The organism is Variovorax sp. 05N34, from assembly GCF_056397405.1.
On record NZ_JBFTNI010000004.1, the window covers coordinates 509,478 to 566,358 of the forward strand.

The window sequence follows — 56,881 nt, forward strand, 5'->3', positions numbered from 1 at the left end:
CAGGTTGCACCAGAGCACGGCAGTGCGGTCCTGGGCATTCTCGGCAGCGGGCGGTTCGTCTCGAAAGGGCATGCGATATTCTCGACCATGGCCCACGCGACCCCCGATTCCATCACCCTCGACGTGAAGCGCATCGCCGCGATTTCGCTCGATCTCGACGACACGCTGTGGCCGATCTGGCCCACCATCGAACGCGCAGAGCGCGTCTTGCACGAATGGCTGCTGCGTGAAGCGCCCAAGACCGCCAACCTGCTCATCACGCCGGGCATCCTGCGCGAACTGCGCGAAGCCACTGAAAAAGAGCGTTCCGATTTGGCACACGATCTCAGCGCAATGCGGCGCGAATCGATTCGCGCGGCGTTGCGCCGGTCGGGTGAAGACCCTGCGCTGGCGGAGCCGGCCTTCGATGTCTTCTTTGCCGAGCGCCAACGCGTCGAGCTCTACGACGACGCCTTGCCCGCGCTCAAATGGCTCAGCGAGCGCTATCCGCTGGTAGCGATTTCCAACGGCAATGCCGACGTGCATCGGACCGGCGTCGGGCGCTGGTTTCGTGCCGCGTTCAACGCACGTGAATTCGGCAGTGGCAAACCGCATGCCGCGATCTTCCGCGCTGCGGCCGCGTCCGTCGCAGTGCAACCCGAAGCCGTGCTGCACGTCGGTGATGACGCGGCGCTGGACGTGGTCGGCGCGCTCGGCGCCGGTATGCAGGCCGCATGGCTGGTGCGCGACGAGCGGCCGTGGGAGCACGACGCGCATCCGCAGCTCATCGTGCCGAACCTGCACGCACTCTGCGTGGCGCTGATGCCCGGCAGCAGCCGCGCGGATTGAGGTCGAGTCGCTCAGCGCGAGCCGACGGCGCGCAACAGGCTGTCGTTCAGTGTCGACAGTGTGTTCAGGTTCTTGACCATTCCGGCTGAGTTGCTGCTCGCGTTGATCACCGTCTGATTCACGATGTGTTGGTTGTCCAGCGTGTTCTGGATCACGGTGCCGAAGGCGACGCCGCCTTGCTGCGCCTGAACGGAATTACCCGGGCCGTTCTGGACCAGGTTCAAGCTCGCCATCTGCTTGTTGAGCTGCGTGGCCTGGGCCGGAGTGAGGTCTCTGACATGGCTGAAGTCGAGCGTCGTCTGTGTCACGAGGCTRCCGTTGATGTAGGTCGCGCGCGAGATTCCGAAGCTCACCAGCAGGCCGGTGCCCGGGTCGAAGCCGCCGCGCATGTGGTCCAGTTTCTGGTCGCTGACGGTCATCCATACGCCGGCGCTGGGTTCTTCGGGATCGGGTTCGGCCGCTTGTGCCGGCAGCGCTGGCAAAAGGGCGCTGCCGAAAAGCAGGCACAGGCCGAGCCGCAATCCTGCGCGCGCAAAAGGGAAGCCAGAAGGCAAGCCAAAAGGGAAGCGGAAGTCATTCATCAGAATTCCCCGGGTCCCAGTTTCGGCATCGTGACCTGCCAGAGCCCGTCGCGGCTGATGCCTTGCTGCCCGATGGGCGCATGCGGAGCGACGCGCCAGTCAGCGGCCAGGTTGAACTTGGCCGTGTCCATGCGGTTGTGAATGACGAAGAGCAGCCCGTTCTTCCAGCTCTCGTCGAAGGCCTTGCGCGCCACCGCACGCGTGCCCTGGGCAGGGTCGCCGATCAGCACGCGATCGTCCTGCAGGCCCTTGACCACGACGAAGTGGTGATAGCCGTTCGTGTTGATCAGGACGATGGCGGGGATGCGCGCGTCGCGCAGCCTTTCGAGCGGCTGCTCGAAGCCATCCGCATCGAAGCCGTGCGCAGCCAGGTATCTCTTCATGTCGAGCAGCGAGAAGCCCTCCTTGTGGATCTTCTCCTGGTCGCCGTTCTCGTACATCTCCTTGAACACCGCCTCTTCGGTGACCGGATAGTTGTAGTGGTGCGTGAGCAGAGTGGCAACAGCGGCCGATCCGCAACTGAAGTCGTACTTCTGGATCAGCGTGCGCCCCGTCTTCGCCTGCTTCAGGCTCGTGATGGGCATGGTGACGTCACCCATCCCCAAGGACAGGTAGGCGCGCTGGGCCGGCGCTGCGGTGGCTGCAGCGAGCAGTGCGACGGAAAGCAGCATGCGGCGCAAGGCGCTCTCCTCAGTTCATCTGCAAATGAAGAATCACCGCGTTCTGTATGAGCACATTCGCGCCGCTGTTCTGGATCACGACCGGCAAGCCGTTCATGTTCGCGAACGAGCCCGCACTGATGGTGTTGTCGCCCGTATTGACGTTGCGTGCCGAGTTGTCGGCGGTGGTGCCGTTCAGCGTCATGTCGTTGCGAACCATGTCGGTGCCGCCCCGATAGCCCGACAGCTTGTCCGTGTCGACGGGCGTTGCGACGAAGGCCACACGCTCGGCCTTGGCCGGCGCATCGCCGACCGGCTCGATGCCTTGCGCCGTTGCAAGCGTGGGCAGCAGGAACCCGAGGGCCGCGCAAGCGGTCCCGCAGAGAGTGATGAATTTCATGGCGTCTCCCCCTTGGCCAGCTATTGAGGCGAGCCGACTCACGCCCGCGCAGCCGTCACGCTGCACAGGCGCTCGTCGACTTCGCTGCCGATCAGCGACCCACGCTCAGGTTCGCCTGGACGTTCACGCTCTGCTGCACCAGCGACGACACGCCGCTGTTCTGGTTCGCGACCATGATGCCGGCTGCTGTTTGACCGACGCTCGTCATGGTGTTGGACATGTTGAACGTGCCGGCATTGACCGTCACCGTTCCGCCGCCGCCACCCACGCCGCCATTGCCCACACCGCCGGTTCCACCGTTGCCGGTGTTGGTTCCGCCTGCGCCGCCTGCGCCGCCCGTGCCGCTACCGCCTGCACCGCCAGCGCCGGCAGTGTTGTTGCCGTTGCTCGCGCTGCCGTTGGTGGCGCTGCCGTTCGTGCTCGAGCCGCCTGCGCCGCCCGTGCCCGCGCCGCCGGTCTGGGTATTGGTTGCAGTGCTGGTGGCCGCTCCGCCGCCGCCGCCTGAACCGCCCGCTCCGCCGGCACCCGTGGCGCCGCTTGCTCCGCCTGCGCCTGCCGTGCTGGTCGATGTGCCGGCTCCGCCTGCACCGCTCGCGCCGCCTGCGCCTGCCGTGCCGCTGGCACCGCCCGCACCGCCTGCGCCGCCCGATGCGCCGGCACCGCCAGAACCGCCAGAACCCAAGCCGCCCAGTCCACCTGAACCGCCGCCGCCGCCGTTGCCGCCCGAGCCTGCCGAGGTGCCGCCGGAGCTTCCGCCGCCACCACCACCGCCGCTCCTGCCGCCCAAGGCCGCTGACAAGCTGCCGCTGCTTCCGCCACGGCCGCTGTCGCCGCTCGAGCCGCCGCGTCCGCCGTCGCCGCCACTGGAGGAGGCGCGTCCGCTGTTGGCGAAGCCAGCCGCGATGCCGCCGAGGCCGTTACCGCCGTCACCCGCTGCCGAACCGCCGTTCGTGGCGCTGCCATGCGTGATGGCGCCGTTGGATGCGCTCCCTCCCACCGCACCGACTGCGCCGGCGCCAGTGGCGCCGTTGCCGCCCGTGCCCGAGGCCGTGCCGCCCCTGCCTGTACCGCCGGTGCCGCCCGCGCCGCGTCCACCAGCCGCGGAACCCAGGTTGTAGGCCACGTTGCCGATGCCGGAGACGGAGTTGTTCGACACCGTACCGCTGAGATTGCTGCTCGCCGTCGCGGTCGTCTTGTTGAAGTTGAAAGCGTTGTCGAACGTCCCCGTCGAACCGTTGTTCAGCGCTGCGGAACGAGCGGCACTGGCCTCGGCATCACCGGTCCGGGTGCGCGTGTGCGTGCTGCTGTCGGTGCGTGTTCGCGTACTGCTGTCCGTGTAGGTACTGCTGTCGGTGTACGAATGCGTACTGCTGTCCGTATTCGTATTGGTGTCCGCGCCACGCCCTGATGGTCCAGTCGTCTGATCGGCCCACACCGCCCCGCTGAACCCGAAGGCAAGCGCAATGGCCGAAGCCAAAAGTGTCTTTTTCATGAACCCTCCAAAAAGTTGAACAAGCTTGGTATTGACGTGCGTCGCCGCAAATCAGAGGCCGCGGTGCAACTTCGGTGCCAGCAAATTACGGCTTGTTGCGCGCAGGCGCTCCCTCATTGGGACAAGCGTGCACGCGACGATTCGGGCGACTTGCGTACCACGCCTTTCACGTGTCCCAAAGGGGCTGTTTTTCACTGGGGGTGTCACATCCGCTTGACGGCAAATCGTGCGCGAATCGGCGCGGCGAGGGCGCAGCGCCAGCGCTGACCGCGCTTGCGCCGGAATGCATCGAGAGTCGTGCTGTGTCTCAACCGTGGGACACGGGCGCCGGACCTCATCGCGCGCTCTCGCGAGTGCTGCGAGTAGACGCGCGCAAGGCCGCCAAGTCGTGCCGTCGACCCCATCCGCGAACGCTTTCGTGTGTCGACTGCAACACCTTCGAGACACCACCACGGCTGCCCCTCGGTCGCTTACCTTTGTTTTCAAATTCGCCTTGGCGAAAAGTTAACAAAACGTATACGCTGCCGCCGGGACCTCGCGTACGAAGAAGCAGAACGAGAGGGAAAGATGCAGACAATTCGCCCGCACAGGGCGCTGGTGCTACTTGCATGCTCTTCCGTGGCATGGTCGAGCGCCATCGCGCAATCACAAGGTCAAGGCACATCGGCTGCCCGCAATGCCAACAAGCGCATAGAGACGCTTCAGCATCAGGTGACAGAGCAGGGTCGCCAGATCGACGCCTTGCGGCAGCAGGCTGCAGAGCAGGAGAGCCGCTACAAGGAACTCTCCGATCGTCTCAATGCCCAGGCGCAGACGGTCAACCAGGTTGCCCAGGAGCCGCGCGTGCTGCGTGCTCCGGGCTCGAAGCCGGAGCTGGAGAGCGCCCCAATACCAAATGCAGCCGGCCAAGCCGCCGAGGACACGTCGACGAGGCCCGTGCGCGTCGGCGTCGCGCCCAGCGAGGAAATCCAGGCACCGCCGGTGGCGCAGATCTTCGAGGAACCCGGCATCCTCACGCCGAAGGGCAAATTCGTCTTCGAGCCATCGCTGCAATACGGCTACTCGTCAAGCAATCAGGTGGCGCTCGTGGGGTACACAGTCATCCCGGCGATCCTGATCGGCCTCGTCGACGTGCGGCAATACAAGAACAACACCTTCGTTGCCGCACTGACCGGTCGCTGGGGCGTGACCAACCGCACGGAGCTTGAATTGAAGCTCCCATACCTCAACCGTTCGAACAACACCATCAGCCGCGAAATCTTCACCGGCTCTGCTTTCGACAACGTGTTCGATACACACGGCAACGGCATGGGCGACCTCGAGGCCGCGGTGCGCTATCAGATCGCAGATGGGCGAGACAACAACAAGCCCTACATCGTCGGCGGCCTGCGCTTCAAGGCGCGCAACGGCAAGGACCCCTTCGAGGTAGCGACCGATTGCGTGACGCGCTGCATCGGCAACACCACGGGCACGGGGCTGCCGCTCGAACTCCCGACAGGCTCCGGCTTCTATTCATTGCAGCCGAGCCTCAACTTCCTGCTGCCATCCGATCCGGCCGTCTTCTTCGGCGGACTCAGCTACACCTACAACTTCGCGCGCAAGGATGTCAGCCGCACCGTGCTGAACGGCCAGACCGAGTTTCTCGGCGACGTGCAGGCGGGTGGCGTGTTCGGCATGAATTTCGGGATGGGCATGGCACTCAATGAGCGCTCGTCCTTCAGCCTCGGCGTGGAACTCTATTCCGTCGCGCCCACGAAGCAGAACGGCCAGACGGTGCTCGGCTCGGTACGCACGCAGCTCGCATCGCTGCTGCTGGGTTACTCGTATCGCTACAGCGACAAGACAGTCTTCAACGTGAGCGTGGGTGCGGGCCTGACGCGCGACACCCCGGACCTCCAGCTGACCGTCAGGCTGCCGATGTCGTTCTAACCGTCTGGTGCCTCGCGATGCAACCCGGGAGCATTCTCTGCGTGACGCTGGGTGGCGGCGCGGCCGACGTGGTGGATCGGCTGGTCGCGCGCGGATGGGACGTGACGCAGGTCGGCGACCTGGTGGCGGCCGGCCGCATGCAGGCGCACCGGCATTTCAAAGTCGGCATGTTGATCGTGGGGCCGACGCTGAATGCGCCCGAGGCCGCCGTTGAAGCCTGTGTCAATGGCTCGCCGGGTTCCGAATGGGTGAGCGTGTGCGACCCGCATGCGCTGGAGTCCGCCGGATTTCGCGAACTGGTGCTCGGATGCTTCTTCGATCATCAGGTGATGCCGGTCGATCTTCAGGAGCTGGAGCGAACCTTGGCGCATGCCAGCCAGCGCGCGATGCTTCGCCATCGGCACGACGCGGCGCACAGCCACGCCATCGACGCGCTCGGCATGGTGGGGCAGGGGCCCGCGATCACGCGCTTGCGCCAACAGATCCGCAAGGTCGCGGCGACCGATGCGCCGGTGCTGATCGGCGGCGAAAGCGGCAGCGGCAAGGAGCTTGCCGCGCGCGCAATCCATCAATGCTCACAGCGATCGGCCGGACCTTTCGTCGCGGTCAACTGCGGAGCCATCTCGCCGTCATTGATCCAGTCGGAACTGTTCGGGCATGAGCGCGGCGCATTCACGGGGGCTTCGTCGGAGCGGCGCGGGCTGATCGAAGCTGCGAACGGCGGCACGATCTTCCTCGACGAAATCGGCGATCTCCCGCTCGAGCTGCAAACCAATCTGCTGCGCTTCCTGCAAGAGAAGACCATCAGCCGGGTCGGGGCTGTTCGCAACCTGCATGTCGATGTGCGCGTGGTGGCCGCGTCGCACGTGGACTTGGCGGAGGCCGTGGCTGTCGGGCAGTTTCGGGACGATCTTTTCTATCGGCTGAACGTTCTGTCGATCGAAGTCGCGCCATTGCGGCGGCGCATGGAAGACGTGCCGATCCTCGCGGAGTATTTCTTTCAGCGCTGTGCCGCCAAGAGCAGGGCACGCGTGAAGGGGTTCAGCCGCCAGGCGGTCGCGGCCATGCTGGCGCACGCCTGGCCAGGCAATGTGCGGGAGCTCTTCAACCGTGTGCAGCGCGCCGTCGTCATGACGGACCGTCGTCTGATCGGGCCGACCGATCTAGGCCTCATGCCAGCGGACAACCCGGTCGGCATGGGATTGGATGCGGCGCGCACGGCGGCCGAGCGCGACGTCATCGTGCTCACACTGACGCGCGTTGGCCGCAACGTCACGCATGCGGCGCGCGAACTCGGCGTCTCGCGAATGACCTTGTACCGGCTGATGGACAAGCACAGCATTGCGCTCGATACGCAGCCGCGTCCGCACGTGACGCCGCAGTGGCCATCGCCTGCGCCATTGCGAACGGCGCCGGCCACCGCGGTTCGGCCGATCGATGCGATCCTGAACGCGAACGCTCCGGCCAGTGGCTTTCTGGCTGACTGGGAGGGGGCAGGCAAGCCAGTCGGCCGAGCTTGAATCGGCGCAGTTGCTGCGCGATCAGATCGTTGCAGCAGCGGCAATGGCGCTGCGAACGGCGCCTTCGAGCGTTCCGGGATAGCCGCTTTCGACATAGTCGCCGCAGGCAACAAGACCCGGCGCCACATGCATCGATGGCCTGACCAACCCCGGCGCGCATGCGAAGGTCGCGCGCCGTTCGATCACCGTCAACACCGGCTGCAATCCGTCTTGCCCCAGCTGAGAGCGCGCCTGTGCCTGCACCTGCCGCTGAAGTGCCTCGCGATCGTCGGTGCTCGCGCTGATCACGAAAGCGAGCAGGCCACGCGGACCACCGAGCCGGCCGCGATCGAACGCGAACTGCGCCGGCGCCTCGGGCGTGCTGCGCAAGGCAAGAAAGGGTGCGGAGAGCGCCGCCCCTTCGCCATAAAGATAGACCGTGGTGATCGCTTCGTGCGTCAGCGCCTCGGCCACGGCGGACCAGCGCGGCGCGAGGTCCGCCGCAAGACGCGCGGCTTCCCAGGGCGCGCAGGCGAGCACGACCCGATCGAAGGGCTCATCGTCAACCAGCCAGCCGTCGCCTTGCCGAGTGATGGCGCGCACGCGGCGTCCAAGTTCAGTCCTCGCCCCTTGCCGGCGCAACCAGCGGTCCGCGGCATCCGGAAAGATCGCCCCGAGATCGACCCGCGGCAGCAGCAAGTGCGAGCCGCCCGGCGTGCGAAACAGCGCCTGCTCCAACACGTGCAGGAAGACCTTGCCGCTGGCCTGATCGGCCGGCGTGTTGAGCGCGGAGACGCACAGCGGATCGGTGAGTTCGGCGCGCACTCGCGGCGTGAGCGTGGCGCAAAGGCCGGCCACCGTTTGCCGTACATCGCAGACAAAGCCTTGCCGCTGCCATTGCAAGGAGGTCCTGAGCAACGACAACTTGTCCTGCCAGGACCACCCGCGCGCGCCGACGACGCCCGCCAGCACATCCAGCGGCGCGATCCGTCGCGTTGCCGCATCGAGCCAAGCGGGCAGTAGCGGCAGCGAGAGCCCTGTGCCGTCCGGAAACCGAAGCGTGAGCGGCATCCGCTGCAAAGCGGCATCCACGTCCACGCCAACACGCGCCATCAGACCCAGCGAATCGGTATAGGCACCAATCAGGATGTGCTGCCCGTTGTCCAGCATCACCCGTTCCCCGTCGGGCAAAGTCGCCGCGAGTGCGCGCGCCCGCCCGCCCCAATTGCGCGCCGCTTCAAAGACACTGACCGAATGCCCCGCACGCACCGCCTCCACGGCGCACGCCAACCCAGCCCATCCCCCGCCAACAATCAAAACATTCAAGGCTCGCTCACTTCGTGTAGCCGAGGGCCTGTTGCTCCCCCCAGCTGGCCCGGCACTCCGTGTCCGGGCGCCCACCTCCTTCAGGGGGCGCCGCGCTGCGGCCCGGCAAAGCCAGTTCCGCCGCAGCCCACCAACAGGCGCCCTGCGCGCGCTCCCGCAACAACCGCAGCGCGCGTTCGCCGAGGCCGGCGCAGCCAGGCCCGTTGGTGAAACACCGCGGAACTGGCTTCGCCAGGCCGCTGGTGTTGCCCCCGGCAGGGGGTGGGCGCCCGGACACAAAGTGCCGGGCAACCTGGGGGGGAGTCATAACCAGCCTAGCGCCTGGACGCGCCATGCCAGCCAGAGTTTGCGCACGGGGGTCAGGCTCACACGCTGGTTGAGTACCTGGAAGTTGTCGCGCTCGATCTCCGTCAACAACGTGCGGTAGATGCTCGCCATCATCAGTCCGGGCTTCTGCATGCGCCGGTCCGCTGGGGGGAGCAGGGCGAGGGCTTCGTCGTACGCGGCCTGCGCGCGATCCGCCTGGAACTTCATCAGTGCGACGAAGCGATCCGAGTGCACGCGGTTGAGGATCTCATGCGCCTTGACGTCGAACTGCTGCAGTTCATTGACCGGCAGGTAGATTCGTCCGCGCAAGGCGTCTTCTCCGATATCGCGAATGATGTTGGTCAACTGAAGCGCAAGGCCGAGCTTGTGCGCGTATTGCGTGGTTTGCGGATCGGTCTGCCCGAAGATGCGCGCCGCGCCTTCTCCGACCACGCCGGCCACCAGATGGCAGTAGCGCCGCAAGGCTGGAAAGTCGAGATAGCGCGTCTGGTCGAGGTCCATCTGGCAGCCGTCGATCACCTCGTGCAACTGGCGTTCCTCGATGCCGTAGGCCGCCGCATGCGGCATCAGCGCCTGCATCACCGGATGGTGTGGCTGGCCTGCGAACGACTGCGCGACTTCGGTGCGCCACCAGGCGAGCTTGGTGGCGGCGACACCCGGATCGCTTGTTTCGTCGACCACGTCGTCGACTTCCCTGCAGAACGCATAGAAGGCGGTGATCGCCGCACGGCGCGGCTTCGGGAGAAACAGGAACGCGTAATAAAAACTGCTGCCCGACGCAGCGGCCTTGTCCTGGACGTACTGCTCGGGGGTCATCGTGCGGGCCTCTTCATGCGGGCGATTGTCTCCGCATCCGCAGGGCCCGCCATGCGAGCAGCGGCACATCGGACTTGCCGATGGTAGGGCGATGCGAGAAGGTGTCGCAGCCCAGCGCCTCGATCTTGTCGAGGATGCGGCTGCCACCCTGGACGACGAAGCGCAGTTCCCATCCGGCGCGGCCGGGCAGGCGATGAACGAGCGGTTTGCCTTCATGCATCAGTTCGCGTGCCCAGGCGACCTGCTCGGCGACCAGCGAAATCGCACCCGGCGGTGCGGGCGCAGGCGCCAGTGGCCGGAAGGCATTGAAGTCGTGCGCATTCAGCCCGTGCGCGGTGACGTCGCTGCGCGGGAGGTAATGGCGGCCGCGCGGCAGATCGACACTCAGGTCCTGCCAGAAATTGATCAGTTGCAGCGCCGTGCAAATCGCATCGCTCTGGCCGAGCGCGTGCGCGTCGTTCACGCCATACAAATGAAGCAGCAATCTGCCGACGGGGTTGGCCGAGCGGCGGCAGTAGTCGAGCAACTCGGCGCGGTCGGCGTAGCCCGCGCCGTCGCGGGTCTTCTGGATGTCCTGCATGAAGGCCGAGAGAAGATCGGCGAGCAAGCTCTCAGGGAGCGCGAAGGCATGCATGGCGTGCGCGAGCGGGCCGAAGACTTCGGGCCAGCGATTCGAGGGTGCTGCCTTGCGCGCGACAGCGGCCAGATCAGCGCGAAACGCCCGAAGATCGTCCAGGCGCTGCGCGGCGCTGGCGTCGCCTTCGTCGGCAATATCGTCCGCCGTGCGTGCGAATTGGTAGATGGCGGCAATCGGCGGCCGCAAGCGGGGCGGACACAACCACGAGGCGACGGGGAAATTCTCGTAGTGGGCCGGCGAGGCGGCGATAGCGGGAGGCGGGATGGATGACACGCCGCGGATTGTGCGACACGGCCAAGGGGGCGGGCACGGGTACGATCCGCCCCTGGGGAGATTCCACTCATCATGAACACAACGTCGCAGAACCTCGGCCTTTCGGATCCGGGATCTCATCCCAAGGCGGGGCCGGTCGTGATGATTGCGGCGCTAGGCGTGGTCTTCGGCGACATCGGCACGTCGCCGCTGTATGCCTTCAAGGAGACGCTCAACCCGGAGCACGGCATTCCCTTTTCACCTGAAACGGTGCTGGGGCTGTTGTCGCTGATCTTCTGGGGGCTGATGTTCGTGGTCACGCTGAAGTACGTGGTTTTTGTGCTGCGCGCGGACCATGACGGCGAAGGCGGCATCCTCGCGCTGCAGGCGCTGGCGCGCAATGCGGTGACCGGCACGCCGACGCGCGCGTGGGTCTCTTCCTTGATCGCGCTGCTGGGTCTGGTCGGAGCCGCGATGTTCTATGGCGACAGTCTCATCACTCCGGCGATTTCGGTTCTTTCCGCGGTCGAGGGGCTGGAGGTGGAGGCGCCCGGGCTTCAACCCTTCGTGATTCCGATCACCATGGCGATCCTGGTCGGCTTGTTCGCCGTGCAGCGCCATGGCACCGGGCTTGTCGGTCGGGTTTTCGGGCCGGTCATGCTGTTGTGGTTTGTCGTGATTGCCGCGGGAGGCCTGTTGCAGGTGCTCAAGCAACCGGAGGTGCTCGCCGCGCTCGATCCGCGCCACGCAGCCAACTTCCTGGTCACGCATCGGACGCAATCGCTTGCCGTGTTGGGCGCTGTGTTTCTCGCGTTTACCGGTGGCGAGGCGCTTTACGCCGACATGGGGCATTTCGGCGCGAAGCCGATTCGCTTCGCCTGGATATTCATTGCTTTGCCGGGGCTGGTGCTGAACTATTTCGGCCAGGGCGCGCTGGTGCTTTCCAATCCGGCAGCGATCGACAACCCCTTCTTCAGGCTCTTTCCGTCGTGGGCGGTGCTGCCAATGGTCATCCTCGCCGCGATGGCGACCGTGATTGCATCGCAGGCAGTCATCTCCGGCGCCTTTTCGCTGACGGCGCAGGCGATTCGCATGGCCTATTTGCCGCGCATGCGCGTCGTGCAGACTTCGGGCGAAGCCATCGGGCAGATCTATATCCCGACGGTGAACTGGATGCTGATGGTCGGCGTGCTGCTGCTGGTGCTGGGCTTCCGCAGTTCGAGCGCGTTGTCGGCGGCGTACGGCATTGCCGTCTCGATCACGATGGTGACGACGACGCTGCTCGCCGGCATCGTCGCTTACAAGCTCTGGCGGTGGAATCGGCCGGCCGTCGTGATCGGCGTGCTGATCTTCGCATCGGTCGATGTGATGTTCGTCGTGGCCAACAGCTTGAAGATCGCCGAAGGAGGCTGGCTCACGCTGGCGGTCGCAGTGCTGGTCATGGTGATCTTCACGACTTGGGCCAAGGGCCGGCGCCTCGGCTTGCAGGCAGCGGAAGCGGAGCGCCTGCCGCTCGTGCCTTTCGTGCAGTCGCTCGCCGAAGGCATGCCGCACCGGGTGAGGGGCACGGCGGTGTTCCTCAACCCCGACGCTGAATCCGTGCCGCATGCGCTGCTGTTGAACCTCAAGCACAACCAGGTGCTTCACTCGAAGGTCATCGTGCTCAGGGTGTTGTCGTGCGACACGCCGCGCGTTGACGCACGTCAGCGAATCGAAGCTGAAACCCTGGGCGAAGGCATATGGGTCGCTACCGCGCGCTACGGCTTCATGGAGCGCCCTGACGTGCCCGAATTCATCCGCATCCTGGCCTATCAGAAGGGTCTGGCTTGCGACTCGATGACGACCTCGTATTTCGTCTCGCGCGCTTCTGTCGGCGATGAGCATCTGCCGAACATGAACCCGTTGCGGCGGGCGCTCTTCGGCTGGCTGCAGCGCAACGCGGGCCGCGCGTCCGACTACTTCGTGCTTCCCGACAACCGGCTCGTGGAAATGGGACAACGCACCTGAGGCGCCCGGAACCCGGATCGCCGCTTCGCTGGCGAATTCGTTGACAGCGATTGGCGTTTACCCTAGATTACTAACCCGCTGGTCAGTAATGACCCCGCTGGTTTTGAAGGGTGATTCATGTCCGCCTCATCTGTATCGCGCGTCCGTACTCGTGCCGGGCTGCTGCTCGCCGTGGTCCTCATTGCCGGATGTTCTCGTCCGCCGCCAGCTGAGGAGCCCATCCGTTCCGTCAAGGTCATCGCCGTCGGCGTCAGCTCCTACGACACCGAGCCCGAGTTCTCCGGCGAAGTGCGGGCAAGAGTCGAATCGCGCCTGGGCTTTCGAGTCGCCGGAAAGATCACGCGGCGCCAGGCCGAACTCGGCCAGCACGTTCAGGCTGGCCAGGTGCTCGCGCAGCTCGATCCCCAGGATTTCCGCCTCGCAGCGGAGGGCGCCCGGGCGCAATATGCCGCGGCCCTGACCAATCGCGATCTGGCGGCGGCGGACCTCAAGCGCTATCGCGCGCTGCGCGACCAGAACTTCATCAGCGGCGCCGATCTGGAGCGTCGCGAAAGCACGTTCAAGGCGGCACAGGCGCAACTCGAACAGGCGCAAGCGCAACTCAGCGCGCAGGGAAACCAGGCGAACTACACGACGCTCGTGGCGGACGTGCCGGGCATCATCACAGCGATCGAGGCCGAACCGGGGCAGGTGGTCGCCGCGGGTACGCCGGTCGTGCGCATCGCCCAGGACGGCGCGCGCGATGTGGTGTTCGCGGTGCCGGAAGATCGCGCGGGGCAGGTCAAGGCGGACTCCCCGGTTGCGATACGCGGATGGGCCGGCGGAAGCGAATTCGAAGGCAAGGTGCGCGAGGTCGCGGCCAGCGCCGACGCAGTCACGCGCACCTACACCGTCAAGACCACGATCGATCCGGCCAAGGCGCCGGCGTTGGGTGCCACGGTCTACGCCCGGCCGAAGGCACTTTCGCACAGCGGCACGCCGGTGCTCAAGGTTCCGACCAGCGCCTTGCGCCAGGAAGGCAAGGGCAGTGCCGTCTGGGTGTTGGACAAGTCCAGCATGACCGTGCGCTCGCAAGCGGTCGAAGTGGTGACTGCAGACGGCAACGAAGCTGTCATCGGCAAGGGCCTCCTGCCGGGCGAACTGGTCGTCGCCGCAGGCGTGCATGTGCTCTCGCCAGGGCAGAAGGTCGCCATCTATCGCAATCGGGCGGCAGCGACTGCAGGCGGGCGTCAGGACGCAGTTGCTGTACCAGCAGCGCCCGTAGCGCCTGTGGCAACGCGCTGAGGACGCCCGCATGACGTCACAGAACGCCGACACCGGCAGGGCCGGATTCAACCTGTCGAAATGGGCACTCGAGCACGCGGCGCTCACGCGCTACTTGATGCTTGTGTTGATGGTCCTGGGCTTTGCGTCGTACTTCCAGCTGGGCCAGGACGAAGACCCGCCGTTCACCTTTCGCGCGATGGTGGTTCGCACGTACTGGCCCGGGGCCACGGCGCAGCAGGTGGCGGAGCAAGTCACCGACAAGCTCGAACGCACCCTTCAAGAGGCGCCCTACGCCGACAAGATCCGCAGCTATTCGAAGCCCGGCGAATCGCAGATCATCTTTCAGATCAAGGATTCGTCCAAGGCTGGCGAAGTCGCGAACGTCTGGTACACGGTCCGCAAGAAGATCAGCGACATGCGCTCCACCTTGCCCGCTGGCGTGCAGGGGCCGTTCTTCAATGACGATTTCGGCGATGTCTATGGCGTGATCTACGCACTGGAGAGCGACGGATTCAGCTACGCCGAGCTGAAGACGTTTGCCGATGACGTGCGCCAGCGCTTGCTGCGCGTGAAAGACGTGGCCAAGGTCGAGCAGTTCGGCGTGCAGGACGAGAAGGTCTACATCGAGGTATCTCAGAAGCGCCTCGCGCAACTTGGCCTCGACTTCAACACCGTGATCGGGCAACTCGGTTCGCAAAACGCCATCGAGAGCGCCGGGACCATCCAGGCGCCGCAGGACGTGGTGCAGGTCCGGGTGGGCGGCCAGTTCACGAGCGTGGAGCAATTGCGCGCCATGCCGATTCGCGGCAGCTCCGGCAACCACCTTCGCCTCGGCGACATCGCCGACATCCACCGCGGCTATGTCGATCCGCCAGCCGTGAAGGTGCGGCATCAAGGCAAGGAAGTGATCGCACTCGGCGTCTCGATGGCCAAGGGCGGCGACATCATCGCGCTCGGAAAGGCGCTGCATGCTGCCACGGCCGAGATTGACAAGCAGTTGCCGCTCGGTGTGCAACTCGTGCAGGTGCAAGACCAGCCCGTCGCGGTCGCCAATTCGGTCAATGAATTCGTGAGCGTGCTGATCGAAGCCGTGGCGATCGTGCTGGCGGTGAGCTTCATATCGCTCGGGCTGCACAAGGGCGGCCGCTTCGGCTGGTATGTGGACATTCGACCGGGGCTCGTTGTCGCAATCACCATCCCGCTCGTGCTGGCGGTGACCTTCCTCGCGATGAACTACTTCGACATCGGCCTGCACAAGATATCGCTGGGCTCGCTGATCATCGCGCTGGGCCTGCTCGTCGACGACGCCATCATCGCCGTCGAGATGATGGTGCGAAAGATGGAAGAGGGCTATGACAAGGTCCGAGCCGCCACCTTTGCCTATGACGTCACGGCCAAGCCGATGCTCACCGGCACGTTGATCACAGCGGCGGGCTTTTTGCCCATCGGCATTGCGAAGTCCATCACGGGCGAGTACACGTTTGCGATTTTCGCGGTCACGGTGATTGCGCTGGTGCTGAGCTGGCTCGTGTCGGTCTATTTCGTGCCTTATCTCGGCACGCTGCTGCTCAAAGTCAAGCCGCACGACCCCGACGCACCCCCGCACGAACTGTTCGACACGCCGTTCTACAACACCTTTCGCCGCACGGTGAACTGGTGCGTGGCGCATCGCTGGATCACCATTGGCGCTACGTTGCTGATGTTTGCGCTCGGCATCGTTGGCATGGGCAAGGTGCAGCAGCAGTTCTTTCCGGATTCGAGCCGGCCGGAGATTCTGGTCGAGTTGTGGTTCCCGGAAGGTACGTCCTTCGCGGCCAATGAAGAAGTCGCCAAGCGAGTGGAGGAGCGGCTGCGCACCGAAGAGGGTGTCACGACCGTCACGAGCTGGATCGGATCGGGCGTGCCGCGCTTCTATTTGCCGCTCGACCAGGTGTTTCCGCAGACCAACGTGTCGCAGATGATTCTGCTGGCGAAGGATCTCCACTACCGCGAAAGCCTGCGCCTGAAATTGCCCGCGCTGCTGGCGCAGGAATTCCCCGAAGCACGTGGCCGCGTCAAGCTGCTGCCCAATGGGCCGCCGGTGCCGTATCCGGTGCAGTTCCGCGTGATCGGCACGGACCCGGCGGATCTGCGCGCGCGCGCTGACGAGGTCAAGGCTGTGATGCGCGACAACCCGAACATGCGCGGCGTCAACGACAACTGGAACGAATCAGTCAAGGTGATCCGGCTCGGAGTCGATCAGGACAAGGCGCGTTCGCTCGGCGTGACCAGCCAGGCCATCGCGCAGGCCTCCCGGACCATGTTCAGCGGCACGACGGTAGGCCAATACCGCGAGAACGACTTGCTGATCGACATCGTGCTGCGCCAATCGCCCGACGAACGTGGGGCGATTTCGGACATCGGCAACGCTTATCTGCCCACGAGTTCAGGCCAGGCGATTCCGCTGACGCAGATCGCCAAGCCGGTCTTCACCTGGGAGCCCGGCGTGATGTGGCGCGAGAACCGCGACTATGCGATCACCGTCCAGGGCGACATCGTCGAGGGGCTTCAGGGCGCGACGGTGACTGATCAGCTACTACCAAAACTGCGCGCACTCGAAGCGAAGTGGCAAGCGGCGGGGCAGAGCGCGTATCGCATCGAAGTGGCCGGCGCGGTGGAAGAAAGCAGCAAGGGCTCGGCGTCGATCGTCGCCGGGGTGCCGATCATGCTGTTTCTGGTCTTTACTTTGCTGATGCTGCAACTGCACAGTTTCAGCCGCTCGGTGCTTGTCTTCATCACGGGCCCGCTGGGCATTGTCGGAGTGGCGGGTGCGCTGTTGGCGCTGAACCGGCCTTTCGGCTTCGTGGCGCTGTTGGGCGTGATTGCGCTCATGGGCATGATCCAGCGCAATGCGGTGATTCTGGTCGACCAGATCGAACACGACCGTGCGGCCGGTGTGCCGGCCTGGGATGCGATCGTCGAATCGGCGGTGCGGCGGCTGCGGCCGATCGTGCTGACCGCTGCAGCGGCCGTGCTGGCGATGATCCCGCTGTCGCGCAGCGTCTTCTGGGGGCCGATGGCCGTTGCCATCATGGGTGGCCTGATTGTCGCCACGGTGCTCACTTTGCTGGCGCTGCCAGCCATGTACGCGGCCTGGTTTCGGGTAAAGCGTGAGCCGGCCGGGAGCACGGATGCCCCGCCGCCGCATGCGGCCGAAATGCTTTCGGCGTGACGGTGCATGAGTCGCTGGAGCGGCTTTCGTTCCAGCATAAAATACGTGGTTGACCGATTTCGAGCGGGTGGTCTGCATCAAGGACCGCCCGTTTTTCGTTGAATTCTTCGGACCGCGCGGGTGGCGAAATTGGTAGACGCACCAGGTTTAGGTCCTGACGCCAGCAATGGCGTGCCGGTTCGAGTCCGGCCCCGCGCACCAGCCCAATAAGACCTCTCACCAGGAAGACAGAAAATGACCGTGAACGTTGAAACCCTCGACAAGCTCGAACGCAAGATCACGCTGACCTTGCCGGTCGGCACCATCCAGTCCGAGGTCGATTCGCGCCTCAAGAAGCTGGCCCGCACCGTCAAAATGGACGGCTTCCGGCCCGGCAAGGTGCCGATGAACGTCGTGGCCCAGCGCTATGGCTATTCGGTCCATTACGAAGTCATGAACGACAAGGTGGGCGAGGCCTTCTCGCAGGCTGCCAACGAGGCCAAGCTCCGAGTGGCCGGCCAGCCCCGCATCACCGAAAAAGAGAATTCGCCCGAAGGCGAGCTTGCCTTCGACGCCGTCTTCGAAGTCTTCCCCGAAGTCAAGATCAACGACCTGTCCAACGCCGAAGTCGAGAAGCTCAGCGCTGACGTGGGCGACGACGCCATCGACAAGACGCTCGACATCCTGCGCAAGCAGCGTCGCACCTTCGCACAGCGCGCGCAAGACGCCGCTGTCCAGGACGGCGACCGCGTGACCGTCGATTTCGAAGGCAAGATCGAAGGCGAGCCCTTCCAGGGCGGCAAGGCCGACGACTTCCAGTTCATCGTGGGCGAAGGCCAGATGCTCAAGGAATTCGAAGACGCCGTGCGCGGCATGAAGGCAGGCGACAGCCGCACTTTCCCGCTTTCGTTTCCTGCCGACTATCACGGCAAGGACGTCGCCGGCAAGCAAGCCGACTTCATGGTCACCGTGAAGAAAATCGAAGCTTCGCACCTGCCTGAAATCAACGAGCAACTCGCCAAATCGCTTGGCATCGCTGACGCAACGGTCGAAGGTCTTCGTGCAGACATCAAGAAAAACCTCGAGCGGGAAGTCAAATTCCGCCTCCTCGCCCGCAACAAGACCGCGGTCATGGACGCACTGGTCGCCAACGCCGAACTCGACCTGCCGAAGTCCAGTGTCCAGGCAGAAGTCGATCGCATGATCGAAGGCGCCCGCGCCGAACTCAAGCAGCGCGGCATCAAGGACGCCGACAAGGCGCCGATCCCCGACGACGTGTTCCGCCCCCAGGCCGAGCGCCGCGTGCGCCTTGGCCTCGTGGTGGCCGAGCTGGTCCGCGCCAACAACCTGCAAGCCAAGCCCGAGCAGATCAAGGCCCACATCGACGAACTGGCCGCCAGCTACGAGAAGCCCGCTGACGTGGTTCGTTGGTATTTCAGCGACAACCGCCGTTTGGCCGAAGTCGAGGCCGTCGTGATCGAAAACAATGTGACCGACTTCGTGCTCGGCAAGGTCAAGGTCAACGACAAGTCTGTATCCTTCGACGAACTGATGGCCCAACAAGGCTAAATCAGGGCCGCCAGCCGGCAAGCAATCCATGGGGCTTGTGCTTTGTGGCACGAGCCCCATTTCGTCTGGGTAAAGTACAAACCCCTCTGGAGAGCAAACATGAGCGCACAGGAAATTCAAGGCCTCGGCATGGTTCCGATGGTCATCGAGCAGTCAGGCCGCGGCGAGCGTTCGTATGACATCTATTCGCGCCTGCTCAAGGAGCGCGTGATCTTCCTGGTCGGCGAAGTCAACGACCAGACCGCCAACCTCGTGGTGGCGCAGTTGCTGTTCCTCGAGAGCGAAAACCCAGACAAGGACATTTCGTTCTACATCAACTCCCCCGGCGGCAGCGTCAGCGCCGGCATGGCGATCTACGACACCATGCAGTTCATCAAGCCGGACGTGTCGACGCTGTGCATCGGCTTTGCGGCGAGCATGGGCGCATTCCTCCTGGCTGCAGGCGAAAAGGGCAAGCGCTTTTCGCTGCCGAATTCCAAGATCATGATTCACCAGGTCCTGGGCGGTGCACGCGGACAAGCGACGGACATCGAGATCCATGCACGCGACATCCTCAAGACCCGTGAGCAAATGAACCGCATCCTGGCGGACCGGACCGGCCAGTCACTCGAGAAAATCGCCCGTGATACCGAGCGCGACTACTTCCTGACTGCCGACGAATCCAAGGATTACGGCCTCATCGACCAGGTGATCGCCAAGCGCACCTGACCGCCGCCATTAAGGCGCCCGAGCAACGACGGCGTTTTCCCACACGGGAAACGCCGTTTTTGTTTCGCTATCATTGTTAAACCCCAGTTACGAGGCATTTGTCCATGGCCGAGAAAAAAGGCTCCTCCAGCGAAAAAACGCTCTACTGCTCGTTCTGCGGGAAGAGCCAGCACGAGGTCAAGAAGCTGATCGCGGGGCCTTCGGTATTCATTTGCGACGAATGCATCGATCTTTGCAACGAGATCATCCGTGACGAGCTTCCAGCTGGCGAAGAATCGCGCGAAGCGCGCAGCGACCTGCCCACGCCGCTGGAAATCAAGTCCAACCTCGACAACTACGTGATCGGACAGGAGCCGGCAAAGCGAATGCTGTCGGTTGCGGTCTACAACCACTACAAGCGTCTGCGCCACAAGGAAAAATCCAAGGGCGAGGATGTCGAACTCAGCAAGAGCAACATCCTGCTGATCGGACCGACCGGCTCGGGCAAGACGCTGCTGGCGCAAACGCTCGCGCGCATGCTCGACGTTCCTTTCGTCATGGCCGATGCAACCACGTTGACCGAAGCCGGCTATGTTGGCGAAGACGTCGAGAACATCATCCAGAAGCTGCTTCAAAGCTGCAACTACGAGGTGGAGCGCGCGCAGCGCGGCATCGTCTACATCGACGAAATCGACAAGATCTCGCGCAAGTCCGACAACCCCTCGATCACCCGCGACGTGTCGGGCGAGGGCGTGCAGCAGGCTCTGCTGAAGCTGATCGAAGGCACCATGGCCAGCGTGCCGCCGCAGGGCGGCCGCAAGCATCCCAACCAGGATTTCCTGCAAATCGACACGACCAACATCCTCTTCATCTGCGGAGGTGCTTTCGCCGGCCTCGAGAAGGTGATTGAAAACCGGACCGAAGCCTCGGGTATCGGCTTTGGTGCGTCGGTCAAGAGCAAGAAGCAGCGCAGCCTCACCGAGGTATTCCGCGAGGTCGAGCCCGAAGATCTGATCAAGTTTGGCCTCATTCCCGAATTGGTCGGTCGCATGCCGGTCGTGGCGTCGCTCGCTGAACTCAGCGAGGACGCGCTCGTCCAGATCCTCACCGAACCCAAGAACGCTGTCGTCAAGCAGTTCACTAAGCTGCTGCAGATGGAAGGCGTCGACCTCGAGATCCGCCCTGCGGCGCTCAAGGCGATCGCGCGCAAGGCGCTGGCGCGCAAGACTGGCGCGCGAGGCTTGCGTTCGATCCTGGAGCAGTCGCTCATCGACACCATGTTCGAGCTGCCGAATGCGACCAATGTCGACAAGGTGGTGGTCGAAGAATCGACGATCGACGAGAACAAGCCGCCGCTGCTCGTCTATCGCGAAGCCGCGAAGAAGGCTTGATGACCTCGGACCCGGCCGCTTTCAGACAGGCGTCCGGCGTCTTCGGCGAATACTCTGCCCGCGGGCTTGAAAAGCGCGCGCGGCCGACCATCTTTCCATGATCAATTAAAGGATTTCCATGTCCGGTCATACCCCCCTGCCTGCTACCGAACTCGACTTGCCGCTGCTTCCGTTGCGCGATGTGGTCGTGTTTCCCCACATGGTGATTCCGCTGTTCGTGGGACGTCCCAAGAGCATCAAGGCGCTCGAACTCGCCATGGAAGCGGAACGCCGCATCATGCTTGTGGCCCAGAAGGCCGCCGCCAAGGATGAGCCTTCGGTCGAAGACATGTTCGAGGTCGGTTGCATCTCGACCATCCTGCAGATGCTGAAGCTGCCCGACGGCACCGTCAAGGTGCTGGTCGAAGGCCAGCAGCGCGCACGCGTCAACCGCATCGACGACAGCGAAACGCACTTTTCCGCAAACGTGACACCCGTCGAACTGGCCGATATTGCGCCGCAGAAGGGCACCGAAGTCGAAGCACTGCGCCGCGCGGTAATGCAGCAGTTCGACCAGTACGTCAAGCTCAACAAGAAGATCCCCCCGGAGATCCTCACGTCGATCTCGAGCATCGATGATCCGGGCCGTCTTGCGGACACCATTGCCGCGCATCTGCCTCTGAAACTCGACAACAAACAGGCTGTGCTCGACCTCGACGACATCAAGTCGCGGCTCGAAAACCTGTTTGGCCAGTTGGAGCGCGAGGTCGACATCCTCAACGTCGATAAGAAGATTCGCGGGCGTGTCAAGCGCCAGATGGAAAAGAACCAGCGCGACTTCTACCTGAACGAACAAGTCAAGGCGATCCAGAAAGAACTTGGCGAAGGCGAAGAGGGTGCCGACATCGAGGAGATCGAGAAGAAGATCAAGCTCGCCAAGATGCCGAAGGAAGCGCTCAAGAAGGCTGAAGGCGAGCTCAAGAAGCTCAAGCTCATGTCGCCGATGTCAGCCGAAGCGACCGTCGTGCGCAACTACATCGATGTGCTGATCGGCCTGCCGTGGAGCAAGAAGACAAAGATCAAGCACGACCTGGCGCATGCCGAAGAAGTGCTCAACGAGGACCACTACGGGCTCGAAAAGGTTAAGGACCGCATTCTTGAATATCTTGCAGTGCAGCAACGCGTGGACAAGGTCAAGGCGCCGATTCTGTGCCTCGTCGGGCCACCCGGGGTGGGCAAGACCTCGCTCGGGCAGTCGATTGCCAAGGCGACCGGCCGCAAGTACACGCGCATGGCGCTGGGCGGCATGCGAGACGAGGCCGAGATTCGCGGCCACCGCCGCACCTACATCGGCGCGCTGCCGGGCAAGGTGCTGCAAAGCCTGAACAAGGTCGGCACGCGCAACCCACTGTTCCTGCTGGACGAAATCGACAAGCTGGGCACCGACTTCCGCGGCGATCCGTCGAGCGCTCTGCTCGAAGTGCTGGACCCGGAGCAGAACCACACGTTCGGCGATCACTACGTGGAGGTCGATTTCGATCTGAGCGACGTGATGTTCGTCGCGACCTCTAACTCGATGAACATCCCTCCGGCCCTCTTGGACCGAATGGAAGTGATTCGACTCGCGGGCTACACCGAAGACGAGAAGACGCACATCGCGCTGAAGTATCTGCTGCCCAAGCAGATGAAGAACAACGGCGTGAAGGATGACGAACTGCTCATCTCCGAAGAGGCGGTGCGTGACATCGTGCGCTACTACACGCGCGAGGCGGGCGTTCGTTCGCTCGAACGCGAACTCTCCAAGATCTGCCGCAAGGTGGTCAAGGGACTGCTGCTCAAGAAGATGGTGCCGCAGGTTGTCGTGAACGGCGAGAACCTCAACGATTTCCTGGGCGTGCGCAAATACACGTTCGGCCTTGCAGAGAAGCAGAACCAGGTCGGGCAGGTCGTTGGGCTCGCGTGGACGGAAGTCGGCGGCGACTTGCTCACGATCGAAGCCGTCACGATGCCCGGCAAGGGTGTGATCAGTCGCACGGGTTCGCTCGGTGACGTGATGAAGGAGTCCGTCGAAGCCGCACGCACTGTGGTCCGCAGCAGGTCTCGTCGACTTGGTATCAAGGACGAAGTGTTCGAGAAGCGTGACATTCACATCCACGTACCGGACGGCGCCACCCCCAAGGACGGCCCGAGCGCGGGTGCTGCAATGACGACGGCTTTCGTGTCGGCGCTCACAGGCATCCCGGTGCGTGCTGATGTCGCCATGACGGGCGAGATCACTTTGCGCGGCGAAGTCACGGCCATCGGCGGCTTAAAGGAAAAGTTGCTGGCTGCCTTGCGTGGCGGTATCAAGACCGTGCTGATCCCGGAAGAGAACGCCAAGGACCTGCAGGATATCCCCGAGAACGTGAAGAACGGCCTCGAGATCGTGCCTGTGAAGTGGATCGACAAGGTGCTGGAAATTGCTCTCGAGAAGTCGCCAACGCCGCTGTCGGACGAAGAGGTTGCCGCCTCAGCGGCGGCAGTCGCCGAGCTGGCCAAGCAGCGCGCTGCGCAACCGGCGGAAGGTTCGATCAAGCACTGACACGTCGATGCGTTCGAGTTGCGAGAGACTAAAAATATGCTCTATAATTCGAGGCTCGAAACGCGGGAATAGCTCAGTTGGTAGAGCGCAACCTTGCCAAGGTTGAGGTCGAGAGTTCGAGACTCTTTTCCCGCTCCAGTTTTGAAAAAGGGAAGCGCAGGCTTCCCTTTTTTTCGCTGATTTCTTACGACTTCAAAATCTCGGCAACGAGAGTGGCGCGATAGCAAAGCGGTTATGCAACGGATTGCAAATCCGTCTAGCCCGGTTCGACTCCGGGTCGCGCCTCCACCGATTCCAATGCCAAAACACAGTCCCGCCAAACAACGTTGTCGGGACTGTTTTCGTTTGGGGTATCGTCGACGTTCGACGGGAAGCCCGGATGGTGAAATTGGTAGACACATCGGACTTAAAATCCGCCGCTTCCTGCATAAGGGGCGTACCGGTTCGACCCCGGTTCCGGGCACCACCACACTACAAGGGAGCAAGACATGCCTCGCTATAACGCTCCGTTCGAAATCCATGTACACGGCGATGTGCCGCTGCGCTCGGATGCGAATTTCGAGCAGATCCAGGAAGCGCTGAAGCCGCTGTGGAAATATGCCGGCGCACGATCGCTCGCCGACGGCGCGACCAGCGTCTATGAAGAAGAGCCCGGGATCCGCTTCGAACAGAAAGAGCACATGCTCCAGATCTGCTGGACCGTGGCCGGGGACGACGATTTCCGTCAGGCGCTCGACGAAATGTGCATGGCTCTCAATGAGCTCGCTGAGCAGGGCGCCGCGCTCGAAGTCACCTTCTACGACACCGACTTCGACGAAGAGGAAGGCGACCCCGACCAGGAGTCGCGTGATGACTTCCTGATGCTGTTCGTCGGCCCCAACCCTGCCGCGATCATGCAGGTCCAGCGCGACCTGCTCGTGGAAGATGTGGTGAACCTGATGGAGCGTCACTTCGATGGTGCTGAACTCGGCGGCGTCGTGGCGGAGATCGACAAGCTCTTCGGCGATCGGTTCGACGCACTGGTCAATTCGCTCGAAATCGGAAAACGGCCGCGTGGCGGCACCGGTGGCGCCGGCAGCGGCGGACACGGCGGTGGTCGTCGTCCGCGTCATCTGCACTAGCCCAGAGCGCGCTAGCGAGCCAACAAGCGTTCGCGACACGGAGCGGTAAGGTCGCTCCGCTATGCTCGGCGACGATCTTTGCAGAGGAACGTCGCTTGGCTCTATTTCCCCAGTCCGCCCTCCGACCCGGCGTGCGCAAGCGCGAAGTGTTCGGCTGGGCCATGTACGACTTCGCAAACTCCGGCTATACGACCGTCGTCATCACAGCCGTGTTCGCCGCCTACTTCGTCGGCGGCATCGCGCAGGGCGCGGCGTGGGGCGCATTGGCGTGGTCGGTGGCGCTGAGCATTTCGTACGCGCTCGTAATGTTGACCATGCCGGCGATCGGTGCCTGGGCCGACATGCGAGCGGCCAAGAAGCGCGTGTTGATCCTGTCCACCGTCGGGTGTGTGATCGGCACCGCTGCGCTTGCCTTTACGCCACGCGTCGTCGGAATGCAGGGGGTTCTCGTGGCCATGGCGCTGGTCGTCGTCTCCAACACGTTCTATTCGTACGGCGAATCCATTACCGGTGCATTCCTGCCAGAGCTCGCGACTGTCGAAGGCATGGGCAAGGTGAGTGGCTGGGGCTGGGCCTTCGGCTATCTGGGAGGCATGCTTGCGCTGGGGCTGTGCCTGGCGTACGTCCTGTGGGCGCAAGCCAGGGGCTTGCCTGCTGCGCACTTCGTGCCGGTCACGATGCTGATCACCGCCGCCCTCTATGGCGTAGCCGCTTGTGCCACGTTCGTCCTGCTGCCGGAGCGAGCGATGCCTCGGGCGAACGAGACTGCGCCCAGCGCATGGCGGCAGTTGCAGAGCACCTTCCGCGAGGCTCGCGCGTACCGCGATTTCATGTGGCTCCTTGCGTGCACTGTTTCTTACCAGGGGGGCGTGGCCGTGGCGATCACGCTTGCCGCCATCTATGCCGAGCAAGTGATTGGCTTCGTGCCGAGCGAAACCATGGTGCTGATTTTTGTGCTGAACATTGCCGCGGCGCTCGGCGCCTTCATTTTTGGCTATTGGCAGGACAGCCTGGGGCACAAGCGTTCGCTGGCGGGAACGCTTGTAGCTTGGATCCTTGTCTGTCTGATTGCTGCGTCCGTGACGACCAAAAGCGGGTTCTGGTTGGCGGCCACCATCGCAGGACTTGCGATGGGATCAAGTCAATCGGCGGGCCGTGCGATGACTGGCGTGTTGGCCCCGCCGCGCCAACTCGCGGAGTTCTTTGGCTTGTGGACTTTCGCGACCCGCCTCGCCAGCATCGTGGGGCCGCTGAGCTACGGTGTCATCACCTGGATGTCCGGCGGCAACCAGCGAATTGCGATCCTCGCGACCACGGTCTTGTTCGTCGCCGGCCTCGTCATGCTGCTGCCGATCGATATGCGGCGCGGCCGCGAGGCGGCCTTGCGGGCCTGACTAGCCCGCTGCAGCCCGTTTCGACGCGCGGTAAACGGTGCCATCAAAGCGCAGCAGGGTCGATTTGAATTTCGTCGGGAGTTGCTGCGACACACATTCCTCGCCCTGGAGGAGCGACTGGCTTTCCGAGCGCGCCTCACGCAGCATCAGGTCCGCGCTCCCGTTCGTCGCCGTGTGCATGACCGACAGCGTACCGCGGACGGTCTCGAAATCGCCCGTGCAGTTGGTGTCCCATTCGCCGCGCTCGAGCGTTGTCTCAAGTCCATCGAGCACCTTGGCGAGCTTTGCGCCTTGCGGCAGGTACAGCGACAGCGTTTCGCTCGCGTATGGATTCGCTCGCGAAGAGCCCTGCCGCAGGATCCTCAAGCCGAACGCGCGCGCATCCGGGGCCAGTGTGTAGCGCGCCGTATCGACCCGGATCTCGGCAATACGTACCGCGTCTTCGGTGAGAGCGTCCTCGTCGAGGAGTCTGCTGACGATCCTTGCGCGTTCGGTGTTCCCGTTGTCCGCCTGCTGGACGACCAGAACGTCCAGGTCGAACTGCGTGGCGTCGGACTCCGAACCAGTTCGCGGCATGGGCAGCACGACGACAAAGCGGCCGGGAAAGCCCCTCCAGGGCTCGCACACAGCGCGTTCATGGTCAAGGATGCGCTTGGGATGCAGCTTGGCGTGCATGCGTTCGGCCAGGCCGGTGTCGCAAGCGGCATGCGCAGCGATGCTGAAGAAGCCGAGGAGCCAGGCAATGACGAACGCGCGGCGCATGCTTGGGGCGGCTCAGGCGGTTGCTGCGTCTTGGGTGCGGGCAAGGCTTGCTCGGCCGCCCGGTCGCGCAAGCCAGCGCGCGGCAGCGGCCTCGAGCGATTCCGGTGCGTCGCTGCTGAGCAGTCTGACGGCACCTTCGCCATCTTCGGCAAGCTGACCGGACCGTTCCAGCAAACGGCGTGTCTGCTGCGCCACCGGAGCACCAGTGTCGATGAAGCTCACCGAATCGCCTGTCACTCGCCGCAGGGCGCCAGCGATGAAGGGGTAATGCGTGCAGCCGAGAACCAGCGTGTCGATTTCCCCTGGCTCTCCGCCGAAACGGCCGACATCGCCAAGATATTTTTGGCACAGTTCGGCGATTCGGGCGGCGTCACCGCGTTCGATGGCACCTGCAAGCCCATCGCAGGGGACGATGCTGAAGGTCGCTTGTGCATCGAGAGAGGATCGCAGCGCCTCGAACTTGCGACTCTCGAGCGTCACGCGTGTCGCAATCACGGCGATGTGCCTCGTGCTGCTGCGCGCGACCGCCGGTTTGAGAGCGGGTTCGACGCCAATGATCGGGAGCGTTGGGTGGTCGGCGCGCAACAGGTGGATCGCAGCCGCCGTCGCTGTGTTGCAAGCGACGACAAGCGCCTTGATTCGATGACGTTCGAGCAGGTGGCGTGTGACAACGCGGCTGCGGTCGCCGACGAATGCATCGCCCCGCTCCCCGTAAGGTGCGTGAGCGGTGTCGGCGAAATAGACGAATCGTTCGCGCGGCAACTCGCCGCAGAGCGCATTGAGAACGCTCAGTCCTCCGATCCCGCTATCGAAAACGCCGATCGGCCGATCGGCGCCATCGCCCACGTCGACCGCCGTCGCGCTCAAGCCGGTTCCAGCGTGATCGTCTTGAATTCGCCGCTGGCGATTCGCTTCTGCCATTCGGCGGGGCCGGTGATGTGGGCACTCGTGCCGCCGGAATCGACCGCCACCGTCACCGGCATGTCGACGACGTCGAACTCGTAGATCGCTTCCATGCCGAGGTCCGCAAAGCCGACGACCTTGGCGGTCTTGATCGCCTTGCTCACGAGGTACGCCGCACCGCCAACGGCCATGAGGTAGGCGCTCTGGTGCTTCTTGATGGCCTCGATGGCGACCGGGCCTCGCTCGGCCTTGCCGATCATGGCGATCAGGCCGGTCTGGGCCAGCATCATTTCTGTGAAGCCGTCCATGCGCGTTGCCGTTGTCGGGCCGGCAGGGCCGACGGCCTCGTTCTTGACCGGATCGACCGGTCCGACGTAGTAGATCACGCGGTTGGTGAAGTCCACCGGCAGCTTCTCGCCCTTGGCGAGCATGTCGGCGATGCGCTTGTGCGCGGCGTCGCGGCCGGTCAGCATCTTGCCGTTGAGCAACAGCGTGTCGCCGGGCTTCCAGCTGGCGACTTCCGCCGGCGTGAGTTTGTCGAGGTCGACACGCTTGCTCTTGTTGTAGTCGGGCGCCCAGTCGATCTTCGGCCAGAGGTCGAGTGATGGTGCTTCCAGGTAAACGGGCCCGGAGCCGTCGAGCACGAAGTGCGCGTGCCGCGTCGCCGCGCAATTCGGAATCATCGCGACCGGCTTGCTCGCGGCATGCGTCGGGTACATCTTGATCTTGATGTCGAGCACGGTCGAAAGCCCACCGAGGCCTTGTGCGCCGATGCCCAGCGCATTTACTTTCTCGTAGAGCTCGATGCGCAGCGCTTCGACCTTCGTGAGCTCGGCGCCGGAAGCCTTCTTGGCTTGCAACTCGTGCATGTCGAGGTCGTCCATCAGGCTTTCCTTGGCCATCAGCGCGGCCTTCTCGGCGGTGCCGCCAATGCCGATGCCCAGCATGCCTGGCGGACACCAGCCGGCGCCCATCGTCGGCACAGTCTTCAGCACCCAGTCGACGACGCTGTCGCCCGGGTTTAGCATGGCCAGCTTGCTCTTGTTTTCGCTGCCGCCGCCCTTGGCCGCGACGGTGACTTCGACGGTGTTGCCCGGAACGATCTCGGTGAAGATCACAGCCGGCGTGTTGTCCTTGGTGTTCTTGCGATCGAACTGGGGGTCGGCAACGACCGATGCGCGCAGCGTGTTGTCCGGATGGTTGTAGCCCTGGCGCACACCTTCGTTGACGGCATCTTCGAGGCTTCCCGTGAAGCCGCCCCAGCGCACATCCATGCCAACCTTGAGAAACACGTTGACGATGCCCGTGTCCTGGCAGATCGGGCGATGACCGGTGGCGCTCATCTTGCTGTTGGTCAGGATCTGCGCCATTGCATCCTTGGCGGCGGGGCTTTGCTCCCGCTCGTACGCCTTGGCGAGGTGAGCGATGTAGTCGGTGGGATGGTAGTAGCTGATGTACTGGAGCGCAGCGGCGACCGATTCGATCAGGTCGCCCTGCTGGATGGTGGTGGTCATGGTGGGAAGGTTCTTGGAATTGGGGACGCCCGCCGATTATCTCAGCCCCACCAACGGCGGACGGATGCCCGGCTCAGGTGTCGCCAGCGAGCGCCTGTTCGATCCAGCCGTCGAACTGCTGCTGGTGAACCCTGATCCAGCCGTCGACGTGGCGCTCGATGTCCCTCTGCGTGTTCGCGCCCTGGCTCATGCGCAAGTTCTGGGCGTTGATGTCGGCGATCGGGAGGCTCATCACTTCGAACAGCCGGCCTGCAACGGGGTTCGCCTCGGCGAACTGGCGGTTGGCGACGATTTGTTGCTGGTCGGCGGGAAAGCCATAGTCCTTCCCGTTCGGAAGGCGGGTTTCGCTCGGCTCACCTTGCGCGTTCGATGCGGGCACCTGGAGCCACACCACGTCGATCCCGGGTCGCAGCACCGCGCTCACCCAATAAGGAGTCCAGGTGTAGTAGATGACCGGCTGACCCTCCTTGAAGCGGGCGATGGTGTCGGCCATCAGGGCGGCATAGCTTCCTTGCTTGTGCGTGACGGCGTCATGCAACCGGTAGGCCGACAGGTGCTTTTCGATCGCGAGCTCGCATCCCCATCCGGGGTTGCAGCCGGTCAGGTCCGCCTTGCCATCGCCGTCGGTATCGAACAGCTTTGCAATCTCGGGGTCCTTCAGCTGCCCGATGTTCGTGATGTTGTATTGATCGGCAGTCTTTTTGTCGATCAAGTAGCCCTGGACCGCGCCGTCTGCATAGACACCCTTGCGCAAGAGCTTGGCGTCACCGCCGCTGTTCTTGTAGAAGTCGGCATGCAGGGTGTGYCAGTGACTCGCCATGAAGGTGGCGTCGCCATTGGCGATCGCCAGGTGCTCGGTGGCGGGTTCGAGATCCTTGACCGGTGCCACCGTGTAGCCCAATTTTTCGAGCGCCCTGGACACCAGAAGTGTCTGGAACATCTCTTCTGCCAGTGAACTCTTGAGCGGTTGCACCGTAATGCCTTTGCCCGGCAGGTTTTCGGCACGGGCTTGAACGCCCAGACCGAGACCGAGGACCAGCATGCCGGTGGCCCACAAGGCGAGCGCGAAAGGGCGCTTGAACGAATGCGTAAGGTGTGTTCTCTTCATGCCTTGAATCCTTGGGTCGAGAGTTCCGGCGCCGCTGAGTCGGCGGTGCGCGGCCCGGCCATGGTTCTTTGCAACAGGCGCAGCGCGGAGCCGACCGGGCCTGCCTGCCACCAGTGGCGTGCGCTGCTCCGGCGCGACCGGCCCATCGCCTGGGTGAGGCGGTCCAGCGAAATCGCCAGCAGCACGATGCCCAAGCCGCCCACCGTTGCCAGACCCATGTCGAGCCGGCCGATGCCGCGCAGCACCATCTGGCCGAGTCCGCCCACAGCGATCATCGAAGCGATCACGACCATCGAGAGCGACAGCATCAGCGCCTGGTTGATGCCCGCCATGATCGATGGCATGGCCAGCGGCAATTGCACTTTCACGAGCATCTGCCAGGGCGAAGCGCCATAGGCGCGCGCCGCTTCGATCAGGTCGGGCCGCACCTGCCGGATGCCCAGGGTGGTCAGGCGCACCAGTGGCGCCAGCGCGAAGATGATGGTCACGATCACGCCGGGCACATTGCCAATGCCGAAAAGCATCACAACCGGTACCAGATAGACGAAGGCGGGCGTGGTCTGCATGGCATCGAGCACCGGCCGCATGACCCGCTCCGCGCGATCACTGTTCGCCAGCAGCACGCCCAGCGGCAGGCCAATGAGCAGGCAGAACAGCAGCGAGGTCAGCACCAGGGACAGCGTCACCATGGCTTCCGGCCAGATGCCGAGCATCGCCACCGCGAGCAGCGACAGCATGGTTCCGACCGCGAGTGCGCGGCCCGCAAACTGCCAGGCCAAGAGGCCGATCAACACGATCATCGCAAGCGCGGGCATTCCGTTGAGAAGACCCTGCATCCACGTCAACGTGCCGTCGATGGGCAACCGCACGCTCTGGAAAAACGGTCGGAAGTTCTGGACGACCCAGCCCAATCCTTGATTGATCCACGATTCGATTGGCAAAGAGCCGTCCCAGAGTTGATGCAATTGAAAGCCGCTCGCGGCGGAGTCCGCCGAAGCCGCCAGTGTGTGGACCGAATCTGCTGGAGCATCGAGCCACGCGCTTGAAGATGAAGGGTCGGGCGCAATCGACAACGCGGCCCAAGGATCGGTCGGAGTTTCCGGTGGTAGCGACGTCATGGCATCGTTCAGCGGAGCAAGTTCAGTCGGAAGTGCTGTGTCGTTCATGGCGAGATCCTTCGCAATCAGAGGGCTTCAGCGATGGCCGCAAGCGGTGTGGCCGGCACCGGCTCCACCGGCGGCGTATCGCGATCGAGGAATTTCAGCAAGGTGGTCTTGCTGATGGCGCCGCAGAAACGGCCGTCGCCAGCCACGACGGGCACGGCGCAGGGCGCTTGCGCCACTTGGCCGAAAAGGCCGGCGACATGCGCATCCGCGGCGATCGGCGCCAGCGCGGGCAGGAATGCGTGATGCAAGCCGAGGGGGCCTGAGTGGCCCTCCAGGGCAGAGCGCAGCGCGTCGGCCGATACCGTTCCGAGGTATTTCTTGCCGGGTGACACCACGTAGGCGAAGTCGCGGTCCTGTTCTTCGAGCAACTTGAGCGCTGCGCGCGCCCCGCGGTCGGTATGTTCCGAGACCACGGTGAGCGATTTGCGCGCGATATCCGCCGCCTTGAACACAGCCGCCGCATCGACCCCGCGCACGAAACTGCGGACGAAGTCGTCGGCAGGGCTGCGAAGGATTTCATCGGGCGTGCCCACCTGGATCACGCGCCCGTCTTTCATGATCGCGATGCGGTCGCCGATGCGCATGGCTTCGTCGAGATCGTGCGAGATGAAGACAATGGTCCGGCGTCGCACCTGTTGGAGACGCAGCAATTCAGACTGCATCTCCGTGCGGATGATCGGATCGAGCGCCGAAAAAGCCTCGTCCATCAAGAGGATCGAGGGGTCTGAAGCGAGTGCGCGCGCCAGTCCGACACGCTGTTGCATGCCCCCCGACAACTCGTCCGGATAGCTGTCGCCCCAGCCGGCCAGGCCGACTTGCGCCAGCGCCTGTTCGGCTTGCTCCAGCCGTTCCTTCTTGCTGGCGCCCGCGAGTTCCAGCCCGAAGGCGGTGTTCTCGCGCACTGTCATGTGCGGCATCAGTGCGAACGACTGGAACACCATGCTGATGTCCTTGCGCCGGAGGTCGCGCAGTTTCGCGTCCGAGTGGCCGTTGATGTCGGCACCGTTGATGACGATGCGCCCGGACGTCGGTTCGATCAGGCGATTGAGCAATCGCACCAGCGTGGACTTGCCTGAGCCCGACAGGCCCATGATGACGAAGATCTCGCCCGCATGAATATCGAAGGTCGCGTCGAAGACGCCGATCGACTGCCCTGTGCGAGCCAGGATTTCTTCTTTGGAAAGTCCTTGCTTGACCAGGTCCAGTGCCTGTTCCGGCTGGTCGCCGAATACCTTGAACACATGATCGATGAGAATTCCTTTGGCCATACGCCCGGGCTCCTTTGTTGAGTTTGAAAAGAGCGCCCTCGCGAGGGCGACCCGCAGCCGCGCCGTCGGTCAATAGGATCAGTCGGCGACTGCGCTGGAGTCGTCGCGAACCTGAGTGAGCTTGGCTTGGCAGTGGGGCCGGAACAGGCCGGCCGTGGCTCGGGCCGAGGCCCGGAGCCGAACCTCCACCGCGACGGGATTCGAAAATGATCCGCGAGTAGTGGAGGGGACGATCGACATGACTCGTCGATCGATTGAAGGGTTAAGACTATAACCGCATCGAATAAGCGCTGCCGCGCTTGCCGCCAATTGCCCGCACGGTGCGAGTCATTTGCGCTGCGGCCATACTTGACGAATCACTCCGAAGTCCCGCCGGGGGCTTCGCCATCCTTTCGAACATGGAGCCCCGAATGACCTCACCCCCCCAGACACGCGTCGAACGCGACACCTTTGGCCCGATCGAGGTGCCAGCCGGCAAGCTGTGGGGGGCGCAGACCCAGCGTTCGCTGCAGAACTTCGACATTTCCGGGGAGCAGCAGCCGCGCGAAATCATCCGGGCCCTTGCTCAAGTCAAGCGCTCTTCGGCCGTGGTGAACCATGCGCTCGGACTGCAGGACGAGAAGAAGACCCAAGCCATCGTGGCCGCGGCCGATGAAGTCATCGAAGGCAAGCACGCCGGCGAATTTCCGCTCGTGGTCTGGCAAACCGGCTCCGGCACCCAGACCAACATGAACGTGAACGAGGTACTGGCAAATCGCGCGAGCGAACTGCTCGGCGGCGAACGAGGCGAAGGGCGGATGGTGCACCCTAACGACGATGTGAACCGGAGCCAATCGTCCAACGATGTGTTTCCGACCGCCATGCATGTGGCGGCGGTAGAGGCGATCACGCACAAGCTGTTGCCGGCCATCGCGAAGCTGCGCGCGACGCTCGACAAGAAATCCAGGGATTTTGCGGAGATCGTGAAGATCGGCCGCACTCATTTGCAGGACGCGACCCCGCTCACGCTGGGCCAGGAGTTTTCGGGCTACGCCGCGCAGCTTGCCCATGGCGCCGCGCATGTTCGCGCCGCGCTGCCGCACCTGTGCGAACTTGCGCTTGGCGGAACGGCGGTCGGCACCGGCCTCAACGCGCCCAAAGGCTACGCCGAGCAGGTCGCAGCCGAGCTGGCAAGGCTCACCGGGCTGCCCTTTGTGACGGCTCCGAACAAGTTCGAGGCCATGGCGTCCGTCGATGCGCTGGTGCATGCGCATGGCGCGCTGAAGACCCTTGCCGCCAGCATGAACAAGATCGCCAACGATGTTCGCTGGCTCGCGAGCGGCCCTCGCAGCGGCATCGGCGAGCTGAGCATCCCTGAAAACGAACCCGGCTCGTCCATCATGCCGGGCAAGGTCAACCCCACGCAGAGTGAAGCTGTCACAATGCTTGCCGCACAGGTGTTCGGCAATGACGTCGCAATCAACATCGGCGGCGCGTCAGGCAACTTTGAACTGAACGTTTTCCGCCCGATGGTGGCGCACAATTTCCTGCAGAGCGTTCGGCTGTTGGCCGACGGCATGGTGAGCTTCAACGATCATTGCGCCGTCGGCATCGAGCCGAACCGCGAGCGCATCACCGAATTGGTTCAACGCTCATTGATGCTCGTGACCGCGCTCAACACCCACATCGGCTACGACAAGGCCGCCTTCATCGCGAAGAAGGCGCACAAGGAAGGCTCCAGCCTGCGCGAAGCGGCGATTGCCTCGGGGCACTTGACGGCGGAACAGTTCGACCAGTGGGTGGTGCCTGAGCAGATGACCGGAAGGTGACGGCCAGTGTTCTGCTGTCCTGCTGTTCAGCTTCGCCGGAGCGGCGCCGTCAGTGGTCGTCGCCCGATGGCGGCCGCATCATCAGCCGGTCGGTCACGGCGATAGCCATGGCTGAAAGCAGGAAGGTGATATGAATCGCGGTCTGGGCTATCAGCACGCGGTCGGTGTAGTTGTCCGCGTTGATGAAGGTCTTCAGCAGATGGATCGAGCTGATGCCGATGATCGCCGTCGCCAGCTTGACCTTCAGCACCGACGCATTGACGTGGCTCAGCCATTCCGGCTGGTCGCGATGGCCTTCGAGGTTCATGCGGCTCACGAAGGTCTCGTAGCCCCCGACGATGACCATGATCAGGAGGTTCGAGATCATCACGACGTCGATCAACGCCAGCACGACCAGCATGATGACCGTCTCGTTGAGCGATGTGACGGGCGCGCTGGTCTTGTAGCCGATGCTGTTGATCAGTGCCTCGAGCGCGTCTGTGCTGCCGAAGGCGGCCTGCACGAGGTGCGACAACTCGACCAGGAAATGCACCACATACACCGCCTGTGCGACTATCAGCCCCAGGTAGAGCGGAAGCTGGAGCCACCGGCTCGCAAAGATGATGTTTGGCAGCGGGCGAAGCGGCGAGGTCCTGCCTGCGGCCGGGGGGAACTGGTCGGTGTTTGACATCGGTTGCGTTCGGTTGGCTTCGTTAACGACTGCAAAACGCGCGATTCTAGGGGGCGATGCAGCCGTCCTGGCGGCGATTCCTCCGCCGGCCTGTGGCATCTGCCGTCAGTCATCCGTAAGTGCGCGGGCAGACATTCGAAACTTGATGACCGGAGCAGGTCGCAACAGCAGTCGGTAAGTCGGTAAAGGAGACAAAGAGATGAGCAGCGCTTCCACGATCGAATCCGTCCTGGTAGAAAACAGGGTGTTTCCGCCTGACGCCCGCGCCAGCAAAGGCGCGCGCATCGGCAGCATGGCCGCCTATGACGCACTGTGCAAAGAAGCCGCCGACGACTTCGATGGCTTTTGGGCTCGGCAGGCGAAGGCCAACGTGGTTTGGACCAAGCCCTTCACGCGTACGCTGGACGAGTCGAACGCGCCTTTCTACAAGTGGTTCGAAGACGGCGAACTCAACGCGTCGGCCAACTGCCTCGACAAGCACATTGGCACGCCCGTCGAGAACAAGACCGCCATCGTGTTCGAAGCCGACGACGGCGCGGTCACCAAGATCACCTACAAGGAGCTGCTGGCGCGTGTGTCGCAGTTTGCCAATGCGCTGAAGGCGCAGGGCATCACGAAGGGCGACCGCGTCATCATCTACATGCCGATGACCATCGAGGGTGTGATCGCCATGCAGGCCTGCGCCCGCATCGGCGCCACGCACAGCGTCGTCTTCGGCGGCTTCTCGGCCAAGGCGCTCCAGGAGCGCATCATCGATGCCGGCGCGGTGGCAGTGATCACAGCCAACTTCCAATTGCGCGGCGGCAAGGAACTTCCGCTGAAGGCCATCGTTGACGACGGCATTGCGTTGGGCGGCTGCGAGTCGATCAAGACCGTGCTGGTCTTCCAGCGCACCGCGAGCCCCTGCAACATGGTGGCCGGGCGCGACAAGACTTTCGACGAGGCGCTCAAGGGTCAGAGCACCGAATGTCCGCCGGTTCCGGTCGGTGCCGAGCATCCCCTGTTCATCCTCTACACCTCGGGTTCGACGGGCAAGCCCAAGGGCGTGCAGCACGCGACGGGTGGCTATCTGCTGTGGGCCAAGCTCACGATGGACTGGACCTTCGACATCCGTCCCGAGGACGTCTTCTGGTGCACCGCCGACATCGGATGGATCACCGGGCACACCTATGTCGCCTACGGGCCGCTCGCCGCGGGCGCAACACAGGTGGTGTTCGAAGGCATCCCGACCTTTCCGCACGCGGGCCGGTTCTGGCAGATGATCGAGAAGCACAAGGTGTCGATCTTCTACACGGCGCCCACGGCGATCCGGTCGCTCATCAAGGCAGCCGAGAGCGACGAAAAGGTGCACCCGAAGAATTGGGATCTTTCGTCATTGCGCATTCTTGGTACGGTGGGCGAACCCATCAATCCGGAAGCCTGGATGTGGTACTACCGCAATGTCGGCGGGGAGCAATGCCCGGTCATCGACACCTTTTGGCAGACAGAGACAGGCGGCCACGTCATCACGCCGCTGCCAGGGGCGACGCCACTGGTGCCGGGTTCGTGCACGTTGCCGTTGCCAGGCATCATGGCGGCGATCGTCGACGAGACCGGCAAGGACATCCCGAACGGCGGCGGCGGCATGCTGGTCATCAAGCGCCCCTGGCCATCGATGATCCGCACGATCTGGAATGACCCCGAGCGCTTCAAGAAAAGCTACTTTCCCGAAGAGATGGGCGGCACCATCTACCTGGCCGGCGACGGCGCCGTGCGCAGCACCGACCGCGCCTATTTCCGGATCACCGGGCGCATCGACGACGTGCTCAACGTGTCCGGCCATCGGCTTGGCACGATGGAGATCGAATCGGCTTTGGTCGCCAAGACAGATCTGGTGGCCGAGGCCGCCGTGGTTGGCCGGCCCGACGACCTGACGGGCGAGGCGGTGTGCGCCTTCGTCGTGCTCAAGCGCGGCCGTCCCAGCCCTGAAGAAGCCAAGCAGATCGCGGCGGACTTGCGCAACTGGGTGGCAAAAGAAATCGGCCCGATTGCCAAGCCCAAGGACATCCGCTTCGGCGAGAACCTTCCGAAGACGCGCAGCGGCAAGATCATGCGGCGCCTGCTGCGCAGCATTGCGAAAGGCGAGGCGATCACGCAGGACACATCGACGTTGGAAAACCCCGCCATCCTCGAGCAGTTGGGGCAAGCCTATTGACTCCGCCGCGCATGCGGTACAAACGACCTCTCCAATCACAACGGGAGTAGGTCATGGGAGTCAGAACAGGTGTATTGCTGGTAGTCGTGCTGCTGATCGCAGCGCTGGCTGCATTCAACTGGGGCATCGTCGTCTCCCCGACGACGATGTCCATCGGCTTCATGCAGGTCACGGCGCCTTTCGGGCTGATCATGCTGGGGCTGACGGCGCTGTTGGGCGTTTTCTTCGTGGTGTATGTGGTCTACCTGCAAAGCTCGATCCTGATCGAGACGCGGCGGCATACCAAGGAAATGCAGATGCAGCGCGACCTCGCGGACAAGGCGGAGGCATCGCGCTTCACCGAGCTGCGCAATTTCCTCGAGGCGCAAGAAAACGCGCACATGACACGCAATGCCGAACGGCACGCCGCCTTGCTCGCGCGGGTCGAGCAGCTCGAAACGGCAATCAAGACGCGATCCGACCAGACGGACAACACGCTGGCGGCTCACATCGGCCAGCTGGAAGATCGCTTCGATCGCCGAAGCGGAGCTTCCGCAGCCGGCATGCCGCCAGCCGTCTGAGTTCTAACGGCTGAAGGGTGCTTACTTGGTCGTCAGGATCCAGGCGGCCAGCTTCTTCGCATCCGCTTCGCTGACCTGATTGTTCGCGGGCATGGGCACCGGGCCCCAGACGCCCGAGCCGCCCTTGATGATCTTGCTCGCGAGCAGGTCGACGGCGTCCTTGTTGTCCTTGTACTTGACCGCGATGTCCTGGAACGAAGGGCCCAGCACCTTGCGATCGACGGCATGGCAACTCATGCAGTTCTTCGATGTGGCCAGAGCCAGGTCCGCCAGGGCGGGGGCCGCACAGCCAAGGCTGAGCACGGTGACGACGAGCGCTTTTTTCATGGGGTCCAATCGCATCGGTGCGTTAAAGTCGATCCAGCGCGATTGTAGGGAGAGCGAAGACGCTCTTCACCCCCGCGCCATGACAACGACGGAGGAGTTCGCGATGTGGTTCCTGATGCTGGGCGTGCTGGGTGTGGCGCTCAAATGGCTCGAGGTCGGCTTTGTGGCGGCCCTGAGTTGGTGGATCGTGTTGATCCCTTTCGCGCTTGCGGTCGCGTGGTGGGCTTGGGCTGATGCCTCCGGCTATACCAAGCGCAAGGTGATCGAAAAGGAAAACGCGCGCAAGCAGGAGCGCATCGATCGGCAGCGCAGTCGGCTCGGCATGTTGAAAAAGAAATAGCTCGCCCCCAGGCTCGCGCACTTCGTGTCGCTCTCCACCCCCTGACCGGGGGCAACACCAGCGGCCCGGCGAAGCCGGTTCCGCGGTGTTTCTGGAAGGGCAGGGTGGCGGGGCGGTTTTGGGCCGACGGGGCTTCCTTTTTCCCTTTTTAGAACTTGTCGAGGACGGCGCCGGAGCTGGCGCTGGAGGCGTTGAAGGCGAACTTGGCTTGGACGCCGCGGGTGTAGCGGGGGGCGGGCGCTTTCCAGCCTTCGCGGCGCTTGGCGATTTCGGACTCGGGGACGTTGAGGTCGAGCTTGAGTTGGTGCGCGTCGATGGTGATCGAATCGCCCTCTTTGACGAAGGCGATGGTGCCGCCCGCGGCTGCTTCGGGGGCTACGTGGCCTACGACCATGCCCCAGGTGCCGCCGGAGAAACGGCCGTCAGTGATCAGGCCCACGCTTTCACCAAGGCCGGCGCCGATCAAGGCGCCGGTGGGGGCGAGCATCTCGGGCATGCCGGGGCCACCCTTGGGGCCCAGGTAGCGGAGGACCATGACGTCGCCGGCCTTGATCTTGCCGTCGAGAATGGCTTGCAGGGCTGACTGTTCGTCATCGAACACTCTTGCAGGCCCGGTGATGACGGGGTTCTTCAGGCCAGTGATCTTTGCGACTGCGCCTTCGGGCGAAAGGTTGCCCTTCAAAATCGCCAGGTGCCCTTCGGCATACATTGGATTGTCGATGGGGCGAATCACGTCCTGGTCGGCGCGTGGCTGGTCGGGCACGTCCTTCAGCACTTCGGCAATGGTCTGGCCGGTGATGGTGATGCAGTCGCCGTGCAGCAGGCCGGCGTTCAGGAGAACCTTCATCACCTGCGGGATGCCGCCGGCCTGATGCAGGTCGACGGCGAGGTACTTGCCACTGGGCTTGAGGTCGCAGATCACTGGGACCTTCTTGCGCATGCGCTCGAAATCGTCGATGGACCATTTCACATCCGCAGCGTGCGCGATGGCGAGGAAGTGCAGCACCGCATTCGTCGAACCGCCCGTTGCCATGATGACTGCAACGGCGTTCTCGATGGCCTTCTTGGTCACGATGTCGCGCGGCTTGATGTCCTTCTTGATGGCTTCGATGAGCACCTTGGCCGATTCCTTGGCCGAGTTCTCCTTTTCGTCGTGCGGATTGGCCATGGTCGACGAATACGGCAGCGACATGCCCAGCGCCTCGAACGCGCTCGACATGGTGTTGGCGGTGTACATGCCGCCGCACGAGCCGGTGCCGGGAATGGCGCGCATCTCGATTTGCTTGAGGTCCTCGTCGCTCATGTTGCCGGCCGCGTTCTGGCCGACCGCCTCGAACACGCTGACGATGTTCAGGTCCTGGCCCTTGTAGCGGCCCGGCAGGATCGTGCCGCCGTAGACATAGATCGCCGGCACGTTGGCGCGCAGCATGCCCATCATGCCGCCGGGCATGTTCTTGTCGCAGCCGCCGACCACGAGCACGCCGTCCATCCACTGGCCGCCCACGCACGTTTCGATGCAGTCCGAGATGACTTCGCGGCTCACCAGCGAGTACTTCATGCCTTCGGTGCCCATGGCCATGCCGTCGGAGATGGTGGGCGTGCCGAACACCTGCGCGTTGCCGCCCGCTTCCTCGATGCCGGCGATGGCCGCGTCGGCCAGCTTCTGCAGGCCCGAGTTGCACGGCGTGATGGTGCTGTGGCCGTTGGCAACACCGACCATCGGCTTCTTGAAATCGCCTTCTTCGTAGCCCATGGCGTAGAACATCGACCGGTTGGGCGCGCGGCTCTTGCCTTCGACGATGTTGGCGCTGCGGCGGTTGATCTGGATCGGTTTGGTGTCCATCGTGTCTCTCGTGCTCGGAATCGGGGAGGTCAAGTATCGGACGATTAATTGATTGGTTCCAATCCATTTTTTGTGTCCGATTGATATGCTGTGCATATGAATGATGCGTCGATCGACCTGCGAGTCTGGCGGCAGTTCCTCGCCGTCGCGGAGGAACTGCACTTTGGCCGCGCCGCCGTGCGCCTGCACATGACCCAGCCGCCCGTCACGCAGGCGATCGCGCTGCTCGAGAAGTCGCTGGGCGTGGTGCTTTTCGATCGGACGCGGCGCCGCGTGGCGCTCACGCCGGCCGGCGAGGCGTTGCTGCCCGACGTGCGGGACTTGCTGGCCCGCGCGCAGGCGTTGCCCGGGCGCGCCCGGGCGGCCGCGGCGGGGGAAGTCGGACGGGTGCGATTGGCCTTTGTATCGACCATCGGATTCGAGCGGCTGCCGCTGTGGGTGAAGGAGTTTCGGGTGCGGTGCCCGCAGGTCGCCCTCGAACTGGTCGAGGCGACGGGCGACGTGCAACTGGAAGGCTTTTCCCGCGGAGAGATCGATGCCGGGCTGATGCTGCATTCGCCCGGTTTTGCGCCGCCTGGCCTGGAGCGGCTGACGATCTCGGAAGAGCCTTTGGTGCTGGCGCTGCCGGCCGGACATCCGCTGGCCAAGGTCGACAAACTGCCTCTGCAGGCGGCGCTCGCCGAGCCCGTGGTGATCTTTCCGCGCCGAATCGTGCCGTCGCTGCACGATGCGATCTTTGCGCTCTATCACGCCACTGGCCGCACACCGCAGATCGCTCAGGAAGCCATTCAGATGCAGACGATCGTCAACCTCGTCTGGGGCGGCCTGGGAGTCGCCTGGGTGCCGCGGAGCGTCATGCAGTTTCGGCGCACCGGAGTGGTGTACCGGACCGCGAGCGAATTCGAGCCTTCGGGCCGTCGCCGAAGCGCCGCGCCGCTTCCGAGTTGCGAAACCAGCCTGGTCTGGCCGGCCGACGCAGACAACCCCGCGCTGGCGCGCTTCGTCGACTTCATCCGCGCCCAAGGCGTGGCACCGCATTGAGGCGAGAATCGCGTCCATGTTGATGTATCCGCAGATCAATCCGATCGCGCTCCAGCTGGGGCCGATCGCGATTCACTGGTATGGGCTGACCTACCTGGCCGCTTTCGCGCTGTTCTACTTCCTGGGCACGCGCCGGCTGCGGCACGAGCCTTACCGTTCCATCACCGGACCGGGCGCGTGGTCGCGCAAGGACCTCGAAGACATCCTCTTCCTCGGTGTAATGGGCGTAATCGTCGGGGGTCGCCTGGGCTACTGCTTTTTCTACAAGCCTGGTTTCTATCTCACCCATCCGCTGGAGATTTTCTTCGTCTGGCAGGGTGGCATGAGCTTTCATGGCGGGCTGCTGGGCGTGATTGCCTCGATGGTGTGGTTCTCGCACTCGCGGGCGCGACCGTTCTGGCAGGTCATGGATTTCGTTGCGCCTTGCGTGCCGACCGGGCTCGCGGCCGGCCGGGTCGGCAACTTCATCAACGGCGAACTCTGGGGGCGTTTTTCGAGCCCCGATCTTCCGTGGGGCATGGTCTTTCCCCAGAGCGGCTCGATGCTTCCGCGCCATCCGTCGCAGGTCTACCAGTTCCTGCTCGAAGGCTTGCTGCTCTTCGCGTTGCTTTGGCTCTACGCCCGCAAGGAGCGCCGCGAACGCCGCGTCTCGGCAGTGTTCCTGGTCGGATACGGGCTCATGCGCTTCATCGCCGAATACTTCCGCGAACCCGATGACTTCCTCGGTTTGCTGGCGCTCAACATGAGCATGGGGCAGTGGCTTTGCGTCCCGATGATCGTCTTCGGAATCTGGCTCTACGTGAGCGCGCCCGCGCAGCGCCGCGCTGCGACCGCGACGGCATAAGGGGATTAGCGGCTGCGCCTGACCCCTACAGCGTATGGTCAGCCTTGAGCACAGGCTGGACGGAGCGTCCTTTCGGCTAGTGCTTCTGGTGAATGCGCCGCGGTGTCGTGCGCTGTAGAGTGGGTGCTCACGACAGGGGATTCGACGTCATGTCAATGCTGGTTTGTATCGTGCGCAGCACGCAATGAGCTCGCGATGGCACTCGACCTGCATACAGTGCCTGGCTCGGTCACCGGCCGCGATGCGGAAGCGGCATCGGCGCTGGAGTGGAGCGACGCCGACAGATCCACCGCGCACACGCTGCCCGAAGGCCTGCGGCTCCTCGACTACGAAATCGTCGGCCCGATCGGCGAGGGCGGCTTCGGCATCGTGTACCTCGCTTGGGATCACGCGCTCGAACAGCACGTCGCGATCAAGGAATACCTGCCGGCCATCCTCGCTTCGCGCGCCAGCGTATCGCCGGCAGTGGTCGTCAAGTCGCAGCGGCACAGGGAAGGTTTTCGCCTTGGGCTGCGCAGCTTCCTGAACGAGGCGCGAATCCTCGCGCGCTTCGATCATCCGTCGCTGGTCCGGGTGCTGCACTTCTGGGAAGGCAACGGCACCGCTTACATGGCGATGCCTTACTACGACGGCCCGACGCTCGCCCACGCGCTCGAGGATCTGGGGCGTCCACCGAACGAAGCGGAGCTTTGCGGCTGGCTGCGCCCCTTGCTCGACGCGCTCGGCACCATGCATGCGGCGAGCTGCTTTCACCGCGATGTCTCTCCGGACAACATCCTCCTGACCCAGAGCGGCCCGGTGCTGCTGGACTTCGGCGCAGCGCGGCGCGTCATCGACGGCATGACCTCGTCGCCGACCGTCGTCTTCAAGCCTGGGTTCGCGCCGATCGAGCAGTACGGCGAAGTGGCTTCGATGAAGCAGGGCGCGTGGACCGACCTGTATGCGGTGGCGGGTGTGGTCCATGCCGCCATTACCGGCCATCCGCCGACGCCGTCGATCGAACGCTTGATGAACGACCAGTTGAAGCCGCTCACGCAGGTGGCGCGGGGCCGCTACAGCGAACCTTTCCTCGCAGCGGTCGATGCCGCGTTGGCGCTGCATCCGCGGAACAGGCCGCAGAGTGCGGCCGAATTCTGGACGATGCTGAGTTGCGGCGAGCAATTGCAGGACCTGGAACTCGCGCGCGCGGTGCGGCGGGGCGATGTCTCGTCGGGGAGGCAGTCTCCCGGCGATGCAAGTCTGGATGAAGAGCTTTCACTACCGCCGGATCTGGTGCGAGAAAGCGAAACGCCAATATCAACGCCAGATCCAGCACCAACGTCAAGGCCAACGACGTCGGCGCCGGCAGAACGGGCACTCAGTGCAGCCTTGCATTGGGCCGGGCCCGTCAAGCGCTGGAACCGCGCGCCCGTTTCGAATTGGCCGCCGTTGCGCGAGGCGCCGAGTCCGGGCGGGCAACCGGGCAGCCGATGGAAAACTTATGCGCTGGCTGCTTCAGTCGTGCTGTTGGGTGCTGCGGCGTACGGCTACTACCGCTTCAATGATCGTCACGGGGCGGCATCGTCGCAGCCTCCGGAGACCACCTTGGCACCCCAGAAGGCTTCGGCGCCCCCGTCAATTGCGCCAGCCGCACCCGTCGCCCCAGTTGAACCGGATGCACCGGCTGCACCGGCAGTGAAGCCCGTCGCTCCGACGGTTGCACCCCCTCTGCCGACGCCCCAGCCGCAGCTTTCCGTTTCCAGCGCCGAAGATGAGAAATCAACAGAGGCGATGCCGGCGAAAAGCCCGTCGGCTGAGGCCATCGAACCTGCGGCATCGGCGAAAGCCGCGCCCGCGCGCAAAACCGCATGGCGTTCGCGCAGCGACGCCCAGAAGACCGTGCGTCGCGAGCCGCGCAATGTCGAGTCCGAAGCCTCGTTTCCGGCCCGGGTGGTCCAGCCTGCGTCGCCGCTGGAGGCCGCACAAATCCATTCCAGCTGCACCGATCTGCTTCAGCGAGCATCGCTCGGTCCGCTGGCGCCAGGCGAAGCCGCGCTCTTGAGAAAGGGATGTGAATGATGACCTCCACGACCTTCTCGCGTTGGGCGCAAGCCCTGTTCCTGTCGGCTGTTGCCGCACTGGCGGCCGGTTGCGCCACGGCCCCAGGTTCGTCCAATGCAGAGCTTCCGTTCGACCAGGCCGTCGCCGCGGCCACCGATGGGCTTGCCAGCCAGACGCAGGGCTTTCTGGCTTCGATCAGCGGCAAGCGTGGCGTGGTGGTCGACCCGATGATCGACGCCGGCAGCGCCCAGCAGACGGTGGCAACGCAGATGCTGCAGGAGCGCGTGGCCGACCGGATGACTTCGAAAGCCGACTCGCTGGAGATCATGCCGTTTCAGGGGGCGAGCATGGGCAAGGCCCGCTACCTGCTGACGGGCACGATGACCCGCCTGGCTGTCGACAAGCCGCAAGGACCGATCCGGATCGACCTGGCGCTGACCGAGCTTGCCAGTGGCAACGTGGTCGCGCAGTCGTCCGCGGTGACGCGCGACGAGGGTCTCGACCACACGCCGCTGCCGTACTACAGGGACACGCCGATGGCGGTCAAGGACCGTGTGATCGAAGGCTATATCCGCACCACCGCCACGCCGCCTGGCCAGCGCGCCGACGCGTACTACTTCGAACGCATCGCGGTGGCGCCGGCCATCAAGGATGCGACCAGCGCCTACAACGCGCAGCGCTACCAGGATGCTTATGCGCAATACAGCGCCGCCAGCGGCTCGCCCGTCGGCGATCAGCTGAGGGTGCTCAACGGCATGTACCTGAGCTCGGCCAAGCTGGGCCGCACCGCGCAGGCGCAGGACGCATTCGGCAAGCTCGTGGCCTACGGCATCGCGAACCAGCAGCTCGGCGTGAAGTTCCTGTTCAACCCGAACAGCACCGTGTTCTGGTCGGAGACGCAGATCAGCGGTCCGTATCCGATGTGGTTGCATGAAATCGCCAAGGCGAGCGCCGATGCAAAGGTGTGCCTGGACATCATCGGCCACACCAGCCATACCGGGCCTGTGGCCTACAACGACGTGCTTTCGATGCAGCGCGCACGCTACGTGCAGCAGCGCCTGGTCGACGAATCCACTTCGCTGAGCGAGCGCACCACGCCCAGCGGCCGGGGATTCCGCGAGAACATCATCGGAAGCGGCACCGACGACGCCGTCGATGCGCTGGACCGCCGAGTCGAATTCAAGATCGTCAATTGCAGCTGATCCGGCGACGAGCACGCGGGTAATATTCCGGATTGCCGTCCGCCCGCCCCCTTTTCGCCCCGCGCCCCGGCGCGAGGCCGTGCGGGCCTTTGCGCTTCACAAAAGGCCAAGCTCATCCATGAATGCCAGCGACTGGATCACGCGCAGCGTTTCGCGCCTGCGGCCGACCCACACTGCCGAAGGCGGCAAGTCAGCGACTGCGCCCCGACCCCTTTCAGAGCGTCTGGAAGCCACGCTGCGCCGACCGGGCGAAGCACTCGCGCCGCGCGCCTTGCGGCGCGCGCTGGTGGAGTTGCAGGCGGTGGTCGACCCCAGCATCAGCGACGTCGAAGCCGGCCGCCGCGCACACGCCGTCGTGCAGTGGTATGCCGGGCGCGAACTCGACGAGCGGCGCGACATCTGGCTGCTGATGAGCGAGCGTTTCGCGCCCGACGTGCAAAAGCTCAGTAGCGCGCGCGACCTGCATGAGGCCGCGGTCGGCACGCCCGACGAAGGGCAGGCCGAGATCGACCTGCGCCGCGCGCTGGTTTCGCCGCGCGCACGCCTGCTGCAGCGATTCGCGATCGATCCGGACGGCATGCGCTTCCTGGTCGAGTTGCGCGCACAGCTTCTGCCGCACCTGAAGGGCGACCGCCGGCTGCTTCCGCTGGACGCCGAACTCGAACATCTGTTTTCGACCTGGTTCGACGTCGCTTTCCTCGATTTGCGGCGCATCAGCTGGGATTCACCGGCCTCACTGATCGAGAAACTGATCCAGTACGAAGCCGTGCACGACATCAAGAGCTGGGCCGACGTCAAGAACCGGCTCGACAGCGACCGCCGCTGCTACGGATTCTTTCATCCGCGGCTGCCCAACACACCGCTGATCTTCGTCGAGGTGGCACTGGTCGACCGCATCAGCGAAGGCATCGTTCCATTGCTGGACGAAGCGGCGGCGGTCGTCAAGCCGGACAAGGCGACGACGGCGATCTTCTATTCGATCAGCAATACGCAGACGGGCCTGCGCGGCGTGAGCTTCGGCGATTCGCTGATCAAGCGCGTGGTCGAAACCCTGCAGGACGAGCTTCCGCGTCTGAAGACCTTCGCAACCTTGTCGCCGATTCCCGGCTTTCGCGCCTGGCTCGGCAAGAACGCGGCGGCGATGGTGGAACGACTCGATGAAAAGCGCGCGACGGAACTGGGCCGCGTGGTCGGTTCGTTGCCGCCGACGGGGGAGCGGTTTCTCGCCGCCGCCGAAGACGCGGGGTCGCTGGATGCGAAGTCGCCGGTGCGGCAACTGCTGCTGCAATCGGCCGCGGAGTATCTCGGTCGAGCCACGGCGGACGGCAAGCCGATCGATCCGGTTGCGCGTTTTCATCTCGGGAACGGCGCGCGCGTCGAGAAACTCAACTGGGCCGGCGATCCATCCTCGAAGGGGCTGAAGCAGTCCTACGGTCTCATGGTCAATTACCTCTACGATCTCAAGCGGCTTGACAAGCATCGCGCACTGCTGGCGCAGGGCAAAGTGGCGGTGTCGGGCGAAGTCGACGATCTTTTTCTCAAGAGCTGAGCTCCATGCAGTCCGTTCAAAACAAGGAGACAAGCCGGATGGCAAGTTCGATCACGCTGCGCGGCGAGGGTCCGATCGCGGTCGTGACGCTGACGAACGCAGGACGCCTGAACGCCATGTCGCGAGCGATGTGGCGCGAACTGCGCGCCGTGTTCGAAGGATTGGCGCAAGACGCATCCTTGCGCTGCGTGATCGTGCGTGGGGAGGGCGGGGCCTTCTGCGCAGGGGGCGATATTTCCGAATACCCGTCGTTCCGCTTCGACGAAGGCAGCCTTCGCGAATTCCACGAGAACGAAGTCTGGGCTGCATTGGCGGCCATGCTCGCTTGCGAAGTGCCGCTCATCGCGCAGATCGAGGGTGCCTGCATGGGTGCGGGCGTCGAAATCGCAAGCTGCTGTGACATTCGGCTGGCTGGCGAATCCGCGAAGTTCGGCGCGCCGATTGCGAAGCTGGGTTTTCCGATGGCGCCGCGTGAGGCTGCGCTGGTCAGCGGCGCGCTCGGCGATGCGCTCGCGCGAGACATGCTGCTCGCGGCGAGCGTGCATGGCGCAAAACGCCTGTATGAGGCGGGGTTTCTTCTCAGCGTGGTGCCCGACGCGGAGTTGCCGGCGACAGCGCTCGCGCATGCGAAACGTGTCGCGGCTCTCGCGCCGGAAGCCGCCCGCCTCAACAAACGCACCTTGTCGGCGCTTCGGCGCTCCGCTGCCGTGGATGGGGAAGACCCGATGGCGCCGTTGGTGGCGGTCGCTTATGACTACGCCGACTCCGACGAACATCGCGAAGGCATTGCTGCCTTCCTTGCCAAACGCAGCCCCGCTTTTTGAACCCGCCATGACCGAAACGACGACAAACGCCAATCTCTACGCCGCATTGCGCGCCGCTTTTCCCTCCGATCTGGACAAGATCGCGGTTGAAACCGACGACGGCCTTTTCTATTCATGGCGCGATCTCGTGCGGGCAAGCGCGATGATTGCGAATCTGCTAGATTCGCTCAAGCTCGAGAAGGGCGCTCGCATCGCGGTACAGGTCGAAAAATCGGTCGAGGCCATGCTGCTCTATCTCGCGAGCCTGCGCGGGGGCTATGTCTTCGTGCCACTCAACACGGCCTATCGCGCTGCGGAGATCGAATATTTCATCGGCAACTCGGGGCCGGCAGTGGTCGTCTGCAGCAGCGCCAATGCGTCGTGGGTCGCGCCCATCGCAAAGAGGGCCGGCACGCGCCACGTCTTCACGCTCAACGACGACCGCACCGGCACGCTGCTCGAAAAAGCGGCGCAGTGCGGCGACCAGCACGCCGTGGCGCCAAAGAGCGCCGACGACATCGCGGCCATCATCTACACCAGCGGCACGACGGGCCGCAGCAAGGGCGCGATGCTTTCGCATGGCAACCTGCTGTCGAATGCGCAAGTGCTCAAGGACTACTGGGGCTGGCGGAGCTCGAGGCAGGGTGGCGACGTGCTCATCCACGCGCTGCCGATCTTTCACGTGCATGGGTTGTTCGTCGCCATTCACGGCGCGCTGATCAGCGGAAGCCAGATGATCTGGCTGAACCGCTTCGACGCGCAGCGGGTGGTGGCGCGCCTGCCCGATGCGACTGTGTTCATGGGCGTGCCCACGCTCTACGTGCGCATGCTGGCCGAGCCGGGCCTGACGCGCGACGCGTGCAGCAATATGCGTCTTTTCATTTCGGGATCGGCACCGCTGTTGATCGAGACCTTCAACGAATGGCGTGACCGGACCGATCACACGATTCTGGAGCGCTATGGAATGAGCGAGACGGTCATGCTCACCTCCAACCCTTACAGCGCGGTGCAAGGCGAGCGCCGAGGCGGGACGGTGGGCTTTCCGCTGCCCGGCGTCGCATTGCGCGTGCACGATGATCGTGGAGAGCCTTGCGCGACTGGCGAGATCGGCAACATCGAAGTGGACGGTCCCAATGTGTTTTCCGGCTATTGGCGCATGCCGGAGAAGACGAAGGAAGAGTTCACCGCCGATGGCTACTTCAAGACCGGTGACGTCGGCAAGATTGACGGCCTGGGCTACGTCACCATCGTGGGACGCAGCAAGGATCTGATCATCAGTGGGGGCTACAACGTCTACCCGGCGGAAGTCGAGGGCTACATCAACGAGATGCCAGGCGTCGCCGAAAGTGCCATCGTCGGCGTGCCGCATTCGGACTTCGGCGAGGTGGGCGTTGCGATCGTGATTCCGCGCCCGGGCGCTTCGGTCGACGGTGAACGCGTCATTGCCGAACTGAAAGCGAAGCTGGCCAATTTCAAAATTCCCAAGCGCTGCTTCGTGGTGCCCGAGCTGCCTCGCAACGCGATGGGCAAGGTGCAGAAGGCGCTGCTGCGCGAACAGCACAAGGACCTGTTCGGCAGCGCCTGAAGCCGTCGCGCTGGCTCGCGTTGAATCGCGGTAGCTTTCGCTTATTGCACCAGCAGCACCGAGACGTCAGTCTCCGACACCACCTTGGTCGCGACGGAACCCATGAGTGCGCGGCCCAGGATGCCGTGGCCATGCGTGCCCATCACGATCAGCTCGGCCCCCAAGCTGGTGGCCGCGTTGATGATCTCTTCCGCGGCATGGCCATGGCGCCGGTCGATCGTGTAGTTCGTGATGTTGTGTTCGGCGAGCTGTGCTTCGAGCGGCTCGACCACCTTCGCGGTTTCTTCGGCGTAGTAGTCGGAGATCACGCCCTTGCTGAGATGCCGCGCCACGTGTCCGGGCACACCGACGCAGACGTGCACCATGACGAGCTCGTTGCCTTCGACGAACATGCCGCGATGCCGGGCCAGGTAGTCGATGGCCTTCCTGGTGTGCGAACTGCCGTCGACGGCGATCAGGATTTTCATGCTGTTCCTTTGGTTGTGAGCTCTACACGCGACGGCCATCGATGGCGACGGCATGCGCTGCGTGCCGACTTTATACGGCACGTCGCGAACGACCAAAAAAAAGCCACGATCCCGAACAGGGCCGTGGCTTTCTCAAATGAGGTGTCTGCGAGTGAGGCCGGACTCGCATCCTGAACCGGGGTTCAGGTGGGCGAGGGCAGCAAGGCTTCGGGTTCATCTGACGCGAGATGATCACACCCGCCAAGCGATATACCAAGCCCTGCTCGGTAGAGCATTGGAACAAGGACATATAGAGCCCGACACGCACCGCAGACAAGGTGGATTTTACGCCTCTCGGGCGCTGTGGCTAGAGCAAATGTCCATCGCCCGCGAGGGCCTGATCGAGCCGCTGAATCAATTGCGCGGCACGGGCCTCGTCGGCAGGGTCGTCGGCTGCATCTCCCGCGACGGCGGGGGCGGGCGCCGGAGCCGTAGCTGGTTGTGCCTCTCGTTGCACGAGGTCGAACGCCAGATTGAGCGAAGCCAGCACGGCGATGCGGTCGCGGGCCTTGACCTTTCCTGCATCGCGAATCTTGCACATCGCGGCATCGACGCGTTCGACGGCTTCACGCAATTGCGCTTCGCCGCCTTCGGGGCAGCCGAGCAGATAACCCTGGCCCATGATCTGGACTTCGATTTGTTTCATCAACGTGAGCTTGCGTCTTGAGTGGGATCGGCCGGTAGCTGTTCGAGCAGCGCATCGAGCCGCGTGCGCGCGGCGGCAAGCCGCGATTTGAGCGCGTCGCGTTCGCGCGTGAGCGCGTCCACCTGGTCCTGAAGCAAAGCGTTGGTGCGCTGTACTTCTTCGTGGCGCACGAGCAGGCGTTCGACGCGCTCGGCGATCTGGTCAATACGGCTCGGTGCGGGCATGGGGTGCGATTGTAGTTTCCGGGGCAGGCGGACACCCTACAATTCCACGCGTTGGTGCTCGCTGCGTGGTTCACGCGCCGCAGTTCAACGGGAAGCAGGAGTCGAGGTCCCCCGGGACCGAGCCAGCCTGCGCTGCCCCCGCAACGGTCAAGCAGTCGGCGCCCATCGGGCGCCACCTTCGTCAATCAGCCACTGGGTGCCCTGAAACAGGCATCTGGGAAGGCGACGAGGGCCGTACTGCCAGCCCGGATACCGGCCAACGAGGCGGCTGCCGCATGCGCAAGCGTGCAGCAGCCATGACGTCCAAGCGTTGGCGGGGAAGCCGGCGAAGGACATTGATCTTTGTTGTCTCCTCATGAATCACTGCGTTTTTTCCGCGCCCGCCCAGAGGTGTGCTCGTCCGTGGCCGCTCGCGCGCCTTCGTTCGGTTTCCCTGGCTGTCGTCGCCTTGATGGGCATGACATCGACGGCCATGGCCCAGAGCGCCAATCCCACGCTCCCCGAAACCGTCGTGACAGCGACGCGCACGCCCACTCGCACCAACGATCTGGTGTCGGACACCGTCGTCATCGACCGCGCTCAAATCGAAGAACAGTCGAACCGCACGCTGCCCGAAATCCTCGCGCGAATTCCGGGCATTCAGATATCGTCGACCGGCAGCGGACCCGGCAAACAGACTGGCGTGCTCATCCGCGGGGCCGAGAGCCGTCACACCATCTTGCTGATCGATGGTGTGCGCTACGGCTCCGCGACGCTCGGAACACCGTCCTGGGACAACATCCCGGTCGAGATGATCGACCACATCGAAGTGGTGAAAGGCCCGGTTTCCGCGCTCTACGGCAGTGACGGGGTGGGCGGTGTGGTGCAGATCTTCACGCGCAAGGCCACTCGGGGCGAGGACCTGTTCGTCCCCCGCGTGTCTTCGACGATCGGCACGGACAGCTACAAGCAGATCGCCGGCGGCTTCAGCGGCGCGTCCGGGGCCGCGACCTACGCGCTCGATGTTCAGCGCACCTTGGTCAACAGCATTTCGGCGACGAACAGTCGCGTGCCGTTCAACAACTACAACCCCGACCGCGATCCCTTCAACCAGAGCGCCGCGAACGCATCGTTCGGCTATCAGTTCAACCCGGACTGGAAGTTCGATGCCGGCCTGCTGTATTCCGATGGCCTGAACCACTACGACGACGGCCTGGGCCGCGACACGCGCGGCGTGCAGCGCACGCAGAACGGCTACGCCGGCGTGCGCGGGGCTGTGACATCGAACTGGACCACGCAGCTGCGATACGGCCGCAGCGACGACGACACGCACGCCATCGTGGCTGCGCCGGGGAACGTTCCGGGTCTTTTCGAGACGACGCAAAACCAGTACCTGTGGCAGAACGACATCGTCACGCCCATCGGCACGGTGCTCGCGGGCTTCGAGCGCCTCGAACAAAAGGTGAACAGCGACACCCGCTATAGCGTGACCGAACGCGACATCGACTCGGTGTTTGTCGGCCTCAATGGCAACGCGGGCCCGCACAGTTGGCAGGTCAACGGGCGGCACGACAGCAACTCGCAGTTCGGCGACCATGACACGTGGTTCGCGGGCTACGGGTACCGCTTCACCGAGAACTGGCGCGTCAACGTCTCGCATGGCACCAGCTTCGTCGCGCCGTCTTTCAATCAGCTCTACTACCCGGCGTTCGGCAACCCCAACCTGAAGCCGGAAGAGGGCGAGAACACCGATCTCGGAGTCACGTGGACACAGGGCGCGCATACCGTGAAACTGGTGGCGTATCAGAATGACATCGATGGGTTCATCACAAACACCACGCTGCCCCAGAACATTCCCCGGGCACGCATACAGGGTGCGACGCTGAGCTACGATGGCCAATACGGCGACCTTGGATTGCATGCAAGCTACGACTCCCTCGATCCAAAAAACGAGATCTCCGGCAAACAACTGCCGCGCCGCGCGAAGGATGTTGCGACGCTTGGCGCTGACTACGCCGTCGGCCCGTGGAAGTTCGGCGGCTCGGCGCTCTACGTGGGCAAGCGCTATGACGATGCGGCCAACAAACTGGTGCTCAACGCCTACACGACGGTCGACCTCTATGCTGAATACCGCGTCTCGAAAAACTGGTCAGTGCAGGGACGCATCGTGAACGTCGGAGACGCAACCTACGAGACCGCCTATGGCTATAACCAGCCCGGGCGCGGCTTCTTCCTCACGGTGCGGTGGCAACCCAAGTGACCACGGCTTGCCGCGAACTGATCCTGGGCGGCCAGCGTAGCGGCAAGTCGCGCCGCGGCGAACAAGTCGCTGCGGCGTGGCTCTCTCGTTCGACGGCGCATCGCGCGGTTCTCGTTGCGACCGCACTGGCGCGCGACGAGGAAATGCGGGACCGCATTGCGCGGCATCGCAGCGATCGCGCAGTGCGCGTGCCGGCAATGATCACCATCGAGGAGCCATTCGCGCTTGCGGAGGCGATTCGGGAGCACAGCACGCCTGAGACCTTGGTGCTCGTCGATTGCCTCACGCTCTGGCTCACGAATCTGCTGATGCCGGCAGACGCTGTGGTCGGCCTCGATGAGGCTGCGGCGGAGCCTGCCAGTGCGGCGCTCGTGCGAGAAATCAGCGCGGCGCGAGGTCCGCTGGTGCTCATCGGCAATGAAATCGGCCTCGGGGTGATTCCGCTCGGACGCGACGTCCGCGCTTTTGTCGATGCACTCGGGCGCCTCAACCAGGAAGTCGCGGCGGCTTGCGATCGCGTCACGTTCATGGCGGCCGGGCTGCCGTTGACCTTGAAGGAGCCCGGGTGAATTGCCTCGTGAGACTGTCTATTGCCGCGTTCCTCGCCGTCTTTGTGGTGGCGGCGCAGGCTGTCATCGTGACGGACGAGCGAGGCGTGGGCGTCGACATCCCGAAGCCGCCACAACGCATCGTGACGCTGCTGCCATCATTGACCGAGTCCGTCTGCACGCTCGGCGCATGCGATCGACTGGTCGGCGTGGACCGCTATTCGAACTGGCCCGCATCCGTGCGGGTCCTGCCGCAGGTGGGCGGAGGCATCGATCCGAATGTCGAGGCCATCGTCGCGCTCAAGCCCGACGTCGTGCTGCTCGCAAAATCTTCGCGTGTGACCGAACGACTGGAAGCCTTGGGGCTCAAGGTGGTGGTGCTCGAACCCAAGAACCATGCCGATGTGCGGCGCGTGCTGGAGGCGCTTGCCCGATTGCTGGGCGCTGGCGATGCGCAACAGGTCTGGCGCACCATCGACGCCAGCGTCTCCGCGGCGGCGCAGTCGCTGCCGGAGAGCGTGAAGCACACGCGTGTGTACTTCGAAGTCAACAACGGGCCCTATGCGGCCGGCGAGTCTTCATTCATCGGCGAGACGCTCACGCGGCTCGGTGCAAGGAACATCGTCCCTGCATCGCTCGGTCCGTTTCCCAAGCTGAATCCGGAGTTCGTCGTGCGCGCCGATCCTGACCTCATCATGGTGGGCGAGCGCAGCGGGCAAGGCATGGAACAGCGGCCGGGCTGGGGCCACATCAAGGCCGTTCGCAGTGGGCGTATCTGCCGCTTCACCGCGGATGAATCGGACGTGCTGGTGCGGCCTGGACCGCGCATGGGCGAAGCTGCAAGGCTGATGGCGCAATGCCTGTTGGCGAAGGCGCCGTGATGCGCGCGGAGGGCCGATGAAAACCCAGCATCGCCGCGCGCTCGCGCTCGGCATCGCCTTGCTGGTCCTGGGCGCCGCCGTATTGATGCTCGGCGCGGGTGTCGGGAGCACGGGATTCGAAAGCGTCCTCAGGGCCTGGGGCGATCCGGTTGCGCTGCAGATCGTCTGGGACATCCGGCTTCCGCGAACCCTGGGTGCGTGGCTCGCGGGCGCGCTGCTCGGGTTCTCGGGCGCCGTGGCGCAAGGGCTCTTCCGAAATCCCCTGGCCGATCCCTACTTGCTGGGCAGCGCGTCCGGCGCATCGCTCGGCGTGGCGCTCGCGCTGTGGATGTTCGGTGCTTCGCCGACCAGCATGCAATGGGTGGCACGCCTCGGGGTGACGGGCGCTGCCTTCCTTGGCGCCGTCCTGGCGGTGATGTTCACGCTGGTGCTGGCGCGAGGCGTTCAGCAAACGCTCCGGCTCTTGCTCGCAGGGGTGATCGTCGGCGTGGTGCTCGGCGCGGTGAAAGACTTGATCACCATTGCATCGACCGATGTCCTGCAGGCGATCCAGGGCTTCATGCTCGGCAGCACCGGCCTGGTGGGCTGGAGTGCCTGCGCGGTGATGGGCGGCGTGGGGGTGATCTGCCTTCTGCTCGGATGGGCGCTCGCGCCCGTGCTCGATGGCCTGGCGCTTGGCGAGTCGACGGCGAGCAGTCTGGGGCTTCCGCTCGGAGCGATGCGAGCCGCACTCGTCGCCGTGCTGGCGCTGGCAACGGGTGCAGCTGTCGCGCAGACGGGGCTGATCGCTTTCGTCGGGCTGGCGGCGCCGCATCTGGTGCGCTCCGCGGTCAAGACGACGCATGCGCGGCTGATCCTGCTGTCGAGTGCGGTGGGCGGTCTGCTGCTGATGTCGGCCGATCTGCTCGCGCGCTGGCTGGTGGCGCCGCAGGAACTGCCCGTCGGTGTGCTGACGGCTGTGCTCGGCGGGAGCTATCTGCTCTGGCTCATGCATCGGCGGCGCGCGCGGGGGGGCATGTGATGGCGCAGGTCGCGATTGGCGAACCGGCGCTGGAGGCGCGGCATCTCAGTGCGGCGCTCGGCGGCACGGAGGTGTTGCACGGCATCGATCTCGCCCTGGCTCAGGCTCGATGGACGAGCATCGTCGGACCGAACGGTGCCGGAAAGTCGACCTTGCTCAAGGCCATTGCGGGGCTCTTGCCCTGCGAAGGCGAAGTGCGCTTGCTGGGTCAGCCGCTTTCGGCAGTCACCGGCCGCGCGCGCGCGCGGCGGATGTCCTGGCTCGGCCAGGGCGGTGCGGGCGAGGGCAGCGCGGACGATCTCATGGTGTTCGACGTCGCGATGCTGGGCCGCCTGCCGCATCAGCGATGGCTCGCGACTCCGAGCGAAGCCGATCGCGCAGCGGTCGAACACGCATTGCGCAGCACCCAGGCCTGGGAGTGGCGCGACAGGCCGCTCGGCCATCTGTCGGGCGGCGAACGCCAGCGGGTGTTGCTGGCGCGCGCGCTGGCGGTCGAGGCCGACGTGCTGCTGATGGACGAACCGCTCGCCAACCTCGATCCGCCGCACCAGGCGGACTGGATCCAGACCACCCGCAGTCTCGTCGCCAGTGGCCGAACCGTGATCAGCGTGCTGCACGAACTCAACGTCGCGCTGGCCGCCGACGACATGGTGCTCATGGCGCAAGGGCGGGTGATCCATCATGGGCGTTGCGGCGAGGCGGCCACGCATAGCGCACTGGAATCCGTATTCGATCGCCGTGTGGCCGTTCACAGTGTGGCGGGGCACTGGATGGTCATTCCCCGCTAGCAAACTTCCGAGAACTCATGCAAATCGAAACACCTCCCAGCGAAAAGCCGTACGAAAAACCCGAAGGCGAGCGCCGCGGCATCGTCATCGTCAACACCGGCGACGGCAAAGGCAAGAGCACTGCGGCTTTCGGCTTGGCGCTGCGGGCGCATGGCCGCGGCAAGGCGGTGAAGATCTTTCAGTTCATGAAGGTGCCCAGCGCGCGATTCGGCGAACACCGCATGTTCGAGCAGATCGGCATCCCGATCGAAGGTCTGGGCGACGGCTTCAGCTGGAAGAGCCAGGACCTGGAGCACTCCGCCCAGCTTGCGCGTGACGGATGGCAGAAGGCGAAGGCGGCCATCCTCTCCGGCGACTACTTTCTCGTGGTGCTCGACGAGATCACCTATCCGCTCATCTACGGCTGGTTGCCACTTGATGGCGTGCTCGAAACACTTCGTACGCGGCCCAAGGAAGTGCATGTGGTGCTGACTGGCCGGCGCTGTCCGCCGGAGATCATCGAACTGGCCGACACCGTGACCGACATGCAGATGGTCAAGCATGCGTTCAAAGCCGGCATTCCGGCGCAGC

At 64.1% G+C, this 56,881-nt stretch carries 49 protein-coding genes, 4 tRNA genes and 1 riboswitch (2 of these 54 only partly in view); of the genes, 33 read left to right on the top strand and 20 right to left on the bottom strand.

Going from position 1 to position 56,881, the window contains the following annotated elements:
• On the bottom strand, positions 1 to 72 hold the 5' end (the start) of the coding sequence (gene hemH, locus AC1DMA_RS14310; protein WP_478144602.1) for a ferrochelatase. It extends 960 nt beyond the left edge of the window; 72 of the gene's 1,032 nt are visible here — the first part of the coding sequence; its start codon is at positions 70 to 72; its stop codon lies beyond the left edge, outside the window.
• Between the two features lie 15 nt (positions 73 to 87).
• Between hemH and AC1DMA_RS14315 the strand changes: the two genes are divergently transcribed.
• On the top strand, positions 88 to 828 hold the full coding sequence (locus tag AC1DMA_RS14315; RefSeq protein WP_478123512.1) for an HAD family hydrolase: 741 nt from the start codon (positions 88 to 90) through the stop codon (positions 826 to 828).
• A gap of 11 nt (positions 829 to 839) precedes the next feature.
• On the opposite strand, the gene AC1DMA_RS14320 is transcribed toward AC1DMA_RS14315, so the two are convergent.
• The 4 genes from AC1DMA_RS14320 to AC1DMA_RS14335 all read right to left on the bottom strand — a co-directional run bounded on the left by AC1DMA_RS14320 (position 840) and on the right by AC1DMA_RS14335 (position 3,960).
• The gene (locus tag AC1DMA_RS14320) at positions 840 to 1,409 is read right to left on the bottom strand and encodes a hypothetical protein (RefSeq protein WP_478144603.1); all 570 of its coding nucleotides are present in this window, start codon (positions 1,407 to 1,409) and stop codon (positions 840 to 842) included.
• Complete coding sequence (locus AC1DMA_RS14325) at positions 1,409 to 2,080, bottom strand: C39 family peptidase (protein ID WP_478144659.1); 672 nt, start codon at positions 2,078 to 2,080, stop codon at positions 1,409 to 1,411. Before AC1DMA_RS14325 ends, AC1DMA_RS14320 begins: the two co-directional genes overlap by 1 nt.
• A 19-nt stretch (positions 2,081 to 2,099) precedes the next feature.
• The gene (locus AC1DMA_RS14330; protein WP_478123510.1) at positions 2,100 to 2,468 is read right to left on the bottom strand and encodes a hypothetical protein; all 369 of its coding nucleotides are present in this window, start codon (positions 2,466 to 2,468) and stop codon (positions 2,100 to 2,102) included.
• 91 nt (positions 2,469 to 2,559) lie between these two features.
• Positions 2,560 to 3,960 carry a hypothetical protein gene (locus AC1DMA_RS14335; protein WP_478144604.1) on the bottom strand — a complete coding sequence of 467 codons (1,401 nt, stop codon included), beginning with the start codon at positions 3,958 to 3,960 and terminating at the stop codon, positions 2,560 to 2,562.
• A 567-nt stretch (positions 3,961 to 4,527) separates the two neighbouring features.
• On the opposite strand from AC1DMA_RS14335, the gene AC1DMA_RS14340 reads away from it, so the two are divergent.
• Positions 4,528 to 5,889 carry an acetate kinase gene (locus tag AC1DMA_RS14340; protein ID WP_478144605.1) on the top strand — a complete coding sequence of 454 codons (1,362 nt, stop codon included), beginning with the start codon at positions 4,528 to 4,530 and terminating at the stop codon, positions 5,887 to 5,889.
• Positions 5,890 to 5,906: 17 nt separating this feature from the next.
• Complete coding sequence (locus AC1DMA_RS14345; protein WP_478144606.1) at positions 5,907 to 7,409, top strand: sigma-54 dependent transcriptional regulator; 1,503 nt, start codon at positions 5,907 to 5,909, stop codon at positions 7,407 to 7,409.
• 21 nt (positions 7,410 to 7,430) lie between these two features.
• On the opposite strand, the gene hpnE is transcribed toward AC1DMA_RS14345, so the two are convergent.
• The 3 genes from hpnE to hpnC form a co-directional block, all read right to left on the bottom strand.
• Positions 7,431 to 8,714: a hydroxysqualene dehydroxylase HpnE gene (gene hpnE, locus AC1DMA_RS14350; RefSeq protein ID WP_478144607.1), complete on the bottom strand. Its 1,284-nt coding sequence runs from the start codon at positions 8,712 to 8,714 to the stop codon at positions 7,431 to 7,433.
• 303 nt (positions 8,715 to 9,017) lie between these two features.
• Entirely contained in the window at positions 9,018 to 9,857 is an 840-nt protein-coding gene (gene hpnD, locus AC1DMA_RS14355; protein ID WP_478144608.1) for a presqualene diphosphate synthase HpnD, read from the bottom strand.
• Positions 9,858 to 9,870: 13 nt separating this feature from the next.
• On the bottom strand, positions 9,871 to 10,767 hold the full coding sequence (gene hpnC / locus AC1DMA_RS14360) for a squalene synthase HpnC (protein WP_478123504.1): 897 nt from the start codon (positions 10,765 to 10,767) through the stop codon (positions 9,871 to 9,873).
• Between the two features lie 72 nt (positions 10,768 to 10,839).
• Between hpnC and AC1DMA_RS14365 the strand changes: the two genes are divergently transcribed.
• From AC1DMA_RS14365 to AC1DMA_RS14425, 13 genes are all read left to right on the top strand, one after another.
• Positions 10,840 to 12,753, top strand: coding sequence for a potassium transporter Kup (locus tag AC1DMA_RS14365; RefSeq protein ID WP_478144609.1), 1,914 nt, complete (start codon positions 10,840 to 10,842; stop codon positions 12,751 to 12,753).
• 117 nt (positions 12,754 to 12,870) lie between these two features.
• Positions 12,871 to 14,037: an efflux RND transporter periplasmic adaptor subunit gene (locus AC1DMA_RS14370; RefSeq protein WP_478144610.1), complete on the top strand. Its 1,167-nt coding sequence runs from the start codon at positions 12,871 to 12,873 to the stop codon at positions 14,035 to 14,037.
• 10 nt (positions 14,038 to 14,047) lie between these two features.
• Positions 14,048 to 17,230 carry an efflux RND transporter permease subunit gene (locus tag AC1DMA_RS14375; RefSeq protein ID WP_478123501.1) on the top strand — a complete coding sequence of 1,061 codons (3,183 nt, stop codon included), beginning with the start codon at positions 14,048 to 14,050 and terminating at the stop codon, positions 17,228 to 17,230.
• A 114-nt stretch (positions 17,231 to 17,344) separates the two neighbouring features.
• A tRNA-Leu gene (locus AC1DMA_RS14380) sits at positions 17,345 to 17,431 on the top strand.
• A 33-nt stretch (positions 17,432 to 17,464) separates the two neighbouring features.
• Positions 17,465 to 18,778: a trigger factor gene (tig, locus tag AC1DMA_RS14385; protein WP_478123500.1), complete on the top strand. Its 1,314-nt coding sequence runs from the start codon at positions 17,465 to 17,467 to the stop codon at positions 18,776 to 18,778.
• 99 nt (positions 18,779 to 18,877) lie between these two features.
• A complete protein-coding gene (gene clpP, locus AC1DMA_RS14390; RefSeq protein WP_478123499.1) occupies positions 18,878 to 19,486 on the top strand; it encodes an ATP-dependent Clp endopeptidase proteolytic subunit ClpP in 609 nt (202 codons plus the stop codon).
• 104 nt (positions 19,487 to 19,590) lie between these two features.
• Positions 19,591 to 20,856 (top strand): ATP-dependent Clp protease ATP-binding subunit ClpX, encoded by a 1,266-nt coding sequence (clpX, locus tag AC1DMA_RS14395; protein WP_478123498.1) that lies wholly within the window; start codon positions 19,591 to 19,593, stop codon positions 20,854 to 20,856.
• Between the two features lie 118 nt (positions 20,857 to 20,974).
• Complete coding sequence (gene lon / locus AC1DMA_RS14400) at positions 20,975 to 23,416, top strand: endopeptidase La (protein WP_478123497.1); 2,442 nt, start codon at positions 20,975 to 20,977, stop codon at positions 23,414 to 23,416.
• A 62-nt stretch (positions 23,417 to 23,478) separates the two neighbouring features.
• Positions 23,479 to 23,554 (top strand) — tRNA-Gly (locus tag AC1DMA_RS14405).
• A gap of 76 nt (positions 23,555 to 23,630) precedes the next feature.
• A tRNA-Cys gene (locus tag AC1DMA_RS14410) sits at positions 23,631 to 23,704 on the top strand.
• A gap of 85 nt (positions 23,705 to 23,789) precedes the next feature.
• Positions 23,790 to 23,882: transfer RNA gene (locus AC1DMA_RS14415), tRNA-Leu, on the top strand.
• Positions 23,883 to 23,904: 22 nt separating this feature from the next.
• Positions 23,905 to 24,537 (top strand): DUF6806 family protein, encoded by a 633-nt coding sequence (locus tag AC1DMA_RS14420; RefSeq protein ID WP_478123496.1) that lies wholly within the window; start codon positions 23,905 to 23,907, stop codon positions 24,535 to 24,537.
• A 95-nt stretch (positions 24,538 to 24,632) separates the two neighbouring features.
• Positions 24,633 to 25,931: an MFS transporter gene (locus AC1DMA_RS14425; protein WP_478123495.1), complete on the top strand. Its 1,299-nt coding sequence runs from the start codon at positions 24,633 to 24,635 to the stop codon at positions 25,929 to 25,931.
• Here the strand turns inward: AC1DMA_RS14425 and AC1DMA_RS14430 are convergent, their stop codons facing one another.
• The 6 genes from AC1DMA_RS14430 to proV all read right to left on the bottom strand — a co-directional run bounded on the left by AC1DMA_RS14430 (position 25,932) and on the right by proV (position 32,652).
• A complete protein-coding gene (locus AC1DMA_RS14430; RefSeq protein WP_478144611.1) occupies positions 25,932 to 26,693 on the bottom strand; it encodes a PA3715 family protein in 762 nt (253 codons plus the stop codon). It lies immediately after the preceding gene.
• Between the two features lie 12 nt (positions 26,694 to 26,705).
• Positions 26,706 to 27,560, bottom strand: a complete 855-nt coding sequence (gene murI / locus AC1DMA_RS14435; protein ID WP_478123493.1) for a glutamate racemase — start codon at positions 27,558 to 27,560, stop codon at positions 26,706 to 26,708.
• Positions 27,557 to 29,110 carry a fumarate hydratase gene (locus AC1DMA_RS14440; protein WP_478144612.1) on the bottom strand — a complete coding sequence of 518 codons (1,554 nt, stop codon included), beginning with the start codon at positions 29,108 to 29,110 and terminating at the stop codon, positions 27,557 to 27,559. The genes murI and AC1DMA_RS14440 overlap by 4 nt, the downstream gene beginning before the upstream one ends.
• A gap of 73 nt (positions 29,111 to 29,183) precedes the next feature.
• Positions 29,184 to 30,218, bottom strand: a complete 1,035-nt coding sequence (gene proX, locus AC1DMA_RS14445; protein ID WP_478144613.1) for a glycine betaine/L-proline ABC transporter substrate-binding protein ProX — start codon at positions 30,216 to 30,218, stop codon at positions 29,184 to 29,186.
• The gene (gene proW / locus AC1DMA_RS14450) at positions 30,215 to 31,384 is read right to left on the bottom strand and encodes a glycine betaine/L-proline ABC transporter permease ProW (protein WP_478123491.1); all 1,170 of its coding nucleotides are present in this window, start codon (positions 31,382 to 31,384) and stop codon (positions 30,215 to 30,217) included. Before proW ends, proX begins: the two co-directional genes overlap by 4 nt.
• A gap of 17 nt (positions 31,385 to 31,401) precedes the next feature.
• Complete coding sequence (gene proV / locus AC1DMA_RS14455; protein ID WP_478123490.1) at positions 31,402 to 32,652, bottom strand: glycine betaine/L-proline ABC transporter ATP-binding protein ProV; 1,251 nt, start codon at positions 32,650 to 32,652, stop codon at positions 31,402 to 31,404.
• A 410-nt stretch (positions 32,653 to 33,062) separates the two neighbouring features.
• On the opposite strand from proV, the gene fumC reads away from it, so the two are divergent.
• Entirely contained in the window at positions 33,063 to 34,460 is a 1,398-nt protein-coding gene (gene fumC, locus AC1DMA_RS14460; protein ID WP_478123489.1) for a class II fumarate hydratase, read from the top strand.
• Positions 34,461 to 34,509: 49 nt separating this feature from the next.
• On the opposite strand, the gene AC1DMA_RS14465 is transcribed toward fumC, so the two are convergent.
• Positions 34,510 to 35,130 (bottom strand): YqhA family protein, encoded by a 621-nt coding sequence (locus AC1DMA_RS14465; RefSeq protein WP_478123488.1) that lies wholly within the window; start codon positions 35,128 to 35,130, stop codon positions 34,510 to 34,512.
• Between the two features lie 199 nt (positions 35,131 to 35,329).
• On the opposite strand from AC1DMA_RS14465, the gene acs reads away from it, so the two are divergent.
• Together acs and AC1DMA_RS14475 are read left to right on the top strand one after the other, a co-directional pair.
• The gene (acs, locus tag AC1DMA_RS14470; protein WP_478123487.1) at positions 35,330 to 37,324 is read left to right on the top strand and encodes an acetate--CoA ligase; all 1,995 of its coding nucleotides are present in this window, start codon (positions 35,330 to 35,332) and stop codon (positions 37,322 to 37,324) included.
• A gap of 53 nt (positions 37,325 to 37,377) precedes the next feature.
• Positions 37,378 to 37,884, top strand: coding sequence for a LapA family protein (locus AC1DMA_RS14475; RefSeq protein ID WP_478123486.1), 507 nt, complete (start codon positions 37,378 to 37,380; stop codon positions 37,882 to 37,884).
• A 21-nt stretch (positions 37,885 to 37,905) separates the two neighbouring features.
• Here the strand turns inward: AC1DMA_RS14475 and AC1DMA_RS14480 are convergent, their stop codons facing one another.
• Positions 37,906 to 38,211, bottom strand: coding sequence for a c-type cytochrome (locus AC1DMA_RS14480; RefSeq protein WP_478123485.1), 306 nt, complete (start codon positions 38,209 to 38,211; stop codon positions 37,906 to 37,908).
• Between the two features lie 103 nt (positions 38,212 to 38,314).
• Between AC1DMA_RS14480 and AC1DMA_RS14485 the strand changes: the two genes are divergently transcribed.
• Positions 38,315 to 38,551: a TIGR04438 family Trp-rich protein gene (locus AC1DMA_RS14485; RefSeq protein WP_478123975.1), complete on the top strand. Its 237-nt coding sequence runs from the start codon at positions 38,315 to 38,317 to the stop codon at positions 38,549 to 38,551.
• Positions 38,552 to 38,699: 148 nt separating this feature from the next.
• Here the strand turns inward: AC1DMA_RS14485 and ilvD are convergent, their stop codons facing one another.
• On the bottom strand, positions 38,700 to 40,394 hold the full coding sequence (gene ilvD, locus AC1DMA_RS14490) for a dihydroxy-acid dehydratase (RefSeq protein ID WP_478123484.1): 1,695 nt from the start codon (positions 40,392 to 40,394) through the stop codon (positions 38,700 to 38,702).
• 96 nt (positions 40,395 to 40,490) lie between these two features.
• Between ilvD and AC1DMA_RS14495 the strand changes: the two genes are divergently transcribed.
• The 7 genes from AC1DMA_RS14495 (at position 40,491) to AC1DMA_RS14525 (ending at position 49,458) form a co-directional block, all read left to right on the top strand.
• The gene (locus AC1DMA_RS14495) at positions 40,491 to 41,435 is read left to right on the top strand and encodes a LysR family transcriptional regulator (protein WP_478144614.1); all 945 of its coding nucleotides are present in this window, start codon (positions 40,491 to 40,493) and stop codon (positions 41,433 to 41,435) included.
• A gap of 16 nt (positions 41,436 to 41,451) precedes the next feature.
• Positions 41,452 to 42,279 (top strand): prolipoprotein diacylglyceryl transferase, encoded by an 828-nt coding sequence (gene lgt / locus AC1DMA_RS14500; RefSeq protein WP_478123482.1) that lies wholly within the window; start codon positions 41,452 to 41,454, stop codon positions 42,277 to 42,279.
• Positions 42,280 to 42,474: 195 nt separating this feature from the next.
• Complete coding sequence (locus AC1DMA_RS14505; RefSeq protein WP_478144615.1) at positions 42,475 to 44,337, top strand: serine/threonine protein kinase; 1,863 nt, start codon at positions 42,475 to 42,477, stop codon at positions 44,335 to 44,337.
• A complete protein-coding gene (locus tag AC1DMA_RS14510; RefSeq protein ID WP_478144616.1) occupies positions 44,337 to 45,521 on the top strand; it encodes an OmpA family protein in 1,185 nt (394 codons plus the stop codon). The genes AC1DMA_RS14505 and AC1DMA_RS14510 overlap by 1 nt, the downstream gene beginning before the upstream one ends.
• 118 nt (positions 45,522 to 45,639) lie before the next feature.
• Positions 45,640 to 47,070, top strand: a complete 1,431-nt coding sequence (locus AC1DMA_RS14515; protein WP_478123479.1) for a malonyl-CoA decarboxylase — start codon at positions 45,640 to 45,642, stop codon at positions 47,068 to 47,070.
• 38 nt (positions 47,071 to 47,108) lie between these two features.
• Positions 47,109 to 47,894 carry an enoyl-CoA hydratase/isomerase family protein gene (locus AC1DMA_RS14520; RefSeq protein WP_478144617.1) on the top strand — a complete coding sequence of 262 codons (786 nt, stop codon included), beginning with the start codon at positions 47,109 to 47,111 and terminating at the stop codon, positions 47,892 to 47,894.
• A 7-nt stretch (positions 47,895 to 47,901) separates the two neighbouring features.
• The gene (locus AC1DMA_RS14525) at positions 47,902 to 49,458 is read left to right on the top strand and encodes a malonate--CoA ligase (RefSeq protein ID WP_478144618.1); all 1,557 of its coding nucleotides are present in this window, start codon (positions 47,902 to 47,904) and stop codon (positions 49,456 to 49,458) included.
• Positions 49,459 to 49,499: 41 nt separating this feature from the next.
• On the opposite strand, the gene AC1DMA_RS14530 is transcribed toward AC1DMA_RS14525, so the two are convergent.
• The 3 genes from AC1DMA_RS14530 to AC1DMA_RS14540 all read right to left on the bottom strand — a co-directional run bounded on the left by AC1DMA_RS14530 (position 49,500) and on the right by AC1DMA_RS14540 (position 50,834).
• The gene (locus AC1DMA_RS14530) at positions 49,500 to 49,925 is read right to left on the bottom strand and encodes a universal stress protein (RefSeq protein ID WP_478123476.1); all 426 of its coding nucleotides are present in this window, start codon (positions 49,923 to 49,925) and stop codon (positions 49,500 to 49,502) included.
• 346 nt (positions 49,926 to 50,271) lie between these two features.
• A complete protein-coding gene (locus AC1DMA_RS14535; RefSeq protein ID WP_478123475.1) occupies positions 50,272 to 50,610 on the bottom strand; it encodes a cell division protein ZapA in 339 nt (112 codons plus the stop codon).
• Positions 50,610 to 50,834, bottom strand: coding sequence for a DUF904 domain-containing protein (locus AC1DMA_RS14540; RefSeq protein WP_478123474.1), 225 nt, complete (start codon positions 50,832 to 50,834; stop codon positions 50,610 to 50,612). The genes AC1DMA_RS14535 and AC1DMA_RS14540 overlap by 1 nt, the downstream gene beginning before the upstream one ends.
• Positions 50,835 to 50,869: 35 nt before the next feature.
• Positions 50,870 to 51,109, top strand: a riboswitch (cobalamin riboswitch).
• A gap of 182 nt (positions 51,110 to 51,291) precedes the next feature.
• Here AC1DMA_RS14540 and AC1DMA_RS14545 point away from each other — a divergent pair.
• The 6 genes in view from AC1DMA_RS14545 to cobO are tightly spaced (at most 17 nt apart) and all read left to right on the top strand, a layout consistent with a single transcriptional unit that may run on beyond the window.
• On the top strand, positions 51,292 to 53,073 hold the full coding sequence (locus tag AC1DMA_RS14545; protein ID WP_478144619.1) for a TonB-dependent receptor domain-containing protein: 1,782 nt from the start codon (positions 51,292 to 51,294) through the stop codon (positions 53,071 to 53,073).
• Positions 53,070 to 53,642, top strand: a complete 573-nt coding sequence (locus AC1DMA_RS14550) for a bifunctional adenosylcobinamide kinase/adenosylcobinamide-phosphate guanylyltransferase (RefSeq protein ID WP_478144620.1) — start codon at positions 53,070 to 53,072, stop codon at positions 53,640 to 53,642. Before AC1DMA_RS14545 ends, AC1DMA_RS14550 begins: the two co-directional genes overlap by 4 nt.
• Before the next feature lie 8 nt (positions 53,643 to 53,650).
• Positions 53,651 to 54,502: an ABC transporter substrate-binding protein gene (locus AC1DMA_RS14555; RefSeq protein ID WP_478144621.1), complete on the top strand. Its 852-nt coding sequence runs from the start codon at positions 53,651 to 53,653 to the stop codon at positions 54,500 to 54,502.
• A gap of 16 nt (positions 54,503 to 54,518) precedes the next feature.
• Positions 54,519 to 55,523 carry a FecCD family ABC transporter permease gene (locus AC1DMA_RS14560; RefSeq protein ID WP_478144622.1) on the top strand — a complete coding sequence of 335 codons (1,005 nt, stop codon included), beginning with the start codon at positions 54,519 to 54,521 and terminating at the stop codon, positions 55,521 to 55,523.
• Positions 55,523 to 56,311: an ABC transporter ATP-binding protein gene (locus AC1DMA_RS14565; protein ID WP_478123469.1), complete on the top strand. Its 789-nt coding sequence runs from the start codon at positions 55,523 to 55,525 to the stop codon at positions 56,309 to 56,311. Before AC1DMA_RS14560 ends, AC1DMA_RS14565 begins: the two co-directional genes overlap by 1 nt.
• Before the next feature lie 17 nt (positions 56,312 to 56,328).
• Positions 56,329 to 56,881 carry the 5' portion of a cob(I)yrinic acid a,c-diamide adenosyltransferase gene (gene cobO, locus AC1DMA_RS14570; protein WP_478144623.1) on the top strand. The gene runs 17 nt beyond the window's last position, so 553 of the gene's 570 nt are visible here — the first part of the coding sequence; it begins with the start codon at positions 56,329 to 56,331; its stop codon lies beyond the right edge, outside the window.

Coding starts and splice junctions, on each gene's coding strand:
- AC1DMA_RS14315 (WP_478123512.1), top strand. CDS start 88: ATGGCCCACGCGACCCCCGATTCCATCACCCTCGACGTGAAGCGCATC.
- AC1DMA_RS14325 (WP_478144659.1), bottom strand. CDS start 2,080: ATGCTGCTTTCCGTCGCACTGCTCGCTGCAGCCACCGCAGCGCCGGCC.
- AC1DMA_RS14330 (WP_478123510.1), bottom strand. CDS start 2,468: ATGAAATTCATCACTCTCTGCGGGACCGCTTGCGCGGCCCTCGGGTTC.
- AC1DMA_RS14335 (WP_478144604.1), bottom strand. CDS start 3,960: ATGAAAAAGACACTTTTGGCTTCGGCCATTGCGCTTGCCTTCGGGTTC.
- AC1DMA_RS14340 (WP_478144605.1), top strand. CDS start 4,528: ATGCAGACAATTCGCCCGCACAGGGCGCTGGTGCTACTTGCATGCTCT.
- AC1DMA_RS14345 (WP_478144606.1), top strand. CDS start 5,907: ATGCAACCCGGGAGCATTCTCTGCGTGACGCTGGGTGGCGGCGCGGCC.
- hpnD (WP_478144608.1), bottom strand. CDS start 9,857: ATGACCCCCGAGCAGTACGTCCAGGACAAGGCCGCTGCGTCGGGCAGC.
- AC1DMA_RS14365 (WP_478144609.1), top strand. CDS start 10,840: ATGAACACAACGTCGCAGAACCTCGGCCTTTCGGATCCGGGATCTCAT.
- AC1DMA_RS14370 (WP_478144610.1), top strand. CDS start 12,871: ATGTCCGCCTCATCTGTATCGCGCGTCCGTACTCGTGCCGGGCTGCTG.
- AC1DMA_RS14375 (WP_478123501.1), top strand. CDS start 14,048: ATGACGTCACAGAACGCCGACACCGGCAGGGCCGGATTCAACCTGTCG.
- tig (WP_478123500.1), top strand. CDS start 17,465: ATGACCGTGAACGTTGAAACCCTCGACAAGCTCGAACGCAAGATCACG.
- clpP (WP_478123499.1), top strand. CDS start 18,878: ATGAGCGCACAGGAAATTCAAGGCCTCGGCATGGTTCCGATGGTCATC.
- clpX (WP_478123498.1), top strand. CDS start 19,591: ATGGCCGAGAAAAAAGGCTCCTCCAGCGAAAAAACGCTCTACTGCTCG.
- lon (WP_478123497.1), top strand. CDS start 20,975: ATGTCCGGTCATACCCCCCTGCCTGCTACCGAACTCGACTTGCCGCTG.
- AC1DMA_RS14420 (WP_478123496.1), top strand. CDS start 23,905: ATGCCTCGCTATAACGCTCCGTTCGAAATCCATGTACACGGCGATGTG.
- AC1DMA_RS14430 (WP_478144611.1), bottom strand. CDS start 26,693: ATGCGCCGCGCGTTCGTCATTGCCTGGCTCCTCGGCTTCTTCAGCATC.
- AC1DMA_RS14440 (WP_478144612.1), bottom strand. CDS start 29,110: ATGACCACCACCATCCAGCAGGGCGACCTGATCGAATCGGTCGCCGCT.
- proW (WP_478123491.1), bottom strand. CDS start 31,384: ATGAACGACACAGCACTTCCGACTGAACTTGCTCCGCTGAACGATGCC.
- proV (WP_478123490.1), bottom strand. CDS start 32,652: ATGGCCAAAGGAATTCTCATCGATCATGTGTTCAAGGTATTCGGCGAC.
- fumC (WP_478123489.1), top strand. CDS start 33,063: ATGACCTCACCCCCCCAGACACGCGTCGAACGCGACACCTTTGGCCCG.
- AC1DMA_RS14465 (WP_478123488.1), bottom strand. CDS start 35,130: ATGTCAAACACCGACCAGTTCCCCCCGGCCGCAGGCAGGACCTCGCCG.
- acs (WP_478123487.1), top strand. CDS start 35,330: ATGAGCAGCGCTTCCACGATCGAATCCGTCCTGGTAGAAAACAGGGTG.
- AC1DMA_RS14475 (WP_478123486.1), top strand. CDS start 37,378: ATGGGAGTCAGAACAGGTGTATTGCTGGTAGTCGTGCTGCTGATCGCA.
- AC1DMA_RS14480 (WP_478123485.1), bottom strand. CDS start 38,211: ATGAAAAAAGCGCTCGTCGTCACCGTGCTCAGCCTTGGCTGTGCGGCC.
- AC1DMA_RS14485 (WP_478123975.1), top strand. CDS start 38,315: ATGTGGTTCCTGATGCTGGGCGTGCTGGGTGTGGCGCTCAAATGGCTC.
- ilvD (WP_478123484.1), bottom strand. CDS start 40,394: ATGGACACCAAACCGATCCAGATCAACCGCCGCAGCGCCAACATCGTC.
- AC1DMA_RS14495 (WP_478144614.1), top strand. CDS start 40,491: ATGAATGATGCGTCGATCGACCTGCGAGTCTGGCGGCAGTTCCTCGCC.
- lgt (WP_478123482.1), top strand. CDS start 41,452: ATGTTGATGTATCCGCAGATCAATCCGATCGCGCTCCAGCTGGGGCCG.
- AC1DMA_RS14505 (WP_478144615.1), top strand. CDS start 42,475: ATGGCACTCGACCTGCATACAGTGCCTGGCTCGGTCACCGGCCGCGAT.
- AC1DMA_RS14510 (WP_478144616.1), top strand. CDS start 44,337: ATGACCTCCACGACCTTCTCGCGTTGGGCGCAAGCCCTGTTCCTGTCG.
- AC1DMA_RS14515 (WP_478123479.1), top strand. CDS start 45,640: ATGAATGCCAGCGACTGGATCACGCGCAGCGTTTCGCGCCTGCGGCCG.
- AC1DMA_RS14520 (WP_478144617.1), top strand. CDS start 47,109: ATGGCAAGTTCGATCACGCTGCGCGGCGAGGGTCCGATCGCGGTCGTG.
- AC1DMA_RS14525 (WP_478144618.1), top strand. CDS start 47,902: ATGACCGAAACGACGACAAACGCCAATCTCTACGCCGCATTGCGCGCC.
- AC1DMA_RS14530 (WP_478123476.1), bottom strand. CDS start 49,925: ATGAAAATCCTGATCGCCGTCGACGGCAGTTCGCACACCAGGAAGGCC.
- AC1DMA_RS14535 (WP_478123475.1), bottom strand. CDS start 50,610: ATGAAACAAATCGAAGTCCAGATCATGGGCCAGGGTTATCTGCTCGGC.
- AC1DMA_RS14540 (WP_478123474.1), bottom strand. CDS start 50,834: ATGCCCGCACCGAGCCGTATTGACCAGATCGCCGAGCGCGTCGAACGC.
- AC1DMA_RS14545 (WP_478144619.1), top strand. CDS start 51,292: ATGACATCGACGGCCATGGCCCAGAGCGCCAATCCCACGCTCCCCGAA.
- AC1DMA_RS14560 (WP_478144622.1), top strand. CDS start 54,519: ATGAAAACCCAGCATCGCCGCGCGCTCGCGCTCGGCATCGCCTTGCTG.
- AC1DMA_RS14565 (WP_478123469.1), top strand. CDS start 55,523: ATGGCGCAGGTCGCGATTGGCGAACCGGCGCTGGAGGCGCGGCATCTC.